Origin of the sequence: Janthinobacterium sp. TB1-E2, assembly GCF_036885605.1 — a bacterium.
Lineage (GTDB): Bacteria > Pseudomonadota > Gammaproteobacteria > Burkholderiales > Burkholderiaceae_D > Janthinobacterium > Janthinobacterium aestuarii.
This window is the reverse complement of sequence record NZ_CP142523.1, coordinates 860,312-916,170: the sequence shown is the minus strand read 5'-3', so window position 1 is coordinate 916,170 and position 55,859 is coordinate 860,312. Positions and strand designations below refer to the sequence as shown.

Annotated in this window: 56 protein-coding genes (2 of these 56 running past the window's edge); 10 read left to right on the top strand and 46 right to left on the bottom strand. The window is 61.6% G+C overall.

Features of this window, described 5'->3' with window-relative positions:
- Window positions 1–709, top strand: the 3' portion of a protein-coding gene (locus OPV09_RS04125) for a metallophosphoesterase family protein (RefSeq protein ID WP_338680626.1). It extends 95 nt beyond the left edge of the window; the window shows 709 of its 804 coding nt (coding positions 96–804); its start codon lies off the left edge, out of view; its stop codon occupies window positions 707–709.
- Here the strand turns inward: OPV09_RS04125 and OPV09_RS04120 are convergent.
- The 3 genes from OPV09_RS04120 to bla form a co-directional block, all read right to left on the bottom strand.
- The gene (locus OPV09_RS04120; protein WP_200873031.1) at window positions 706–879 is read right to left on the bottom strand and encodes a hypothetical protein; all 174 of its coding nucleotides are present in this window, start codon (window positions 877–879) and stop codon (window positions 706–708) included. The genes OPV09_RS04125 and OPV09_RS04120 overlap by 4 nt on opposite strands.
- 11 nt (window positions 880–890) lie before the next feature.
- Window positions 891–2,102, bottom strand: a complete 1,212-nt coding sequence (locus tag OPV09_RS04115) for an RtcB family protein (RefSeq protein WP_338680625.1) — start codon at window positions 2,100–2,102, stop codon at window positions 891–893.
- A gap of 279 nt (window positions 2,103–2,381) precedes the next feature.
- Complete coding sequence (gene bla / locus OPV09_RS04110) at window positions 2,382–3,326, bottom strand: subclass B3 metallo-beta-lactamase (RefSeq protein ID WP_338680624.1); 945 nt, start codon at window positions 3,324–3,326, stop codon at window positions 2,382–2,384.
- 124 nt (window positions 3,327–3,450) lie between these two features.
- On the opposite strand from bla, the gene OPV09_RS04105 reads away from it, so the two are divergent.
- Window positions 3,451–4,254, top strand: a complete 804-nt coding sequence (locus OPV09_RS04105) for a metallophosphoesterase family protein (protein WP_338680623.1) — start codon at window positions 3,451–3,453, stop codon at window positions 4,252–4,254.
- Here the strand turns inward: OPV09_RS04105 and OPV09_RS04100 are convergent.
- Entirely contained in the window at window positions 4,251–4,778 is a 528-nt protein-coding gene (locus OPV09_RS04100) for a dihydrofolate reductase family protein (RefSeq protein ID WP_034753411.1), read from the bottom strand. The genes OPV09_RS04105 and OPV09_RS04100 overlap by 4 nt on opposite strands.
- A gap of 41 nt (window positions 4,779–4,819) precedes the next feature.
- Between OPV09_RS04100 and OPV09_RS04095 the strand changes: the two genes are divergently transcribed.
- Window positions 4,820–5,416 carry a helix-turn-helix domain-containing protein gene (locus OPV09_RS04095; protein ID WP_338680622.1) on the top strand — a complete coding sequence of 199 codons (597 nt, stop codon included), beginning with the start codon at window positions 4,820–4,822 and terminating at the stop codon, window positions 5,414–5,416.
- A 30-nt stretch (window positions 5,417–5,446) separates the two neighbouring features.
- Here OPV09_RS04095 and OPV09_RS04090 read toward each other — a convergent pair whose 3' ends face one another.
- From OPV09_RS04090 to OPV09_RS04065, 6 genes are all read right to left on the bottom strand, one after another.
- The gene (locus tag OPV09_RS04090) at window positions 5,447–6,124 is read right to left on the bottom strand and encodes a type 1 glutamine amidotransferase domain-containing protein (protein ID WP_070305371.1); all 678 of its coding nucleotides are present in this window, start codon (window positions 6,122–6,124) and stop codon (window positions 5,447–5,449) included.
- Between the two features lie 22 nt (window positions 6,125–6,146).
- Window positions 6,147–7,310 carry an iron-containing alcohol dehydrogenase gene (locus OPV09_RS04085; RefSeq protein WP_338680621.1) on the bottom strand — a complete coding sequence of 388 codons (1,164 nt, stop codon included), beginning with the start codon at window positions 7,308–7,310 and terminating at the stop codon, window positions 6,147–6,149.
- Window positions 7,311–7,401: 91 nt separating this feature from the next.
- On the bottom strand, window positions 7,402–8,010 hold the full coding sequence (locus OPV09_RS04080) for a TetR/AcrR family transcriptional regulator (protein WP_338680620.1): 609 nt from the start codon (window positions 8,008–8,010) through the stop codon (window positions 7,402–7,404).
- A 66-nt stretch (window positions 8,011–8,076) separates the two neighbouring features.
- Window positions 8,077–9,486, bottom strand: coding sequence for a DUF308 domain-containing protein (locus OPV09_RS04075; protein WP_319992198.1), 1,410 nt, complete (start codon window positions 9,484–9,486; stop codon window positions 8,077–8,079).
- A 240-nt stretch (window positions 9,487–9,726) separates the two neighbouring features.
- Complete coding sequence (locus OPV09_RS04070) at window positions 9,727–10,983, bottom strand: low temperature requirement protein A (protein ID WP_338680619.1); 1,257 nt, start codon at window positions 10,981–10,983, stop codon at window positions 9,727–9,729.
- A gap of 113 nt (window positions 10,984–11,096) precedes the next feature.
- Complete coding sequence (locus tag OPV09_RS04065; protein WP_338682228.1) at window positions 11,097–11,954, bottom strand: oxidoreductase; 858 nt, start codon at window positions 11,952–11,954, stop codon at window positions 11,097–11,099.
- 113 nt (window positions 11,955–12,067) lie between these two features.
- Here OPV09_RS04065 and OPV09_RS04060 point away from each other — a divergent pair, with 113 nt between their 5' ends.
- A complete protein-coding gene (locus OPV09_RS04060) occupies window positions 12,068–13,009 on the top strand; it encodes a LysR family transcriptional regulator (RefSeq protein ID WP_338680618.1) in 942 nt (313 codons plus the stop codon).
- 140 nt (window positions 13,010–13,149) lie between these two features.
- Here OPV09_RS04060 and OPV09_RS04055 read toward each other — a convergent pair whose 3' ends face one another.
- The 26 genes from OPV09_RS04055 to OPV09_RS03930 all read right to left on the bottom strand — a co-directional run bounded on the left by OPV09_RS04055 (window position 13,150) and on the right by OPV09_RS03930 (window position 39,629).
- A complete protein-coding gene (locus OPV09_RS04055; RefSeq protein ID WP_072457016.1) occupies window positions 13,150–13,929 on the bottom strand; it encodes an enoyl-CoA hydratase in 780 nt (259 codons plus the stop codon).
- Window positions 13,930–14,002: 73 nt separating this feature from the next.
- Window positions 14,003–15,199 (bottom strand): acetyl-CoA C-acyltransferase, encoded by a 1,197-nt coding sequence (locus OPV09_RS04050; RefSeq protein WP_338680617.1) that lies wholly within the window; start codon window positions 15,197–15,199, stop codon window positions 14,003–14,005.
- Window positions 15,200–15,259: 60 nt separating this feature from the next.
- Window positions 15,260–15,706, bottom strand: a complete 447-nt coding sequence (locus tag OPV09_RS04045; protein ID WP_070305557.1) for a PaaI family thioesterase — start codon at window positions 15,704–15,706, stop codon at window positions 15,260–15,262.
- Between the two features lie 62 nt (window positions 15,707–15,768).
- On the bottom strand, window positions 15,769–18,168 hold the full coding sequence (locus OPV09_RS04040; RefSeq protein ID WP_034753388.1) for a 3-hydroxyacyl-CoA dehydrogenase/enoyl-CoA hydratase family protein: 2,400 nt from the start codon (window positions 18,166–18,168) through the stop codon (window positions 15,769–15,771).
- Between the two features lie 14 nt (window positions 18,169–18,182).
- Window positions 18,183–19,973, bottom strand: a complete 1,791-nt coding sequence (locus OPV09_RS04035) for an acyl-CoA dehydrogenase C-terminal domain-containing protein (RefSeq protein WP_034753387.1) — start codon at window positions 19,971–19,973, stop codon at window positions 18,183–18,185.
- A gap of 78 nt (window positions 19,974–20,051) precedes the next feature.
- On the bottom strand, window positions 20,052–20,654 hold the full coding sequence (locus tag OPV09_RS04030) for a TetR/AcrR family transcriptional regulator (protein WP_034753385.1): 603 nt from the start codon (window positions 20,652–20,654) through the stop codon (window positions 20,052–20,054).
- A gap of 257 nt (window positions 20,655–20,911) precedes the next feature.
- On the bottom strand, window positions 20,912–21,301 hold the full coding sequence (locus tag OPV09_RS04025) for an RNA-binding S4 domain-containing protein (RefSeq protein ID WP_070305356.1): 390 nt from the start codon (window positions 21,299–21,301) through the stop codon (window positions 20,912–20,914).
- Window positions 21,298–22,461 (bottom strand): cardiolipin synthase ClsB, encoded by a 1,164-nt coding sequence (clsB, locus tag OPV09_RS04020; RefSeq protein WP_034753382.1) that lies wholly within the window; start codon window positions 22,459–22,461, stop codon window positions 21,298–21,300. Before clsB ends, OPV09_RS04025 begins: the two co-directional genes overlap by 4 nt.
- A 9-nt stretch (window positions 22,462–22,470) precedes the next feature.
- Window positions 22,471–23,292, bottom strand: coding sequence for an endonuclease/exonuclease/phosphatase family protein (locus tag OPV09_RS04015; RefSeq protein ID WP_034753381.1), 822 nt, complete (start codon window positions 23,290–23,292; stop codon window positions 22,471–22,473).
- A gap of 70 nt (window positions 23,293–23,362) precedes the next feature.
- Window positions 23,363–23,629 carry a hypothetical protein gene (locus OPV09_RS04010; protein WP_070305354.1) on the bottom strand — a complete coding sequence of 89 codons (267 nt, stop codon included), beginning with the start codon at window positions 23,627–23,629 and terminating at the stop codon, window positions 23,363–23,365.
- A 109-nt stretch (window positions 23,630–23,738) separates the two neighbouring features.
- Window positions 23,739–24,032, bottom strand: a complete 294-nt coding sequence (locus OPV09_RS04005; RefSeq protein ID WP_072457749.1) for a hypothetical protein — start codon at window positions 24,030–24,032, stop codon at window positions 23,739–23,741.
- A gap of 19 nt (window positions 24,033–24,051) precedes the next feature.
- The gene (nudB, locus tag OPV09_RS04000) at window positions 24,052–24,516 is read right to left on the bottom strand and encodes a dihydroneopterin triphosphate diphosphatase (protein WP_070305350.1); all 465 of its coding nucleotides are present in this window, start codon (window positions 24,514–24,516) and stop codon (window positions 24,052–24,054) included.
- Window positions 24,517–24,600: 84 nt separating this feature from the next.
- Complete coding sequence (gene aspS, locus OPV09_RS03995; protein WP_035824170.1) at window positions 24,601–26,397, bottom strand: aspartate--tRNA ligase; 1,797 nt, start codon at window positions 26,395–26,397, stop codon at window positions 24,601–24,603.
- A 69-nt stretch (window positions 26,398–26,466) separates the two neighbouring features.
- Complete coding sequence (locus OPV09_RS03990; RefSeq protein WP_034753372.1) at window positions 26,467–27,108, bottom strand: DUF502 domain-containing protein; 642 nt, start codon at window positions 27,106–27,108, stop codon at window positions 26,467–26,469.
- Window positions 27,109–27,147: 39 nt separating this feature from the next.
- Complete coding sequence (locus OPV09_RS03985) at window positions 27,148–27,456, bottom strand: FmdB family zinc ribbon protein (protein ID WP_338680614.1); 309 nt, start codon at window positions 27,454–27,456, stop codon at window positions 27,148–27,150.
- Window positions 27,457–27,535: 79 nt separating this feature from the next.
- The gene (locus tag OPV09_RS03980; RefSeq protein ID WP_338680613.1) at window positions 27,536–28,138 is read right to left on the bottom strand and encodes a methyltransferase; all 603 of its coding nucleotides are present in this window, start codon (window positions 28,136–28,138) and stop codon (window positions 27,536–27,538) included.
- An 18-nt stretch (window positions 28,139–28,156) separates the two neighbouring features.
- Window positions 28,157–29,728, bottom strand: a complete 1,572-nt coding sequence (gene ubiB / locus OPV09_RS03975) for a ubiquinone biosynthesis regulatory protein kinase UbiB (RefSeq protein ID WP_034753364.1) — start codon at window positions 29,726–29,728, stop codon at window positions 28,157–28,159.
- Window positions 29,725–30,363, bottom strand: a complete 639-nt coding sequence (locus OPV09_RS03970) for a ubiquinone biosynthesis accessory factor UbiJ (protein WP_072457770.1) — start codon at window positions 30,361–30,363, stop codon at window positions 29,725–29,727. Before OPV09_RS03970 ends, ubiB begins: the two co-directional genes overlap by 4 nt.
- A gap of 147 nt (window positions 30,364–30,510) precedes the next feature.
- On the bottom strand, window positions 30,511–31,458 hold the full coding sequence (locus tag OPV09_RS03965) for a Tim44-like domain-containing protein (RefSeq protein WP_338680611.1): 948 nt from the start codon (window positions 31,456–31,458) through the stop codon (window positions 30,511–30,513).
- 31 nt (window positions 31,459–31,489) lie between these two features.
- On the bottom strand, window positions 31,490–32,224 hold the full coding sequence (gene ubiE / locus OPV09_RS03960) for a bifunctional demethylmenaquinone methyltransferase/2-methoxy-6-polyprenyl-1,4-benzoquinol methylase UbiE (RefSeq protein ID WP_034753359.1): 735 nt from the start codon (window positions 32,222–32,224) through the stop codon (window positions 31,490–31,492).
- A gap of 29 nt (window positions 32,225–32,253) precedes the next feature.
- Entirely contained in the window at window positions 32,254–33,495 is a 1,242-nt protein-coding gene (locus OPV09_RS03955) for an RNA polymerase sigma factor (protein WP_072457758.1), read from the bottom strand.
- Window positions 33,496–33,497: 2 nt separating this feature from the next.
- Window positions 33,498–33,842: a YciI family protein gene (locus OPV09_RS03950; protein WP_072457760.1), complete on the bottom strand. Its 345-nt coding sequence runs from the start codon at window positions 33,840–33,842 to the stop codon at window positions 33,498–33,500.
- A 97-nt stretch (window positions 33,843–33,939) separates the two neighbouring features.
- Complete coding sequence (locus OPV09_RS03945) at window positions 33,940–34,389, bottom strand: gamma-butyrobetaine hydroxylase-like domain-containing protein (protein ID WP_072457762.1); 450 nt, start codon at window positions 34,387–34,389, stop codon at window positions 33,940–33,942.
- A gap of 9 nt (window positions 34,390–34,398) precedes the next feature.
- Window positions 34,399–34,842: an HIT family protein gene (locus tag OPV09_RS03940; protein ID WP_072457764.1), complete on the bottom strand. Its 444-nt coding sequence runs from the start codon at window positions 34,840–34,842 to the stop codon at window positions 34,399–34,401.
- Window positions 34,839–38,879, bottom strand: coding sequence for a DUF3683 domain-containing protein (locus OPV09_RS03935; RefSeq protein WP_072457766.1), 4,041 nt, complete (start codon window positions 38,877–38,879; stop codon window positions 34,839–34,841). The genes OPV09_RS03940 and OPV09_RS03935 overlap by 4 nt, the downstream gene beginning before the upstream one ends.
- Before the next feature lie 258 nt (window positions 38,880–39,137).
- A complete protein-coding gene (locus tag OPV09_RS03930; protein ID WP_034753347.1) occupies window positions 39,138–39,629 on the bottom strand; it encodes a YqaA family protein in 492 nt (163 codons plus the stop codon).
- A 201-nt stretch (window positions 39,630–39,830) separates the two neighbouring features.
- Between OPV09_RS03930 and ilvA the strand changes: the two genes are divergently transcribed.
- The 5 genes from ilvA (at window position 39,831) to rapZ (ending at window position 45,360) form a co-directional block, all read left to right on the top strand.
- Window positions 39,831–41,366: a threonine ammonia-lyase, biosynthetic gene (ilvA, locus tag OPV09_RS03925; protein WP_034753344.1), complete on the top strand. Its 1,536-nt coding sequence runs from the start codon at window positions 39,831–39,833 to the stop codon at window positions 41,364–41,366.
- Between the two features lie 134 nt (window positions 41,367–41,500).
- Window positions 41,501–42,343, top strand: coding sequence for an NADPH-dependent 7-cyano-7-deazaguanine reductase QueF (gene queF, locus OPV09_RS03920; RefSeq protein ID WP_072457768.1), 843 nt, complete (start codon window positions 41,501–41,503; stop codon window positions 42,341–42,343).
- 333 nt (window positions 42,344–42,676) lie between these two features.
- Entirely contained in the window at window positions 42,677–43,159 is a 483-nt protein-coding gene (locus tag OPV09_RS03915) for a PTS sugar transporter subunit IIA (RefSeq protein ID WP_034753339.1), read from the top strand.
- A 36-nt stretch (window positions 43,160–43,195) separates the two neighbouring features.
- Window positions 43,196–44,131, top strand: a complete 936-nt coding sequence (hprK, locus tag OPV09_RS03910) for an HPr(Ser) kinase/phosphatase (protein WP_034753337.1) — start codon at window positions 43,196–43,198, stop codon at window positions 44,129–44,131.
- A gap of 365 nt (window positions 44,132–44,496) precedes the next feature.
- Window positions 44,497–45,360: an RNase adapter RapZ gene (rapZ, locus tag OPV09_RS03905; protein ID WP_034753336.1), complete on the top strand. Its 864-nt coding sequence runs from the start codon at window positions 44,497–44,499 to the stop codon at window positions 45,358–45,360.
- Here rapZ and OPV09_RS03900 read toward each other — a convergent pair whose 3' ends face one another.
- The 8 genes from OPV09_RS03900 to OPV09_RS03865 all read right to left on the bottom strand — a co-directional run bounded on the left by OPV09_RS03900 (window position 45,361) and on the right by OPV09_RS03865 (window position 52,078).
- Window positions 45,361–46,446 carry an enoyl-CoA hydratase/isomerase family protein gene (locus tag OPV09_RS03900; RefSeq protein ID WP_072457687.1) on the bottom strand — a complete coding sequence of 362 codons (1,086 nt, stop codon included), beginning with the start codon at window positions 46,444–46,446 and terminating at the stop codon, window positions 45,361–45,363.
- Between the two features lie 133 nt (window positions 46,447–46,579).
- Entirely contained in the window at window positions 46,580–46,942 is a 363-nt protein-coding gene (gene hpf, locus OPV09_RS03895) for a ribosome hibernation-promoting factor, HPF/YfiA family (RefSeq protein ID WP_034753331.1), read from the bottom strand.
- A gap of 69 nt (window positions 46,943–47,011) precedes the next feature.
- Entirely contained in the window at window positions 47,012–48,490 is a 1,479-nt protein-coding gene (locus OPV09_RS03890; protein ID WP_034753328.1) for an RNA polymerase factor sigma-54, read from the bottom strand.
- Between the two features lie 4 nt (window positions 48,491–48,494).
- Window positions 48,495–49,250, bottom strand: a complete 756-nt coding sequence (gene lptB / locus OPV09_RS03885; RefSeq protein WP_034753325.1) for an LPS export ABC transporter ATP-binding protein — start codon at window positions 49,248–49,250, stop codon at window positions 48,495–48,497.
- Window positions 49,250–49,831 carry a lipopolysaccharide transport periplasmic protein LptA gene (gene lptA, locus OPV09_RS03880; RefSeq protein ID WP_034753322.1) on the bottom strand — a complete coding sequence of 194 codons (582 nt, stop codon included), beginning with the start codon at window positions 49,829–49,831 and terminating at the stop codon, window positions 49,250–49,252. The genes lptB and lptA overlap by 1 nt, the downstream gene beginning before the upstream one ends.
- A gap of 25 nt (window positions 49,832–49,856) precedes the next feature.
- Window positions 49,857–50,468, bottom strand: coding sequence for an LPS export ABC transporter periplasmic protein LptC (gene lptC / locus OPV09_RS03875; protein WP_034753320.1), 612 nt, complete (start codon window positions 50,466–50,468; stop codon window positions 49,857–49,859).
- 42 nt (window positions 50,469–50,510) lie between these two features.
- The gene (locus tag OPV09_RS03870) at window positions 50,511–51,044 is read right to left on the bottom strand and encodes a KdsC family phosphatase (protein WP_046681707.1); all 534 of its coding nucleotides are present in this window, start codon (window positions 51,042–51,044) and stop codon (window positions 50,511–50,513) included.
- Window positions 51,044–52,078, bottom strand: a complete 1,035-nt coding sequence (locus OPV09_RS03865; RefSeq protein ID WP_374106893.1) for a KpsF/GutQ family sugar-phosphate isomerase — start codon at window positions 52,076–52,078, stop codon at window positions 51,044–51,046. The genes OPV09_RS03870 and OPV09_RS03865 overlap by 1 nt, the downstream gene beginning before the upstream one ends.
- A gap of 84 nt (window positions 52,079–52,162) precedes the next feature.
- Here OPV09_RS03865 and OPV09_RS03860 point away from each other — a divergent pair, with 84 nt between their 5' ends.
- Entirely contained in the window at window positions 52,163–54,142 is a 1,980-nt protein-coding gene (locus OPV09_RS03860; protein WP_338680606.1) for a cation:proton antiporter, read from the top strand.
- On the opposite strand, the gene OPV09_RS03855 is transcribed toward OPV09_RS03860, so the two are convergent.
- Window positions 54,143–55,300 carry a GGDEF domain-containing protein gene (locus OPV09_RS03855; RefSeq protein ID WP_338680605.1) on the bottom strand — a complete coding sequence of 386 codons (1,158 nt, stop codon included), beginning with the start codon at window positions 55,298–55,300 and terminating at the stop codon, window positions 54,143–54,145.
- Window positions 55,301–55,334: 34 nt separating this feature from the next.
- Window positions 55,335–55,859: the 3' portion of an MOSC domain-containing protein gene (locus OPV09_RS03850; protein ID WP_034753309.1), read on the bottom strand. It continues 327 nt past the right edge of the window; the window shows 525 of its 852 coding nt (coding positions 328–852); its start codon lies beyond the right edge, outside the window; its stop codon occupies window positions 55,335–55,337.

Below are 55,859 nucleotides of genomic sequence, written 5' to 3'. Positions count from 1 at the left end.
CCTGGCCGGCGACATCGACACGGGCTCGCGCGCCGTCGCCTGGGCCGCCAACGCGTTTGCGGGCCTGCCCGTGCTGTACGTGCATGGCAACCACGAAGGCTACGGCCACCATCTGGACAAGGTGCGCCAGGAGCTGCGCGCGGCCTGCGCCGCCACGCCCAACGTGCATTTTCTCGATGCGGAGTCCTATGTGATCACCGACCAGGCAGGCAACAAGGTGCGCTTCCTGGGCGCCACCCTGTGGACGGATTTCCGCCTGCTGGGCGACGACATGCGGCAAGCGGCCATGCGCGATGCGGAAGCCGTCATGAACGATTACAAGCGCATCCGCCTGGCCGGCATGGGCTTTCGCAAACTGCGCGCGGCCGATACGGCCATGTTCCATGCGCAGCAAAAAGCATGGCTGGCGCGCGAACTGGCGCAGTCCTTCGACGGACGCACGGTGGTCATCAGCCACATGGCGCCGTCGCTGCTGTCCGTCGACGATGCCTACGGCAGCGAAGGGTGTACGCCCGCCTACGCCTCGCGCCTGGACGACCTGGCCGCGCAGGCGGACCTGTGGGTGCATGGCCACCTCCACGTCTCGCGCGACTACCGCATCGGCCGCTGCCGCGTCGTCAGCAACCCGTGCGGCTACAAGACGCGCAGCGGCACGCCGCAAAATCCCGCTTTTGATCCGAACTTCATCGTCGACTTGCCTGTCCGCTAATCATCAACTTTGAGGCGGCCCGCCAGCATTTGCTGCAGGCGGTGCTTGCCGGCCCGGCGCGCCGCGCGCGGCGACGCCTCCGACTGGTGCGCGCCGGCGCCGCCGCGCAGTTTCGCTGCCGCCACCAGCGGGTTGCGCGGCTTGGACGTGGCTTTCACTTTGATTTTCATATGCTCTCCTTTCAACCCTTGATGCAGACGACCTGGCGCAAGGTATGCACCACCTCCACCAGGTCGCTCTGGTGCGCCATCACGGCGTCGATATTTTTATAGGCGGCCGGAATCTCGTCGACCACGCCGCCATCCTTGCGGCATTCGATACCGGCAGTCTGCTCGGCCAGATCGAAGCGGTCGTAACGGCGCTTCGCCTCGCTGCGGCTCATGCTGCGCCCCGCTCCGTGCGAGCAGGAACACAACGACTCCGGATTGCCCTTGCCGCGCACGATGAAGCTGCGCGCGCCCATGCTGCCGGGGATGATGCCCAGCTCCCCCTGCCGCGCCGAAATGGCGCCCTTGCGCGTCACGTACAAGTCGGCATTGCCATGCGTTTCGCGCGCGATGTAGTTGTGGTGGCAGTTGATGGCCTCTCCGTCGAGCTGGAACGGCGGCGCAAACTTCGCCAGCACGTCGAGCACGCGGCGCATCATCTCGCTGCGGTTGAGCAGCGCATAATCCTGCGCCCAGTCCACCGCTTCCACATAGTCGTCGAACACCGTGGAGCCTGCACTCAGGTATGCCAGATCCGCGTCCGGCAGTTGCCGCAGCTGGTGGCGCCGCATGTCCTTCTGCGCGGCGGCGATGAAGTATCGGCCGATGGCGTTGCCGATGCCGCGCGAGCCCGAATGCAGCATGATCCATACCCGCTGCTCCTCGTCGAGGCAGATCTCGATGAAATGGTTGCCGCCGCCGAGGGTGCCGGCCTGGCAGATCCACGTGCGTTCGAACTGGCGCAGCATCTTGGCGATGCCGCGGTGACGCTCGACGATGTGCTCCAGGCGGCCGGCGAGGGGACGCGCGGCGCGTGCATGGCGCGAACCCTGCACGCGGCTCCAGTCGTGCTGCTCGAAGCCGACGGGCACGTCCGCTTCGATGGCACTGCGCAGGCGCGCCAGGTTGTCGGGCAAGTCGCTGGCCGTCAGGGTGGTGCGCACGGCGTTCATGCCGCAGCCGATGTCCACGCCCACGGCGGCCGGAATGATGGCGCCGCGCGTCGGAATCACGCTGCCGACGGTGGCGCCGATGCCGGCATGCACATCGGGCATGGCCGCCACATATGGATGGACGATGGGCAGGCTGGCGATATTGTGCAGCTGGCGCAATGCCTGCGCGTCGATATCGTCGGTAAAAATATGCACGGGCACATGGGCGCCGCGCAAGGTCTGATGAATGGGCATAACGGTGTTCCTGATGTCTGCGTTATGCCGGGGTCCTGGTAAACCAAAAAACCCCGGCGAGTTTCCTCACCGGGGTTTTCAAGGACACCGGCTCGGGATCGGCAAGATGCCGATGGCCCCGAGCGTCATGCACGGGGCTAGTGGAAGTACGACTTGCTGCCAGCCTGCTCGAACATGGGTATCCTTTCTTTTGTTGGGTTAATCTGCACTGCGGACGATGATTCTGCACCGGATGCTGCAGTGCGTCAACCGCTTTTCATGGCGAACGCGCCAACGTTGTTATTTTGTCGCAGCCGCTTTTTCCTTGGCGATGCGCGCATCGAGCTTCGCTTCATTTTTGGCCGCGTAGCTGCTGCACGCCTGCGCATCGATGAAGGGATTCGGCGTGACGCCTTCCAGCAATTGCGTCAGCTTGCGGTCGCCGCCGGAATGGTCGGGATGGGCCGAGATCAGGATGTCGCATGGCAGTTTGGCGAAGTCCTGCATGACGCGGCGGAAGGCCGGCGTCAGGTCAGCATGGCGTTCATCGCCCAGGTAGTGAAAATCGTCGGCCGCCACCGGCGTGAGGCTGGCGCCAAACACGACGTTCAGGCAGTCCGTACGCTCCGCATCCTCGCACGACACCCAGGTCCAGCTGGTGCTGCCCGGCGTATGGCCGGGCGTGTAGCGCGCCGTGACGGTCACGTCGCCCAGCTGCAGGGTTTCGCCATCGGCGATTTCGCGCACGTTTTCCACGGCCGGCATGGGGTCGATTTCGCCCGCTTGCGGGTCCATGGCGAGCACCGAGCCCGCGCGCAGCGCCTGCGCGCCGAGCGGGCTGGCGACCACTTGCGCACCGCTGTCGCGGGCCAGGGCGGCAATGCCGCCTGAATGGTCGAAATGCGCTTCCGTATTCAGGATGAACTTGATGTCTTCCAGGCGAAAGCCCAGCTCGAGGATATGCTCCTTGATGGCGGCCACCGATTGCGGCAACGCGCCGTCAATCAGGATCAAGCCCTCGCGCGTATCAATCAGCACCACGCTCAAGCCGCCCACGCCGACGTAATACGTGTCGCCGTGGATGCGTGCCGGCTGCTGCGGGCGGTTCCATTGCGCCGCATACGGCGAGGCGATCGGCTGCGTCAAGGGATCGATGGCAGGCGTTTCCGCATGTGCGGCAAACGGCAGCGCCATGGCGGCCAGCGCGATGCTGAGCAAGGACTTGGGAAGGAAGAAAGGCGGCATGCGGCTCCAGGGTAAGTTGCGGTAATCGATGCCATAGGGTAACGTCGCTACCCTCGCGCGGTCAAGCAGACGGGCGCGGCAACTTGCGCTACGATAGAGGCCCAGTCACTGCTCCCCTATTGCCATGCGTTTGCTGATCCTGTCCGACCTGCACCTGGAAGTCTGGGGTGACGACACACCCGCCATCGACCTTGCCGCCTGCCGACCCGACGTGGTGATCCTGGCCGGCGACATCGACACGGGCAGCAACGCCATCGCCTGGGCCGCGTGCACCTTCGGCGCCCTGCCCGTGCTGTACGTGCACGGCAACCATGAAGGCTATGGCCACCAGCTCGAACACATGCAGGACGCCGTGCGCGACGCCTGCGCCAGCGCGAATGCGCAAGGCGCCAACATCCGCCTGCTCGACGGCGACGCCGTGACGCTCGGCGGCATGCGCTTCCTCGGCATCACGCTGTGGACGGATTTTCTGCTGTTTGGTGCGGAGCGCCAGGAAGAAGCGATGGTTGCGGCACAAAGTTACATGCCCGACTACAAGCGCATCAGCACGGGCGGCGACACGCCGCGCCTCTTGTGCGCCAGCGACACGGCGCAGCTGCACGTACAGCACCGCGCCTGGCTGGAACGGCAGCTGGCGCAACCCTTCGTGGGCAAGACGGTCGTCATCACGCACATGGCGCCCTCGATGCTGTCGGTGGAAGCGCAATACGCGACCAATCTCGGCTCGCCCGCGTTTGCCTCGCAGCTCGATGCACTGGTGGCGCAGGCGGACCTGTGGGTGCATGGCCACATGCACGCCTCGCTCGACTACCGCGTCCGGGATTGCCGCGTCGTGTGCAACCCTTGCGGCTACAAGCGGCCCGACGGCACGCCGGAAAATGAACGCTACGATCCCGGCTTCATCGTCGACATCGCCAGCGCGGGTTAATTTTTCCGATAGCGCAGCTGCACCACGCCGCTGGGCAGCTGGCGCGTGCCGTCCAGGCGCCAGTCGCTGCGCGGCAAGCCGTCCTCGAACAGGCGCACGCCCTTGCCCAGCACCACAGGCAGCACTGACAAAGTCAGGCTGTCGATGACGCCCTCACGCAAACCGGCGCGGATAACGGCGCCGCCATCGAGATACACGTGGCGGCAACCCTCTTCCGCCAGCGCCTCCAGCACGTCCCGCACGCTGCCTTCGCGGCGCTGTTCACCATGGCGCGGCGCGAAGCCGCGGTGGCTCAATACCTGCACGCGCTTGCCCGCATACGGCCACGGTTCGAACCCCAGCACGGCGTCATACGTGGTGCGGCCGATCAGCAAGGTATCGACCTGCTCCATCAATGCCGTGTAGCCGGTGGCATCGGGCGAGTCGGGCGCCAGTTCGGCCAGCCAGGACAGGTCGCCGTTCTCTCCCGCGATGCAGCCATCGAGGCTGATACCGAGAAAAACGCTGACGAAAGTTTTTTGCATGGGTGCTCCTTGATTTAATTCTACAGTGTAGAATTATGCCCATGAAAACCCAAAAACTTCAAGCCACCGAATCTCCCGTGCGCCGCGCCGGGCGTCCGCGCCGCACCAAGCCCGCGCTGGATAGCGCCGCCATCCTGCAAGCGGCCCTGGCCCTGCTGGAAGAAAAAGGCGATGCGTTTTCCATGCGCGCGCTGGCGCAGAGCCTGGGCGTCGATGCCATGGCCCTGTATCACTACTACGCGGGGAAAGAGGAACTGTTGCTGGCCTTGATGGCGCAGCGTTTTGCCGCACTCGATCCGCAGCAGCCACCGTTTACACAACGTCAGGGGCCGCAGCGTCGTCTGCTGGCGCTATGCGCGCTGTACCTGGAACTGGTCAGCGCCACGCCGTATTTCGTGCGCCTGATGGCGCGCGGGCTGGTGGAGCAAGCCGACGTGGCCCAGCGGTTTACGACGCTGTTTGAGCAAGCCCTCGACGGTCTCGATTTGGACAAGAAAACCCGGCTGCGCGGGCGCGATACGCTCGTCGATTTCCTGCACGGCTATGCGCTGGCGGGCAGGCCGGCCAGCGAGACGCAATGGCACGCCTCGGTCGGCCTGATCCTGGCGGGCATGGCCGCCGGACGCACTGCAGTGTGACGTCCAGCGGCCGGACGCACTACCCGGGCATCAGCCCAGCAGCTTGAGCAGCGCCTGCGCGGCCGCTTCCGACGATGCGGGATTCTGGCCCGTGACCAGCAAGCCATCGGTGACGGCGTACGGCTGCCAGTCGCCCAGTTTCGAGTAGACGCCGCCGTTTTGCTTGAGCATGTCCTCGACGAGGAAAGGCACGATGGCAGTCAAGCCGACGGCGTCTTCCTCGGTATTCGTAAAGCCCGTCACCTGCTTGCCGCGCACCAGCGGCGTGCCATCGGCTGCCTTCACGTGGCGCAGCACGCCGGGCGCGTGGCAGACGGCGGCGACGGGCTTGCCGGCGGCGATCATCTGCTCGATCAGCGCGATCGAGTGCGGGTCTTCGGCCAGGTCCCACAGCGGGCCATGGCCGCCCGGGTAAAACACGGCATCGAAGTCCCCCGCCTTCACGTCGGCCAGCTTGCCCGTGTTGGCCAGCACAGCTTGCGCATCGGCGTCCTGCTTGAAGCGGCGCGTGGCGTCCGTTTGCGAATCCGGCTCGTCGCTTTTCGGGTCCAGCGGCGGCTGGCCGCCGTGGGGCGACACTACCGTCAGCTTCGCGCCCGCTTCTTTCAGGGCATAGTAGGGTGCGGCGAATTCTTCCAGCCAGAAGCCGGTTTTCTTGCCGGTATTACCGAGTTGGTCGTGCGAGGTCAGTACCATCAGGATGTTCATGTTGTGTCCTTTTATGTCAGGGTTACAGTGCTGCTTCGAGGATACGGCGGCTGCGCGCGAGGTCGATATCGCGGTGTTCGCCGAGTGAGGTCATGCCATGTGCTTTCAATTGTTTCAGTACCGCTTCCACCGCTTCCTGGCCCAGCTGATAGGCCGACAAACGGGTCGGGATGCCCAGGCCTTCAAAGAAGGCGCGCGTGCGGGCGATGGCGGTATCGATGCGCTCGTCGTCGCTGCCCTCCGTGATGTTCCAGACACGTTCGCCATACTGTAGCAATTTGCCGCGTTTCTGCTCGCGCTGTACGTCCAGCAGGGCCGGCAGCACCAGCGCCAGGGTGCGCGCATGGTCGATGTCGTACAGAGCCGTCAGTTCGTGGCCGATCATGTGGGTGGCCCAGTCCTGCGGCACGCCCGCGCCGATCAAGCCATTCAGGGCCAGGGTGGCGGTCCACATCAGGTTGGCGCGAGTCGCATAATCGTCGGGCGAAGCGACCGCCTGCGGCGCGATCTCGACGAGCGTTTGCAGCAAGCCTTCGGCAAAGCGGTCCTGCACCATCGCCTGCACCGGATAGGTCAGATACTGCTCCGTCGTGTGGACAAAGGCGTCGACCAGGCCATTGGCCACCTGCGTGGCCGGCAAGGTGAAGGTCTTGCTGGGGTCGAGTACGGAAAACTGCGGGTACAGCAGCGGATTACGGAAACTCAGCTTGGCATGCGTGGCTTTTTTCGTCACCACGCCGCCGCTGTTCATTTCCGAGCCCGTGGCAGGCAAGGTCAGCACCGTGCCGAACGGCAAGGCGCGCTGCACATTGGCGCCGCCGCGCTCGGCGATTTCCCACGGCTCGCCGTCGTACAGGGCGGCTGCGGCGACGAACTTGGTGCCATCGATCACGGAGCCGCCGCCGACGGCCAGCAGGAAGTCCACTTTCTCGCTGCGCACCTGGGCGACGGCGCGCATCAGGGTTTCATAGCTGGGATTGGGTTCGATGCCGCCAAACTCCTGCACGCTGCGCTGGCCCAGCGCAAGCGCAGCTCGCACTTCGGCCAGGGTGCCGGTCTTTTCCGCGCTGGCGCCGCCGTACAAAATCAGCACGCGCGCATCATGCGGCACCAGGGTGGACAATTTGGCGACGGTGTCGGCGCCGAACACGATCTTCGTCGGGTTATGGAATTCAAAATTCTTCATGCTGCGGCTCCTTTATTATTAGACTGGTCGTCTAGAATGCAGTTCAAAAAATGCGGACGTGGTGTGTCCGCTTGTTTGCTTGGTTTGCTGCCTATCGGTCGCTGTCCGGCGGCAGCTGCAACATGGCCAGGGTCGCACGCCACGCTGTTTGCAAGGCGCTGGCGTCGCGCCGCAGCTTGGTCAGCATGGCCGCGCCCAGCCACAGCTGGTACAAGGTGGCAGCCATCTGCGCCGGATCGGCCACCGATGGCAAGGTATCGTCCACCCTGCCCCGCGCGATGGCCAGGGCGAGCCTGGCGATGATGCGGTGGGTGCCGTCCAGCAGCGCCACACGCATCGGCTCCGACATGTCCGCCACTTCACTGCTCAGTTTGACCACCAGGCAGCGGCAATCGCAGCCGCTGCCATCGAGGCTTGCACTGGTCCAGCTGGCCCAATACGCCATCAGCGCCTGCGCCGCGCTCTGGCCGGGCTGGCCCAGCACGAGCTCCATTTCGTCCAGGTAGCCGGTGACGTAATCTTCCAGCATCGCTTCTCCAAACAATTCCTTGGACTTGAAGTAATGGTAGAACGAGCCTTTGGGCACGTCGGCGGCCGACAGGATCTCGTTCAGCCCCACCCCGGCAAAACCCTTGCGCGTGATGATGGCCTTGCCCTGGTCGATAATGTGCTGGCGCACGTCGGTGTATTCAGCTTTCATGCGAGGCATTGTAGCACAATTAGACCAGTCGTCTAGAGGCCTCTATTTCAATGCAGCAGCGGCGACCTACGCGCGCTTGTCACGCATGGCGTCTTCATCAGGCTGCTCGCGAAGATCAACGGCGCCATGATCCTGGGCGCGCCATTCGCGGCGCAATTGCGCCATCCGGCTGAAGGCGGTCCTTGCCAATTTCCACCAGGCGAACGGACGCGGGTCGGCCAGCATGCTGAGCGCTCGGGAGTAATCGAGCGTCAGCCCGGGCGTCCACGCCATCGTCACGGCACGCTTGCGGATCTGGGCGGCGACCCACAGTTCCGGTGTCGCCAGGATGCGGAAAAACACTCTCCAGCCTGCTCGCTCCCCGTACAGACGTCCAACGGCGCCGTCGATAGCCGCTTCCAGAGCCCGGGCGACGGTACTGGAACAATTGCGATGCGTGAGATTGTAAGTCGCGTCCTCGCGATAATGGCGCCAGAAAGACTGCAGCTGGCGTGGGTCATAATTCCGGATACGGACCTGAACGGTGGACGGGCACCATGCCTTCGACTCTGTCGCGTAATCGGGCTGGAATACGCCCGGTACGTCATTTTCGCGGGTGGCGCGCAGCAGGCGCCCGAAATCGTCGGGCGAACGGTCAATCTCCACACTCGGATACAGGCTGATATAAATACCCTCCGGCGACTCCAATGCCGCATGCCCGGTGGAGATCACGCCGTTGACATCGACCGCGGCGATATAGCGGTCGACGATCGGGTAATTCTGGGTGGGCGACTTGGCTGAACCGGAAGGCGTCCAGACGTGCACCGTCAGCGCCTGCTCATGGTCCGCGGGAGGACCTTCCCACTCCACTTGCGTGAATGCGGAAGCAAGCTGCTCATCCGGCTGAACGTCAGGCCGCACCGATTCCGACAGCGCCGGGTTATCGCTCATGCGGCGAACACGGGCGGCCAGGGCGATCAAGTTGGCGCCGCCAAACATCAAAAACAAGCCCAGACAATACGGCAGTGTGCCGACATAATGCGTCGGGTAGGGCTGATAAAAGAAAATGGCCAGCGCAATCTCGGCCACACCCCACGAAAAGGCCACGCGCCAGCGGCGATAGCGGACCATGTAAGCGGAAATGCACTGTATCAGCCCATCGGCGAGAAACAGCGTCCCAAAAATCATCGATAACAGGAAATTGCCATGGTGGTGACCGGCGAAGATCAGCATCGCCGCCAGCACGACGGCGCAGCCTTTCACGTATCGCAGGATGCGTTGGCCGCCGACGCCTGTCCATGCCACAGCCAGCGTTGCCAGGCCTTCGGCCAGGAACAGGTAAGCAAAGAAATTGATCGGGAAGTACAGTGCGTTATCGAGTGCGTCGATAAATATGACCAGGCCTGCGAGCAGCCATATCAATCCGATCAACAGGATACCGCGCCAGCGCTTGCGTAGATATTCGACGCCCAATAACAGCAACACCAATCGAATCATGAATGCTCCTCCTGTTTTTAACTGCAGCAGCAATACTCGAACAATACGCATTAACTGGCCGTCATGGCTGTGAAAGCGTATGGCCACGGACTCTCACATCATTTGAGAATGACAATTGTCGCAATCAATGAATTAGCGTAAAAAAATGAAATTCTTCAGAAAAGTATCATAAAAGATAAAAATGTCAGGTTTGCTTGCCGGCAGCCCTATCAACAGCATGCAATCGGTTCGCGCACTGCGTCACACATTAACGGACGTGAGCATTTCGTCCTGGTGACGGTGTCCCAAGACTTCATAGCCGACGACCGTGATGACCGGTGCAAAGAGCAGAATACCGAGACATTCAACGATATTCGCGCCAAAGATCGCCGCCATGATCGCTGTCGCGATGACGATGGCTGTTGCAAGCAAAAGCCATATATGCAGTTGGTCGAAGCGGCGCACAAGAAAATAGTGGAGCGCATAAATCAAGGCGAGGAAAATGGTCACGGGAATCGCGGTGGCGAGCAGGGCCGGGAGTGTGCCGATATGGGCCTTGTTTTCAATCAGGTTCGCCGCGACGTCAAGGCCAGCCCCCGTCGCCACAATAGATGCAATGATCAGTATCTGCCCATAGCTCCAGATGAAAGCGCGTGAGCGATGCACGTGCAGCACATTTGCCGACGGCAGAATGGAATACACCCACCACATGCCAAAGGTCAGTCCGACACCTGCAAGGCAAGCGAGCGCCGTTTCCAGTGTCCAGCCCTGGTGCTCTATTTCGGCAGACAAAGTCGCGACCGTACCGACCAACCCTTCACCCAAGGCAAGGATGGCGAACAGGCTGTAGCGTTCGGCAATGTGCTCCGCGTGCCAGGGCGTACCGCCATCCTTGCGCTCCGCCAGCACGGGGCCGGCGAACTCGATGAGAAACCAGATGACAACGAGGGCAATGGTCACGCCCATCGAGAAAGGGAAAAGAATAATCGCTATCCAGCCTATCTGGGCAATCGCAATGGCGGCGGCATAGGTGAGGCACGCGCGGCGCCGTGCGACGTCTTGCCTCGCTGCCCGCAACCATTGAAATATCAGCGCCACGCGCATGATCACGTAGCCAAGTACCATCACCGAGTTATCGAGCTGCTGGCCGTGTTCGAGGGAAGAGAACAGGCGCGGCAAGCCAACCGCCAGCACCAGCACACCCGTCATCTGTACCATGGTGGTGATGCGGAAAATCCAGTCGTCAGTGTCGTAGGCGGATGCAAACCACGTGAAATTGAACCAGGCCCAGCAGATGCAGAGGCTCGAAAATCCAAATCCGATGAGCGCGCTGGCGTAATGGCCTGCCGCGAGTGCGTGTGCGAACTGTGCCGCGGCAAACGCAAAGCATGTGACGAAAGTCAGGTCGAATAACAATTCCAGAGACGATGCGACACGGTGCGGCTCGTGCGGATCGCGTCCTGACATCCGCCGTATGTGATGGTGGAGAACTTTGCCAACAGAATCAGATGTGCTCATGCGTTATTCCTTGCCAGCGAACGCGATATCAATAATGGTTTCAAGCATCGGGGGATGCAGCTGCAAACCGCTTATATGGGCAAATTCAGGCATGGCCCCCCGGTCAAACTCTGTCAGGCGGGAAAATCCGTCGATGCGGAGAGCTCGCGCCACGTCTCCATTTCCTGTGCCACAAAGGCGTTTTTTGCAGCAATCGCAGCCAGCGTATCGGTGCCCATGGGAAGGCGCAGTGGCGGATTGGGCGCGTCGGCAAGGCGGAGCATGGCGGCCGCCAATTTTTTGGGATCACCGGGCTGATTGTGGTTCAGCGCTAACGCTTGTCTGCGCACGGCGCCCGAAGTCGCCGCGTAATCCCCAATTTCATCGGGTGCTACGAGCAGCGATGAGGCATCGAGGAAATCGGTGCGGAAATAACCTGGTTCAACGATGGTGGCGTGAATTCCCAGTGGCTTGAGTTCGGTATGCATGGCTTCCGTGATGCCTTCGACGGCAAATTTTGTCGATGAATACACCCCGAACCCTGCCGCAGCCTGATAGCCGCCGATCGATGAAATATTGATCACGTGACCGGAACGCTGCGCCCGCATTGTGGGCAGCACGGCGCGCGTCACGTTCAGCAAGCCGAAGACATTCGTGTCAAACATCCGTCTCACATCCGCATCGCCAGACTCTTCCACGGCAGCCAGCAGACCGAAGCCCGCATTATTGACGAGCACGTCAATACGCCCAAAATGTTCCAGCGCAACACGCACGCCCAGCCTGATTTGCTCCTCATTCGTCACGTCGAGCGCAAGCGGCAGCAACGCGGAGGATGTGCCAAGCCGCTCGACGACCGCTGCCGCGTTACGCCCGGTTGCGACCACCGCATTGCCGTCCGCCAGTGCCGCCTCTGCAATCAGCGCGCCGATGCCCCTGGATGCACCGGTGATCAACCAGACGCGCTTGAATTCGTGCTGTTGAACGTTCTTCATCATTCTGCTCCCGAGGTGCTTAAAGGGCGAATGATAGAAGCAAAAATTGGCATGAACTAGTGGTCAAATGCTAGAATGATAATCAACTAAAACTTGCTAATCATTCTCGCTCCATGAACGATATCCGCGCCATTACCGTCTTCGTCCGCACGGCAACGCTGGGCAGTTTGCGGCGCGCGGCCATCGACCAGGGCATCTCGCCGCAGGCGGCCAGCCAATCGGTGATCCAGCTGGAAAAATCACTTGGCGTGCGCCTGTTCCACCGCACCACGCGCAAGCTGAGTTTGACGGAAGAAGGCCAGCGCCTGTTCGACAGCGTGAAACCGGCACTGGCCATACTGTCGTCGTCCCTCGACGAAGCGCGCCGGTCAAAGGACGAAGTGAACGGGATATTGCGCATCAACGCTCCCCAGTCGCTGGGGCTGTCCGTGCTTTGGCAATTTTTCGAATTATTCCACCAGTCCCATCCCAAAGTGCAGCTCGACATCCAGCTCGATGACCAGTTCACCGATCTGGTGAGCGGACGCGCCGATGTCGGCTTCCGGGGTGGGCCGCCGCCCTCGGGAGGGTCGATTGCGCGGCGGCTCGTGCCCATTCAGCTGATCGTTTGCGCATCGCCGGACTACATTCAGCGCCACGGCGCTCCTCGGACGATAGACGAACTGAGCCAGCACAGCTGCACCGGCTATCGGTGGGCAAATACAGGCAAGGTCGCCCAATGGCAGTTCCAGATCGGCGATGAAATTGTGCATCGGGACATACCGGCCGTCATTTGCGTGAATGACACCGCGATGGAGACACGGGCGGTGTTATCGGGTCTTGGCATTGGACAGCTAGGGAGTTTCGAGGCGATGCCGCATATCCGTAGCGGCCGGCTCGTGCCTTTGCTCATGCAGCATGTCAGCGAGTGCGGCGCCATCTATATCTACTATGGGCATCGGGCGGAACAGTCTCTGCGGGTGAGGACTTTTATTGATTTCATGATCGAGAAACTCGCTGACAACCGCGCATTCTTCCTCGATAGCTCGGAATTGGCCGCTTCCATCACTCGTTGAAGGCACATCCTCCTACGCAGGCCGGGGGCTGAGAAAAATCCATTCGATGAATTGCGGCAGCACCGGCCACCGCATTCTCATCACCGATCATCATGTCCAAATCAGATGGTGCCGGGTCCGACGAGATGTCAGGCCCTGCCTTATGCAAACTGTTTGAAATCCGGCTTGCGTTTTTCAAAGAAGGCCGTAAACGCTTCCTTCGCCTCGGCGCCACCCAGCATGGCGCTGAACAGTTTGTTTTCCTCGGCGATGGCCGCCTTCATCGGCTCCATGCGGCTTTGCTTCATCAATCGCTTGGTGGCGCGGATGGAGGCCGCTGGCAAGGCTACCAGCTTGGCCGCCTGGCCTTGCGCGTACGTCATCAAGTCGTACAGGGGCACGACTTTCGAGACCAGGCCCATTTCCAGCGCTTCGCTGGCAGGGAACGCTTCGCCCAGCATCAGCTTTTCCGCCGCGCGCGGGTAGCCGGCCAGTTGCGTGAGCAGCAGGCTGGAGCCGAATTCCGGGCACAGGCCCAGCTGCGTGAACGGCATCGAGAAGCTGGCGTTGTCGGCCGCATAGACGAGGTCGCAATGCATCAGCAAGGTGGTACCGATGCCGATGGCGGGACCGGAAACAGCCGCCACCACGGGCTTGCTGCTGCCGTACAGGGCACGCATGAACTGGAACACGGGACGGTCATGGTCGAGCGAGCCATCTTTCGGGCGCGCCGTCTTCATGAAGTCGTCGAGGTCGTTACCGGCCGTGAAAATCTCGCGCTTGCCGCAGATCAGGATGGCGCGCACTTCATCATCGGTCTCGGCCGCCACCAGCGCGTCGGCCAGGGTCTGGTACATGGCACCCGTGATCGCATTCTTGCGTTCCAGGCGGTTGAATTCCAGGGTCAGGATGCCCTCGCTCTTGCTGCACAAAATATCCATGTCGTCTCCAAAAAGATAAAGGGCGCCGGGGTAATCCCGCAGCGCCCTGTTTTATTGCTTTAGCCCGTCGAACTTAGACGCGTTCGAAAATACCTGCCGCGCCCATGCCCGCACCGACGCACATCGTGACCATGCCGTACTTCTGCTTGGTGCGCTGCAGTGCGTGGATCACGGTGGCGGCGCGGATGGCACCGGTCGCGCCCAGCGGGTGGCCCAGGGCGATCGCGCCGCCCATCGGGTTGACCTTCGATGGGTCCAGGCCCAGGTCGCCGATGACGGCCAAGGCTTGGGCGGCAAACGCTTCGTTCAGCTCGATCCAGTCCAGCTGGTCTTGCGTGATGCCGGCGGCGGCGCATGCCGCGGGAATGGCAAATTTAGGACCGATGCCCATGATTTCCGGCGGCACGCCGCGCACGGCGAACGAGGAGAATTTCGCCAGCGGGGTCAGGTTGTGCTCGCGCAGGATTTTTTCGCTGACGATCAACAGCGCACCGGCGCCGTCGGACATCTGCGAGCTGTTGGCGGCCGTGACGGAACCCTTGGCGGCGAACACCGGCTTCAGTTTTGCCAGCGATTCCATCGACGAATCGGCGCGCGCGCCTTCGTCCGTGTCGACGGTGCGGCGCGTTACAGCGACCTGGCCGGTAGCCAGGTTCGGCGTACGCGTGATGATTTCCACGGGCGTCGTTTCGGCCTTGAAGAAACCGGCTTGCTGCGCGGCGATGGCGCGGCGGTGCGATTCAACGGAGAACGCATCCTGCTGTTCGCGCGACACTTTCCATTGCTGCGCCACTTTCTCGGCCGTCAGGCCCATGCCGTAAGCCATGCCGATGTTCTCGTCGCTGAACATGTCCAGGTTCATCGATGGGTGGTGACCCATCATCGGTACCATCGACATCGATTCGATGCCGCCGGCGATCATCACGTCGGCTTCGCCCACGCGGATGCGGTCGGCCGCCATGGCGATGGCCGTGATGCCCGAAGCGCAGTAACGGTTGACGGTGACGCCGCCGACGGTTTTCGGCAAGCCGGCCAGCAGCACCGAGTTACGCGCGATATTGAAGCCCTGCTCCGCTTCCGGGAACGAGCAGCCGATGATGGCGTCGGTGATCAAAGCCGGGTCGAGGCCAGGCGCTTGCGCCAGGGCCGATTGCAGCACGCGCACCAGCAGGTCGTCCGGGCGGGTGTTCTTGAACATGCCGCGCGGCGCCTTGCCGATCGGGGTGCGGGTTGCAGAGACGATGTACGCGTCTTGAAGTTGTTTGCTCATTTTATGCTTTCAAAGATGTTGAACGAGGTTCGTGTTCTGTCGAATGTCCAGGATGCTGGCCTATCGCTTCTGCGACAAATACCAGTCCACCGTCACCTGTGCCGCCAGCGTGCCTTCGGCGTCGAAAATATCGACCTCCACGGGAAACGCCACCTTGCCATCCTGCGCCAGCTGCGCCTTCAAGGCAGCCAGGTCGCCCGGTACCCGGCCTTCGGCGCGCGTCGCGCCCCGGGCCACCTTCTGGTACTGGATGCGCGACTCCTTGGCCACCGGGCGCAAGCCCAGTATCAGCTCGGCGAAGCCGCCAGCCATGGCCGCGCCGGAAGCCGTTTCGGCCAGGGTAAACAAGGCGCCCGCATGCTGCGTGCCCAGGTGATTATTCAGTTTTGGATCTTCCGGCATCGACACCTTCGAGGTGCCGGCGCCGATGTCGTCGATGCTGATCCCCAGCAGCCGCACGAAGGGCAAGGTGTCCATCATCTGTTGTTTGATACGGTCATACACCATGCTTGGCCTCACGCGCAGCAATACTTTAAAAATAATGGACAGGATCGTCATCGACGTCAGGCTTAGTTGCGTACCGGCTTACCGGTTTGCATCATGCCCATGATCCGTTCCTGGGTTTTCGGATGGTTCAACAGCTCCAGGAATGCCTTGCGTTCCATATCCAGCAGCCACTGTTCGCTGACGAAGCTGCCCTGGTCCACGTCGCCGCCCGATACGATCTCGGCGATCATCTCGCCCAGCTTGAAATCGTGCGCCGAAATGAAGCCGCCGTCGCGCATGTTGACCAGCTGCGCCTTGATGGTGCCCCAGCCGTAACGGCCCGTGACCTGGATCAGCGATGGGAGCGCTGGACGGAAGCCGGCGTCGAACATGGCGCGCGCTTCGACCTTGGCCACGTGCAGCAGCTCGTAGGCGTTGAACACGATCACGTCGTCTTCCTTCAGGTAACCCATCTTCTTCGCTTCCAGCGCCGATTTCGACACGTTGGCGGTGGCTGCGTTGGTGAAACCCGTCTTCAGGAATTGCAGGATGTCGTTACCCTTGGCTTCCTTGTAGGCGCGCTGCGCCGCTTCCTTCAAGCCGCCGCCGGCAGGAATCAGGCCCACGCCCACTTCCACCAGGCCGATGTAGGACTCGATCGAGGCCACGCGCTTCGATGCGTGCAGGGCCAGTTCGCAACCGCCGCCCAGTGCCAGGCCAGCGACCGCGGCGATCACCGGCACGTTCGCGTATTTCAGCGACATGAAGGTGTTCTGCAGTTCGGCGATGATCGGATCGACGGCTTTCACACCGCCTTGCATGAACGCCGGCAGGGCCGATTGCAGGTCGGCGCCGGCCGAGAAGGCGCCGCCTTCGGCTGCGTCCGCGTGCCAGATCACCAGGCCCTTGAAATTCTTCTCGGCTTCTGCCAGCGCCAGTTTCAGGCCGTTGATCACGCCTTCGCCGATCACGTGCATCTTGGTCTTGAACGAGATGATCAACACATCGTCGCCCGTATGCCAGACACGCACGGATTCGTCTTCGAAGACGGTGGTGCCGGCGGTCTTGCCGTCGATGGCGCCACTGCCCAGGACGGGCGCGCGGAATGGCTGGCGGTCATACACGGACAGGGTCGAGCGTGGCACGAAGCTGTTCGACACGGCGGAGTACGAACCTTCCGGCGTGTGCACGCCGCCTTTTTCAGCGACCGGACCTTCGAAGACCCAGGCTGGCAGCGGTGCGTTGCACAGCGCGTGGCCGGCGTCGATGTCTTCCTTGACCCAGTTGGCCACTTGCAGCCAGTTCGATGCCTGCCACGTTTCAAACGGACCGACGTTCCAGCCGAAGCCCCAGCGCATGGCGAAGTCGATGTCGCGCGCATTGTCGGCCACAGTGTCGAGGTGAATGGCGATGTAGTGGAAAGCGTCGCGGAAGATCGCCCACAGGAACTGGCCTTGCGGGTTCGTCGATTCGCGCAGCGCCTTCATCTTCTTGACCGGATCCTTTTCTTTCAGGATGCGGGCAATGATGTCGGCGGCCTTGGCGCCGCCGGCCACGTATTCACCGGTGGCGAAGTCCAGGCGTTGAATTTCCTTGCCGACCTTCTTGTAGAAGCCTGCGCCGCTCTTCTGGCCCAGCGCGCCTTTTTCCACCAGCTTGGCCAGCACTTCCGGCGTCTTGTAGACGGCGGCGAACGGATCGTTCGGCAGGTAGTCCTGCATGGTCTTGATCACATGGCCCATGGTGTCCAGGCCAACTACGTCCGCCGTGCGGAAGGTGCCCGACTTGGCGCGGCCCAGCTTGGCGCCAGTCAAATCATCGACGACGTCCACGGACAGGCCGAATTTTTCAGCTTCGTGGACGATGGCCAGGATGCCGAACACGCCAACGCGGTTGGCGATGAAGTTCGGCGTATCCTTGGCGCGTACCACGCCCTTGCCCAGGGTGGTGGTCAAAAAGCCTTCCAGCTGGTCGCTGATTTCAGGCTTGGTGAACTCGGTCGGGATGATTTCGACCAGGTGCATATAGCGCGGCGGGTTGAAGAAGTGCACGCCGCAGTAGCGCGATTTCAGGTCGGCGTCGAAGCCTTCGGCCAGCTTGGTGATCGACAGGCCCGAGGTGTTCGAGGCGAAGATCGCGTTCGGGCCGATGTGCGGTGCGACCTTCTGGTACAGGTCGTGTTTCCAGTCCATGCGCTCGGCGATGGCTTCGATGATCAGGTCGCAACCGGCCAGCAGGTCCAGGTTGTCTTCGTAGTTGGCGACCTGGATCAGCGCGGCGTCATCCTTGTTGCCCAGCGGGGCAGGCGACAGCTTTTTCAGGTTCTCGATGGCGCGCAGCACGATGCCATTCTTTGGACCTTCCTTCGCTGGCAGGTCGAACAGCACGACCGGCACTTTCGCGTTGATGCAATGGGCGGCGATCTGCGCGCCCATCACGCCGGCGCCGAGGACGGCTACTTTTTTAACGATGAAATTGGTCATATTTTCCTCAAGTCTTAGAACAGGTCTGCGTCGAGTGCCATCAGGTTGGCCGAACCGGAACGCGCCTGACGGATCAGGGTTGCCGTTTCAGGCTGCAAGCGGGCGAAGTAGAAACGTGCGGTAGCCAGTTTGGCGGTGTAGAACTTGTCGCCGCTGGATTCTTTTTCGAGGGCGATCTTGGCCATCTGCGCGAACAGATAGCTGTAGATCATGTGGCCGACGACGCGCAGGTAAGGCACGCATGCCGCGCCCACTTCGTCCGGATTCTGGAAGGCCTTCATGCCGATTTCCATGGTCAGCTTGGTGACTTTGTCGCCCAGGTCGCCCAGTGGGGTGACGAATTCGCTCATCGCTTCATCGGTGCCGTTGTCTTCGACGAAAGCCTTGATCTTTTCGCCGAACTTGCGCAGCTTGGCGCCGTTGTCGCCGAGGATCTTGCGGCCCAACAGGTCCAGCGACTGGATCGTGTTCGTGCCTTCATAGATCATGTTGATGCGCGCGTCGCGCACATACTGTTCCATGCCCCATTCCGAGATGTAGCCGTGGCCGCCGAACACTTGCATCGCGTCCGAAGTGGCGATCCAGGCGTTGTCGGTGATGAAGGCCTTGATGACAGGGGTCAGCAGCGCCACTTCGTCGGCCGCTTCCTTGCGCACGTCGGCGTCGGGGTGGTGCAGTTCGCGGTCGATCTGCAGCGCCACGTACGAGGTGAAAGCGCGCGCGCCTTCGGCGTAGGCTTTGCCCGTCAACAGCATGCGGCGCACATCAGGGTGCACGATGATGCGGTCGGCCGGCAGTTCCGGGTTCTTGATGCCGGACAGCGAACGCATTTGCGTGCGGTCCTTGGCGTAGATCAGCGCGTTCTGGTACGCGATTTCCGTCAGGCCCAGCGACTGCATGCCCACGCCCAGGCGGGCCGCGTTCATGAAGACGAACATGGCGTTGAGACCCTTGTTCGGCTGGCCGATGATCCAGCCTTTCGCGCCGTCCAGGTTCATCTGGCAGGTCGAGTTACCGTGGATGCCCATTTTTTCTTCGATGGCGCCGCAGGTGATCGGGTTGCGTTCACCGACCGTGCCGTCCGCGTTCGGCAGGAATTTCGGCACCAGGAACAGCGAGATGCCTTTCGAGCCTTCCGGCGCGTCCGGCACGCGGGCCAGCACCAGGTGCAGGATGTTTTCCGCCATGTCGTGCTCGCCGGCCGAGATGAAGATCTTGTTGCCGGTGATGGTCCAGGAACCGTCCGCCTCAGGCAGCGCTTTCGAGCGCAGCAGGCCCAGGTCGGTGCCGCAGTGCGGTTCGGTCAGGCACATGGTGCCCGTCCATTCGCCCGACACCAGTTTCGGCAGATAGACTTCCTTCTGGTGGTCGGTGCCGTGTTCCTTCAGGCACTCGTAGGCGCCGTGCGACAGGCCCGGGTACATGGACCAGGCCTGGTTCGACGAGTTCAGCATTTCATAGAAGGAATTGTTCAGCACGACAGGCAAGCCCTGGCCGCCGTATTCCGGATCGCAAGCCAGTGCCGCCCAGCCGCCTTCGACGTACTGCTTGTAGGCTTCCTTGAAACCTTTAGGCGTGGTCACGCTTTTCGTGACGGGGTCATGGTGGCAGCCTTCGCGGTCGCCCGAGTGGTTCAGCGGGAACAGTACTTCGGAGGTGAATTTGCCGCCCTCTTCCAGCACCTGGTTGATGATGTCGGCGTCGACGTCGGCGTACGACGGCATTTGCTTCAGTTCTTCTTCCACTTGCAGGAACTCATGCAGGACGAATTGCATATCCCGGATTGGCGCGACGTATTGACCCATAATTTTCTCCTGAAGGCGATTAGCTAAAGTGTTGTACTTGTAAGTGCGTGTGCGTTGTTGCGGATACTGCCTGACGGCTTATTTGCTTGTGACGGAATTCTGGTACGACGCCAGCAGGCGGATAAAGCCCGCTTGCGCCCGTTCGATGCTGCCCGGCACGCGCAGGAAGCGCGCGTCGTGATGCAGGGCCAGGATCAGGCCATACATCTCGTACACCAGCTGCTGGGCGTCCGTGTCCGCTTTCAGGTCGCCCGTGGCGATCGATTGCTCGACACAGCGCAGCAGCGCGCCCTGCCAGGCCCGCACCATGGCCACGAGGGCTTCGCGGATGGGACCGGGACGGTCGTCATACTCGACGGCGCCGCTGATATAGATGCAGCCGGAAGCGATTTCCACGCTGACCCGCTTGACCCAGCGCGCAAACATCGATTGCAGGCGCTGGATGCCGCGTGGTTCTTTCATGCTGGGGAAAAAGACTTCTTGCTCGAAACGATAGTGGTAGAGCTTCAGCACTTCCATCTGCAAGTCTTCGCGCGAGCCAAAGTGGGCAAACACGCCCGACTTGCTCATGTTCATTTTGTCCGCAAGCAGCCCGATGGTCAGGCCTTCCAGGCCGTCGCGGCTGGACAGGTCCAGCGCCACATCGAGGATGGCTGCACGGGTCAGTTCGCCCTTGCGCATGAATTTGACTGAAGTATTCAAGAGGTCCGTTCTCAAAGTGATGTTGCCGATCTGGCGGACTGAAGCGAGGGTAAAAAAAGCACGCTTCGAAAAAATCCGAACGCTCGTACTATTATCCACTACCACGTAAAAGTCAAACGGGAACTTTAGAGCCGGCGTTCTATTGGTGCAGCGCAGCATTTTTTAGCTGCGTGTTTGTAGCGATTTCAGGCAGGCAAAAGCGGCGCGCACCCCTGCCACCTGAGTGCCAGCGTGCCTCAGTCGAGGCCGCCTGCCTTGTTCAGTTGACGGCGGTCGCGCTTGGTCGGCCGCCCTTTGATGGTGGTGCCCGGCTCGCGGAACAGCTTGCGCTCCTCGGCCAGCTGCTCGCGGCGGGCGATGCTGGCCGGCGTTTCGCCGTACAGCAAGCGCGCCACGGGCGCCGCGCCGCGCTTGTCGGACAGGCCCAGCACGGCCACTTCCCACGTCTCCGCGCCATTGTCGATGGCCAGCTCGTCGCCCACGCGTACGCTGCGCGCCGGTTTGACGCGCTCGCCGCCCACTTTGACCTTGCCCGTGTCGACAGCTTCGCTGGCCAGCGAGCGCGTCTTGAAGAAGCGCGCCGCCCACAGCCATTTGTCCAGCCTTACCGTTGTCATCTCGTTCATGCGTACTTGCCTACTGAAAAAATGCGCATCACCAGCCGGTACGCGAGGAACGCGGCTTCATAGCCGATGCGCCGGAAGCGGCCGATGTGCTTGAAATCGTCCTGGTGGATGACGATGCCGTCGGCCACGCCCTGCTCGATATGCTGGCGCAAGCTTTGCGCGAAGGCCACGTCCTTGATCACCACGTTCGCTTCCTGGTTCAGGAACAGGCTCAGCGCGTCAATATTGCTGGAGCCCACCGTCGCCCAGTCGTCGTCGACGACGGCCACCTTGGCGTGCAGCTGCGTCTTGCGGTATTCGACGATTTTCACACCGGCGGCCAGCAGTTTCGGATAAAACGAGTGCGCCACGGCATCTTGCATACGGAACTCGCCCACGCCGATCAGCAGCACCACGTCGACGCCCCGCTGGGCCGCCTGGGCCAGGGCATGGCGCAGCTTGTGTCCGGGTGCGAAATACGGGTTGGCCAGCATCACGCTTTTGCGCGCCTGGCCCAGCGCCTGCAGGTAGGCGCGCTGGATGGTGCGGCGGTTGCGCAGGTTGTCGCGCACGACAAAGCCGGCCACGACGGGATTTTTCGCCAGCTCCTTGCTGACGACGCGCATCTTGCGGTACAGCTTGATACGCCGCACCAGATTCATCTTGCCCAATCGCGCCCACTGCGCCTGCACCTCTTCGTGGATGGCGTCGACCAGCGGGCCCTTCACCTGCACGGCGAAATCCCAGCGCGGCGCTTCCAGGCTGATGTTGTGGTCGTAGTCGCAAAACATGTCGTCGTTGATATTGATGCCGCCCACCAGCGCGATTTCGCCATCGGCCACGCAGATCTTGCGGTGCGTGCGCGTGATGCCGCGCCGGAACCACGGGTTGAAGATGCGGTGGTGCACGCCGGCCGCTTCCAACTGCGCATGCATGGCGTTGACCCGGCGGTTGCCCGTGCCGAACCAGTCCGTGATCATGCACACGAGCACGCCGCGCGCGGCGGCACGCTTGAGGGCGTCGAGCACCAGGGTGCCCGTGGCGTCGTCGGCAAAGATATACGTTTCGAAATAGACTTCCGAGCGCGCGCCGTCGATGGCGGCTATCAGCGCGGGAAAGTAATCGGTGCCGCAATACAGCAGCTTGATGTCGTTGTGGGCGATGAAATTGACTGTACGCATGCCGGCAGTCTACGCGAGTTTCAAAGCGGCAACGATCGGCGCGTGGTCCGACAGTTTTGCCCACAAGGTGCCATGCATCACTTGCGCGCCTTCCACGTGGAAACCGCGCACATAGATGCGGTCCAGGCGGAACCACGGCAAGGCGGCGGGAAAAGTGCGCGCCGGCACGGGGATCGGCGTTTTCGTCTGGCGCCGCGCCAGGGTGCGCACCAGGTCGCCCAAGGCCGAGTTCGACGCGCGCTGGTCGAATACCTCGACCACGCCCAGCGCATTGCGCAGCTTGTCACTGAGCGTGTTGCGCCAGTCGTTGAAATCGCCGGCAATGATGACGGGTTCGCCATCGGGCGCCGATTCCATCACGGCGTCGATCAGCGCCTGCGTCTGGCGTCCCCGTCCCGACTCGAACAGGCCCAGGTGGACGACATAACAGTGCACGTCGGCCTGCGGCGTCTTCAGCACACAATGCAGGATGCCGCGCTGCTCGTAGGCATGGTCGGAGACGTCGTGGTTGGTTTGCGAGGCGATGGGAAACTTGCTGAGCAAGGCGTTGCCATGGTGGCCGTGATCGTACACGGCATTCATGCCATACGCGGAATGGTGCTCGGCGCCGGCAAAGAACTCATGCTGCGACGCTTCCGGCCAATGCTTGTGGCCGTTTTTCTCGGCGCCATAGCGGGCCGCATTGCGGTCGTGCTTGCCTTGCACTTCCTGCAAAAAGACGACATCGGCATGAAACAGGGCGATCGCCTGTTTTAAAGCATGTACGCGGGGCAAGCCTCGCACGGAGGAGACACCCTTGTGAATATTATAAGTTGCTACGCGGATTTTCATGCATTGATTCTACTCCCAGACGGGCCCCGCGCGGCGCCAGCGTAGGTGCGCGTGCGCACCTACGGCAGCTTTATTTGCCTGCAGCCGACAGCAGCAGACTACTAGCGGCACTGATGCTGCCGACGATGGCGCCTGTCACCCACAAGCCCTTTATCAAACTGGGCGCGCTGCTCCAGCTGAACGGTCCGCGTCCGCCAGCGAAGAAACGCGGATGCAGCAAAAATCCCAGCATCAACAAGGGCAAGCCCGCCTGCGGAAAACTGGCATGCGGCTGCTCCGGGAAACAGACGGCATACAGGCTGCCCAACACCCAGGACAGGAATAGCACACTGATCATGCGCTGCCGTAAAGAAAGTTGAGACCAATTCAGCATGCCATCCTCTCGTCATCGCTGACGTTGTTATTCATATCAAAATGTTGCCGGGTAATCGTTCGCTATCGCGTGTTCAGGCCAGCATGCGTCCCACGCCCGCCGTCACGCTGACGAGCAGCGCCGTGATGCCGGCCGCCCAGACGATCTTGACCAGCAACGGTGCACCGCGCCAGGCCACGGTGCGCTTGCCCTTGGCAAACGCGCCCGGGTGCAGCAGCCAGCCGATCGCCATCAGCGGCATGCCGATCGGTGGCGTACGGCCGGGCACGGTGGAACTGAACAGCAGAAAGATAAAGCACAGGCAAAAAACGATGCCCAGGGTGCCCAGCAGTTTTTGCTGCGCAGTCAAATGTAACCAGTTCAACATGGAATGCTTTCTAGGAAAATCAGGTGGGACGCGCCAGGCCCGTCATGGCCGGCAATTGCAGAATCGCTTCCGCGTTGGACGACGAGAAACAGCGGTCGGCCGCCGCCAAGTACGGCAGCCACGCATATTGCAAGTGTTCGCGCGGGCTCAGGGTGATGGCGATGTCGCGCGGCACTTGCACGCTGAACACGTGCTCCGTGTTGCGCGTCACGCCGGGCGCATAGCGGTGGCGCCAGATCGGATAGATCTCGTACACATTCGACAATTTCCAGTCGCGCAGCACGATATCGTGTCCATCGGCAACGATTCCGGTTTCCTCGAACAGTTCGCGCGCGGCCGTCTGCAGCAGCGGTTCGTCGACGGCATCGACGGAACCCGTCACCGATTGCCAGAAACCGGGCTGGCCCGCGCGTTCGATGAGCAAGACGTCAAGGTCAGCCGTATGAATGACGACCAGCACGGAAACAGGGATTTTATGAGTCATATCAACAATGAAAAAGGCGCCACGACAGCGCCTTTTTTTGCATAGTGGATCAAACAGCGGCCGCCGGGGCAGCCGCATGCTTCATTACACTACTTTTGGCTCGGCGCTGCGCAAACGGATGTGCAGTTCGCGCAGTTGCTTCTCGTCCACTTCCGACGGCGCATGGGTCAGCAAGTCTTGCGCACGCTGGGTTTTCGGGAAGGCGATCACGTCGCGGATCGATTCGGACCCAGTCATCATGGTCACGATACGGTCCAGGCCGAATGCCAGGCCGCCATGCGGTGGCGCGCCGTATTGCAGGGCGTCGAGCAGGAAGCCGAACTTCAGCTGCGCTTCTTCGGCATCGATCTTCAGTGCGCGGAATACTTTCGACTGCACTTCTTCGCGGTGGATACGGATCGAACCGCCGCCCAGTTCCCAGCCGTTCAAGACCATGTCGTAGGCCTTGGCGATGCAGGCGCCCGGATCGCTTTCCAGCATGTCTTCATGGCCATCTTTTGGCGCCGTGAATGGATGGTGGGTTGCCGTCCAGCGATCCGCTTCTTCGTCGTGCTCGAACATCGGGAAGTCGACCACCCACAATGGCTTCCACACGTCTTCGAACAGGCCGGCTTTCTTGCCGAACTCGCTGTGACCGATTTTCACGCGCAGCGCGCCGATGGCGTCGTTGACGACCTTGGCCTTGTCGGCGCCGAAGAAGATCAGGTCGCCGTCTTGCGCGCCCGTCTGCTCGAGGATCGTGGCCAGCACGTCGGCAGGCAGGAACTTGACGATCGGCGACTGCAAGCCTTCAGGACCCTTGGCTTTCTCGTTGACCTTGATGTAAGCGAGGCCCTTGGCGCCGTAGATGGCGACGAATTGGGTGTAGGCGTCGATTTCCGAACGGGGCATGCTGCCGCCTTGCGGTACGCGCAGGGCAACCACGCGGCCGCCTTTCATGTTGGCGGCGCCGTTGAAGACCTTGAATTCGACCGACTTCATGACTTCGGTCAAATCCGTGAAGGCCAGCTTGACGCGCATGTCCGGCTTGTCGGAACCGTACAGGCCCATCGCTTCGGCGAAATCCATCACCGGGAACGGGTTCGGCAGGTCGATGTCCAGGGTGTTCTTGAAGACGACGCGGATCATGTCTTCGAACAGGTCGCGGATTTCCTGTTCCGTCAGGAACGAGGTTTCGCAATCGATCTGCGTGAATTCAGGCTGGCGGTCAGCGCGCAAGTCTTCGTCGCGGAAGCACTTGGTGATCTGGTAGTAACGGTCGAAGTTAGCGACCATCAACAGTTGCTTGAACAACTGTGGCGATTGCGGCAAGGCGAAGAAGCTGCCCGCGTTGACGCGCGACGGCACCAGGTAATCGCGCGCGCCTTCTGGCGTCGACTTGGTCAGCATCGGCGTTTCGATGTCGATGAAGCCCAGCGCGTCGAGGTACTTGCGCACTTCCATCGTCACCTTGTAGCGCAGGCGCAGGTTGTTCTGCATTTGCGGGCGGCGTAGGTCCAGCACGCGGTGCGTCAGACGCGTCGTTTCCGACAGGTTGTCGTCGTCCAGCTGGAACGGCACGGGCACGGAAGGGTTCAGCACTTCCAGCTCCGAGCAGACCACTTCGATCTTGCCGGACTTCAGGTTGTTGTTGATCGTGCCTTCGATACGGTTGGTCACGACGCCCGTCACGCGCAGGCAGAATTCGTTGCGCACGGCTTCGGCGACCTTGAACATTTCCGCTTGTTCCGGGTTGCAGACGATTTGCACCAGGCCTTCACGGTCGCGCAAGTCGATGAAGATCAGGCTGCCGTGGTCGCGGCGGCGATGTACCCAGCCGCACAGGCTGACGGTTTGTCCCAGCATGGCTTCGGTAACGAGGCCGCAGTATTCAGTACGCATAGACATAAAATTCTCAGTTCAGGTTAGTGAGTGTTCAATCCGGCCACGTCCCACGTGGGACGCCTGCCTTTATTCTTTGGCTGCCGGGGCCGGTACAGCAACAACTTCCGCAGGCGCCACCACGCCCATCGAGACGATATATTTGAGCGCCGCATCGACGCTCATGTCGAGTTCGACGACATCGCTGCGCTTCATCATCAGGAAAAAGCCCGATGTCGGGTTCGGCGTCGTCGGCACATACACGCTGACAAAGTCGCCCACCAGGTGGTTCGCCGCATCGCCGCCCGGCACGCCCGTCAGGAAAGCGATGGTCCAGGAGTTCTGGTGCGGATACGGCACCAGCACGGCCTTGCGGAACGCATTGCCCGACGGGGAAAACAGGGTATCCGACACTTGCTTGACGCTCGAATACAGGGAATTGACGATGGGTATGCGTTGCAGCAATTTTTCCCACAGCTTCACCACGTAATTGCCGACCAGGTTATTCGTCAGCAAGCCCGTGAAGAACACGATCAGTACCGTCAATACCGTGCCCAGGCCGGGAATGGTGCTCAGCGCGGGAACCTTGTGGCCGAACCAGACGCTGGGCTGCGTACTGCCGGGCACCAGCAACAGCGACTGGTCCATCGTGCTGATCACCAGATTCAGGACCCAGGCCGTAATGGCCAGGGGCACCAAAATCAGTAATCCGGTAATAAAGTATTTACGCATCAGTTTCTCGGTAATGGATCGTATCGGCGCGGCGCGCTCTCAGTCCGCTTTCGGCGCGGTTGCAGCCGGGGCGGGCGCAGGCGCAGCAGCAGGCGCGCTGTCGGCGGCCAGGGCAGGCTTGGCGTTATCGGCCGGGCCCGTCGGAATGGCCGTGGTGGGCGCCGTGCCGCCGCGGAAATCGGTCGCGTACCAGCCGGTGCCCTTCAATTGGAAACCGGCGGCCGTCAATTGTTTCTTGAAACTGGGCTTGCCGCACGACAGGCACACCGTCAGTACTGGATCGGAGATCTTTTGCAAGACATCCTTGGCAAAACCACACTCGTCACAACGGTAAGCGTAAATCGGCATCTCTACTCCGAGAAAATCATCAAAAACCCTGAATTATAAAGCTTTTCCTTTACCCTCAACGGAAATTGACCGGTCCGCCTCAGTCCGCCCGGCGGCGCCAGCTCATCCAGCGCTCCTTGCCGGCGAAGACGGCAATGGAATCGTCGACGGCTTCGTCGGCCAGGCAGTCGAAATGCGGCGCCAGCAATTCCTGCAGTTTCTCCCGTGAAATACCGAACGGCGGTCCCTTGACATTGTCGTCAAAGAAAAAGTAACCGGCCAGCATGGCGCCCGGCGCCAGCAGCTGCGCCCAGCGGGCCGCCACCTGCGGCCACATGGCGCGCGGCATAGCGCACAAAAAAGCCCGCTCATAGATCAGGTCCAGCGGCGCTGCGGGCTGCCAGGCAAAGAAATCGGCCTCCACCACCTGCCCTGCCCGCTCGCCGACGACGGCGCGCGCGGCGGCCACGGCGGCTGGCGAAAAGTCGATGGCCGTGGCATCCCAGCCGTGATCGAGCATGAAGACCAGCTCATAGGCCGAGCCGCAGCCGGGGATCAGGCAGCGCAGCGGCGCCGGGCTGCCAGCGACGAAGCTGCGCAGGCGCGTGGGCACGCCGCCGTGGTCCCAGGGCGTAAATTGCTTTTCGAAACGCTCGTCCCAGAAGGCGGGCGAGAGCGGATCGCGGGTTTGGAAGTCAGCCATCACTTACGTCCTCAGCCTTTAAAACGGCAGTTGATGCCAGCGCATGAACACTTGCAAGCCCAGCGCGCCGAGGGCGAAGGCGCCCACGAAGTACACGATAAAGCTCAGCAAGCGGTTCGTCTGGCGTTGTTCTGCAAGCAAGGTTTTCATCAGTTCCACATCGTTTTCGCGCGGCTCGCCATGCACGGTCAAGGCCTGGTGAAGCAAGCGCGGCAGTTGCGGGAAGATGTGCGCATAACGGGGCGCCTCGGCACGCAGGCGCTCCATGAAGCCTTGCGGCCCCACCTGGTTGCTCATCCATTTTTCCAGGTAGGGCTTGGCCGTTTGCCACAGATCCAGTTCCGGGTCCAGCTGGCGGCCCAGGCCTTCGATATTGAGCAGGGTCTTTTGCAGCAGCACCAGTTGCGGCTGCACTTCCACGTTGAAGCGGCGCGAGGTCTGGAACAGGCGCAGCAAGACTTGTCCAAAAGAAATATCTTTCAGCGGACGGTCGAAGATCGGCTCGCAGCAGGCGCGCACGGCCGCTTCCAGCTCATCGACGCGCGTGTCTTTCGGCGCCCAGCCCGATTCGATGTGCGCCTCGGCCACGCGCTTGTAGTCGCGGCGGAAGAAGGCAAGGAAGTTTTGCGACAAATAATCCTTGTCGTAGTCGTTCAAGGTACCGACGATGCCGAAATCGAGCGCGATGTAGCGGCCGAACGATTCCGGCGCGATCGACACGAGAATATTGCCCGGGTGCATGTCCGCATGGAAAAAGCCGTCGCGGAATACTTGCGTGAAGAAAATCTCTACGCCATCGCTGGACAGTTTGCGCAAATCCACACCGGCCGCCACCAGGCGCTCCGTCTGCGACACGGGAATGCCGACCATGCGCTCCATGACGATGACGCTGCTGGAACAATAATCCCAGTGCATTTCCGGCACCAGCAGCAAGTCCGAGTTGGCGAAATTGCGGCGCAGCTGGCTGGCGTTGGCCGCCTCGCGCATCAGGTCCAGCTCGTCGTGCAGGTATTTGTCGAACTCGCCCACCACCTCTTTCGGTTTCAAGCGCTTGCTGTCGGCCCACAAACGGCTGGTCCAGTCGGCGGCGATGTGCATCAGGGCCACGTCTTCGTCGATCAGCTTTTTCATGCCTGGACGCAAGACCTTCACGGCCACTTCACGGCCATCTTTCAAGGTAGCGAAGTGCACCTGGGCAATCGAGGCGGACGCCACCGGCTCGCGCTCGAAGCGGGCAAACAGTTGATCCGGGTGGGCACCCAGCGACTTGGTGATTTGCGCGATGGCCAGGTCGGAATCAAAAGGTGGTACCCGGTCTTGCAGGCGCGCCAGTTCTTCGGCGATGTCGAGCGGCATCAGGTCGCGCCGGGTTGACAGCACCTGGCCGAATTTGACGAAAATCGGGCCCAGCTCTTCCAGCGCCAGGCGCAGGCGCAAGCCCCGTGGCGACGACAGGTCGCGCCAGAAAATCAGGGTGTCGATCAATTTCGCGGTGCGGGGAACTTGCAGACCAGAAATCGCTATCTCATCCAGACCGTACTTGATGGAAACACGGATGATTTTAAACAGGCGCAGGAATTTCAATATCATGTAGACAAATCCGGTGAGGAAGACTGCGGCTGGACGGCGGCGGCCGCCTTTTCCAGCCGGGCAAGGCGCTTGGCCAGGCGTTCGACGTCATCGCGCACGCGCGTCACGCCAGCGGAATACTCTTGCAGGGTAGAAGGACGGATCAGCATGGGCTGTTCGTCGAGAAAATATTCGGCCACGTTTTCCGCCAGCTTTTGCTGGCCCGTGCGCACAAACGCGGCCGCATCCTTCGCGCCGGCAACGAGGCGCGTGGCCAGCATGGGGCCGACGACCTTTTCCAGGTCGTGCTCGGCTTCCCAGCGCAAGCCCTTGCTCAATTGCGAAATCGCATTGGCAAACTCGGCATCGCCTTCGATCTTGACGTAGGAAAACGCCCGCTCGCGGTTTTGCAGGATCAGCGGCACGTCGGACAATTTCACGCGGATGGTGACGTTGGCCGGCATGTCGGCCGGCGCCGCTTCCAGCATGCCGGCGCTGTCGACGCGCAGACGCAGGGCCACGGCGCCCGTGTCGATGCAGGCCAGCTTGCCGGTGTGCACGGCCAGCTGCTGGCGCGCCCACGGCTCTTGCGCCAGCAAGTGGTTAATAGTCGCGATGACGGGCGTCATCAGGGAAAGGTCGGAAAGTGGTGCCATCATGTTGCGCGCTTCGCGCCCCCAAAAAGAAAAAACCGCCCGTAAAACAACGTGGGCGGTTTCGATCTTACCAGTTCAGCAGGCAATATCTGTTAAGCATCATGCATTCCGCATGGACTTAAGCCATTATTCAGCAAGTTTTTACAATTAATTCAATTGCTGGATGCCTGCCAGGACCCAGCCGCTATTGCCGCTGACGGGTTTCGACATATTCCACACTTCCGCGAACGGTTCCGCCGCGGCGCCCGGCGCCGAACGGATCAGGCCCACAAACTTCACGCTGGCCAGGTAATCGTTGACGCTCGTCTCGATGCCCAGCAGCTCGGCATCGATGGTGACGACATCGGTAAAGTCTGCCTGCGTGCCCCGCTCCTGGATTTGCATGCGCAGTTCCGCATACACTTCCGGCGACGTGAATTCGCGGATATCGTTGACGTCGGCCTTGTCCCAGGCCGCTTGCAGGCGAATGAAATTGCTTTTCGCGTGGCGCAGGAAGGCTTCCTTGTCGAAGTCGCTTGGCACGCCCCATGGCGCGGCAGCCGGCACCGGGACCGGGTCCGGCTTATCCAGGCCGACGCCGGACGAGACGGGCTGCAGCGGCGGCAGCGGTGGAATGCGCGAACCGATGTCAGGCACGTTGCCCGCTGGCGCAGGCTGGTTGCCGAAGCCGGCGAACGGCGCATTGCCGCTGCTGTTGCCAGCACGCTTGCCGCGCACCATGCGATAGATGAAGAAGACCACGCCGGCCAGCAAAGCCACCATCAGCAAGGTGCTGATCATGCTGGCCAGGGCGCCGCCCAGGCCGAAGTGCGACAGCAGCGCGCCCAGACCCAGACCGAGCAAGGCGCCGCCCAGCAAGCCCTTCCAGCGGCTCGGTGCCTTGGCGGCAGGTGCTGGCGCAGGAGCCGGCGCCGGTTGCGCCTGGCGTGGCGTGGCAGCCGGTGCCGGCGCCGGGGCCGGCGCCTGGCGGCTCACGCTTTGCGACTGACGACCTATCGAACGGCCACCGCCCATGGGACGGGCCAGCGCCTCGCCCAGCATGGATACCGTGGTCGCGGCCAGCATCATGCCGACCATAAATTTCTTCAATTTCATTCCATCTCCTAAAATCACCAACGTTGATGCATTACATCTTGATACCGGTGTGCAAAGCGGCAATGCCTGCCGTCAAATTGTAGTACTGCACGCGCTCCAGGCCCGCCGTTTCCATCATGGTCTTCAGGGTTTCCTGGTCCGGGTGCATGCGGATCGATTCTGCCAGGTAGCGGTAGCTCTCCGCGTCGCCGGCGATTTTCTGTCCGAACCACGGCAAGACCGAGAAAGAATACAGGTCGTACGGCTTTTGCAGGGGAGCGGCCACCTTGGAAAACTCCAGCACCAGCAGCTTGCCGCCCGGTTTCAGTACGCGGCGCATTTCCGCCAGCGCCACATCCTTGTGCGTCATGTTGCGCAGGCCAAAGGCCACGCTGACACGGTCGAAATAATTATCGGGGAATGGCAGTTTTTCCGCGTCACACAACAAGGTGGGGGTGAGCAAGCCGCGATTCAAGAGGCGGTCGCGGCCCACGCGCAACATCGATTCATTGATATCGGTCAGCCAGACTTCGCCGGTAGGGCCCGCCTGCTTGGCAAACGCCTTCGACAAGTCGCCCGTGCCGCCGGCGATGTCGAGCACCTTGAAACCGGGGCGCACGCCCGCATTGGCAATGGTGAACGTCTTCCACAGACGGTGCAGCCCGCCCGACATCAAGTCGTTCATCACGTCGTATTTGGCAGCGACGGAATGGAACACCTTGGCGACTTCGCGCACTTTGTCGTCTTCTGCAACTGTTTTGTATCCGAAATGGGTCGTATTGGTCATGGTAGGCAGTCTGTTTGAACTTGGGAGCATTATACAAGCGGCAGGCGCATTTCCCCGTGACGCCGGAGAAGGTATTGCCTTTCCACTGCATTCGACGCCAGCATGGCCGCCCGGGCATACGCCGCCAGCGCCCCCTGCCGGTCGCCCTGGCGGCGCAGCAAGTCGGCCCGGGCCGCATGCAGATAATGCGATAGCGTCAGGCTGGGCAAGGCTTCCAGGCGATCGAGCCACGCCAGCCCGTGTGCAGTGCCATGCGCCATGGCGCAGGCGATCACGGCATTAAGCAAGATCAAGGGTTCCGGCTTGTGGCGCAGCAAGGCGCCGTACAGGGCGCTGATCTGGCGCCAGTCCGTCTGGCTGGCCGTGGGCGCTTTGGCGTGCAAGGCGGCAATCGCCGCCTGCAGCTGATATGGCCCTGGCGCGCGCGCCGGCAAGGCCAGTTCCAGCACGGCCAGTCCCTCGGCAATCAAGTCCCCCTGCCACACGCGCCGGTCCTGCTCTTCCAGGGTCAGCAGATAGCCTTCAGGCGATAGCCGGGCCGGGCCGCGCGACGCCTGCAGCAGCATCAGGGCCAATAGCCCCTGCACTTCGGGCTGGCCCGGCTGCAGACTGTCGAGCAAGCGTCCCAGGCGCAGCGCCTCGGCGCACAGGTCCGCGCGCAGCAGGGTGTCGCCGCCGCTGGCGCAATAGCCTTCGCTGAACACCAGGTAAATCACGTGCAGCACCTGCGCCAGCCGTGGCTGCAATTCTTGTTCCGGCGGCAACTCGAACGGGATACGCGCTTCGGAGATCTTGCGCTTGGCGCGCAACAGCCGCTGCGACAGGGCAGCTTCCGCCACGCCGAAGGCGTGCGCGATCTCGCCCGTGGACAGGCCACACAAGATGCGCAGGGCCAGCGCCACCTGCGCCTCGGGCGCCAACGCGGGATGGCAGCAGATGAACAGCAGGCGCAGGCGGTCGTCTTCGATGGGCGGCGCTTCCACCGCCACGGCCGCAGTCAGGCTGCCTAGCTGGGCCTCGGCATCGCTGACGCTCTTGCCCGCCCGGCGCACGTGATCGAGGCCCGCATTGCGCGCCACGGAACTGAGCCAGGCGGCGGGATTATCGGGGATGCCCGTGCGCGGCCACAGTTCCAGCGCCTTGCGGCACGCTTCCTGTAACACATCTTCCGCCAGGCCCAGGTCGCCGAAACGCCGCATCAGGCCGGCCAGCACCCTGCCCCTTTCCTGGCGAAAGACGTGCTCGACGGCCGCAATGGCGTCGCCGGCCATCGTCAAGCCGTCACGGGCCGCACTTCGATGGTGCCCAGGGAAGCGGCAGGGCAACGCCCGGCCCAGGCCAGCGCCTCGTCCAGGTTGGCGCAGGCTAGCAGATAGTAGCCGCCCAGCTGCTCCTTGGTTTCCGCGAACGGCCCATCCGTGATGACGGGCTTGCCATTGCGCACCCGCACGCTGGTGGCGCTGCCCACGGGCGCCAGTTCGGCGCCCCCGCGCAGCACGCCTGCCGCCTCCAGCGCCTGCGTATAGCTGGCAAAGTCGGCCATCAGGCTGGCCATCTGCCCGTCTTCCATGGATTCATAGCGCGCCTCGTCGGCGTAGATCAGGATCATGTATTCCATAGTCTCTTCTCCAAAAGAAAAATGCCCGCAAGCGCGGGCATTCATACGACGAATGGATATGCGGCAATCCGACAAGCTTACCGCATTATTTTTCAGTTTAATGCTTATGCCCGCAGCTAGGGCCGTGGACGTGGCCGGAAGATTGCTTGACCGTCATGTCGGCCTTGGCGTCGCGGCCGCTGTCGCCGGGATAGCCGGCTGCCGCCAACTGGTCCAGGTAGGCTTGCCACAGCCTGTCTTTTTCCGCGCCCAGCTTGTACAAGTATGCCCAGGTGTACAGGCCGGAATTGTGGCCATCGCTGAAGGTGGGCTGCACGGCGTAGTTGCCGACCGGCTCGATGCCCGTGATGCCCACCAGGCGCTTGCCTAATTGCAAAGTTTCCTGGCCCTTGCCATGGCCCTGCACTTCGGCCGACGGCGAGTACACGCGCAGGTATTCGAACGGCAGCGCAAATTCGCTGCCATCGTCGAAAGCCACGTCGAGCACGCGCGACTGGTTGTGCACGGTCAAGCCGGTCGGTTGCGGTGTTGCTGCTTTTTCAGTCATGACGATACTTTATGCGGATAAACGTTGAATGATGGCGTCGCGCAAGGCCGGCAACAGGGCGCGGCGCGCGGCCAGCACCTCGGGTGCCGTCTCGCGCTGTACGACAGCCCAGCTCGGGTTCGGGAAATGCGCGTCGTCGCGGTAGCGGGGAATCACGTGCCAGTGCACGTGCGGCGTCATGTTGCCGAAACTGGCCACGTTGACCTTTTCCGGTTGCATCACATCGCGCACGGCCAGCTCGACTTGCCACACGACTTCCATGACGTAATTGCGCTCGCCAGGCGTCAAGTCCGTCATTTCCTTGACGTGCTTGTTCCAGATCACGCGGCAAAAGCCGGGATAGGCGGCGTCATCGACGGCCACGACGGACAGGCGCTCGCTGCGCCACAGCAAGGCTTCACAGCCCTGCTTGTTGGCAAAGCCGTCCAGCAATGTGCACAGATCGCAGGTCACACCAACACCCGTTCAATGCCGCCGTCATTGGCGCGTTTCACGTAATCCGGCATCCAGTTCTCTCCCAGCAAGTGTTTGGCGATCTCGACGACGATGTAGTCGGCCGTCGTGCCCGAATCGTCATTGTAGCGCGACAGGCCTTGCAGGCACGATGGGCAGCTGGTGAGGATTTTCACGTCACCGGTGAAACCGTCGCCGCGCAGCTTGTCGGCGCCCTTGACCATTTCTTCTTCCTTGCGGAAACGCACTTGCGTGGAAATGTCGGGACGCGTGACGGCCAAGGAACCCGATTCACCGCAGCAACGGTCATTCTTCTCGATCTTCACGTTGTCTACCGTGCTGATCAGGGAATTGATGGTTTTGCCCGATTCCTGCAGCTTCATCGGGTTATGGCATGGCTCGTGGTACATATAGCGGGTGCCGTTCACGCCTTCCAGCTTGACGTTTTTCTCCAGCAGATACTCATGAATATCCATGATGCGGCAGCCAGGGAAAATCTTCTCGAACTGGTACGTCGCCAGCTGGTCATAACAGGTGCCGCACGAGACGAGCACCGTCTTGATGTCCAGGTAATTGAGCGTGTTGGCCATGCGGTGGAACAGGACGCGGTTGTCCGTCATCATCTTCTCGGCCTTGTCGAACTCGCCCGCGCCCCGCTGCGGATAACCGCAACACAGGTAGCCCGGCGGCAAGACCGTCTGCACGCCCACTTCCCACAGCATCGCTTGCGTGGCCAGGCCCACTTGCGAGAACAGGCGCTCCGAACCGCAACCGGGGAAGTAGAACACGGCTTCCGTATCGGCCGTCGTCGTCTTCGGATTACGGATGATCGGGATGACCTTGTCGTCTTCGATGTCGAGCAGCGCGCGCGCCGATTTCTTCGGCAGGTTGCCCGGCATTTTCTTGTTGATGAAGTGGATCACCTGCGCCTTGACGGGCGGCTTGCCCGTCGATGGCGGCGGCGCCTTGGTTTGCTTCTTGGCAAACTTCTTCAGCAAATCGTGGCCCAGGCGCTGCGCCTTGTAACCCCAGCCGATCATGACCTTGCGCGTGGCGTTGATGGTCACGGGATCGGTGGCGTTGAGGAACATCATCGTGGCCTTGGTGCCCGGATTGAAGCTCTTCTTGTCCATCTTGCGCAGCAAGTTGCGCATGTTCATCGAGACGTCACCGAAATCGATGTTGACGGGGCAAGGCGTCACGCATTTATGGCAGACCGTGCAATGGTCGGCCACGTCCTCGAACTCTTCCCAATGCTTGATGGAAATACCGCGGCGCGTCTGCTCTTCGTACAGGAAGGCTTCGATCAGGGACGAAGTCGCCAGGATCTTGTCGCGTGGCGAGTACAGCAAATTGGCGCGCGGCACGTGGGTCGAGCACACGGGTTTGCACTTACCGCAACGCAAGCAATCCTTGACGCTGTCGGCGATGGCGCCGATATCGCTTTGCTGCATGATCAAGGATTCATGGCCCATCAGGCCGAACGATGGCGTGTAGGCATTGCGCAAGTCGGCGCCCATGCCTGGCAGGTTCAGCAGTTTGCCCTTGTTGAAACGGCCTTCCGGATCGATGCGCTGCTTGTAGCTGCGGAAGTCGCCGATTTCTTCTTCCGTCAAAAATTCCAGCTTGGTAATGCCGATACCGTGCTCGCCGGAAATGACGCCATTGAGCGAGCGGGCCAGGATCATGATGCGGCCCACGGCTTCGTGGGCGTCTTGCAGCATTTCGTAATTGTCCGAGTTGACGGGCAAGTTCGTGTGCACGTTGCCGTCGCCCGCATGCATGTGCAGCGCGACAAACACGCGGCTACGCAGGATGCGCGCGTGAATCGCGGTCGCCTCGTCGAGGATCAGCTTGAAGGCGGCGCCATTGAAAATCTGGCGCAGCTGGGCGCGGATTTCCTGCTTCCACGTGATGCGCACGGTGCGGTCCTGCACCACGTCGAACAGGGTGGCGTTCGGCTGCGTTTCCAGGCGTGCCTCGAAGACAGGCAGCAAGCGCTCCATGCCCAGTTCGGCCAATTCATCCTTCGCGTCGACCAGCGGACGGTCGAGCTGGGCCAGCAGATAAGTCCAGCGTGCCGTGACTTGCGCCAGCAACTGCTGCGCCTGCTCGGCGCGGTCGCCCAGCATTTCAGCATCATCGACGCGGTCGTCGGACGCATCGTCGCTCTTGCCGATTGGCAAGTTACCCTTGGCAAAGAACGCGCTCAGGGCGTCGGCCAGTTGCAGCTTGTTCTTGATCGACAGCTCGATATTGATGCGCTCGATGCCATCCGTATATTCGCCCATGCGGTTCAGGGGAATCACGACGTCTTCATTGATCTTGAACGCATTGGTGTGCTTGGCGATCGCCGCCGTGCGGGCACGATCTAACCAGAATTTCTTGCGCGCTTCCGGGCTGACGGCGACAAAACCTTCGCCCACGCGGGTGTTGGCGATGCGCACCACTTCCGACGCCGCTTGCGCGACGGCGTTTTCATCGTCGCCGACGATATCGCCAAACAGGGCCATCTTCGGCAGCACACCCCGTTTCGACTTGGTGGCGTAGCCGACGGCGCGCAGGTAGCGCTCGTCCAGATGCTCCAGGCCCGCCAGGCGGATGCTCGTGTATTGCTCGCCCTTGGCAGGCAAGCCGTCCAGGTAATCCTTGATTTCCACGATCGACGGAATCGCGTCGCGCGCCTGGCCGAAGAATTCCAGGCAGACGGTACGGGCGAATTTCGGCATCTTGTGCAAGATCCAGCGCGCCGACGTGATCAAGCCGTCGCAGCCCTCTTTCTGGATGCCCGGCAAGCCGGCGAGGAATTTATCGGTGACGTCCTTGCCCAGGCCCTCCTTGCGGAACTTGCGGCCAGGAATTTCCAAAATTTCCGTCTTGAACGGCGCGTTCGGTTTTGTCGCGTCGCGCGTGCTCGGGTGGCGCCACTCCAGCTGGAAGCGTGCCAGCGCGATATCGTGGATCTTGCCCAGGTTATGGTCGAGGCGGGTGACGTCGAGCCAGTCGCCGTTCGGGTCGACCATGCGCCACGAGGCCAGGTTGTCCAGCGCCGTGCCCCACAGCACGGCTTTCTTGCCGCCCGCATTCATGGCGACGTTGCCGCCGATGCACGAAGCGTGGGCCGAGGTCGGATCGACGGCGAACACGAAACCGGCCTTTTCCGCCGCTTCCGACACTTTGTTCGTGATCACGCCCGCGCCCGAATTGATCGTCGCGTATTCGTGGCTCAATCCCGGCAAGACCGTCATTTCCACGGCGCCCAGGGTGATGAGTTTTTCCGTGTTGATGACGGCCGACATCGGCGTCAGCGGAATCGCGCCGCCCGTGTAGCCGGTGCCGCCGCCACGCGGGATGATGGTCAGCCCCAGCTCGATACAGCCTTTGACGAGGCCGGCCATTTCCTCTTCCGTGTCGGGTGTGAGCACGACGAACGGATATTCCACGCGCCAGTCGGTGGCGTCCGTCACGTGCGACACGCGCGTCATGCCATCGAAGCGCACATTGTGTTTTTCCGTGTAGCGGCCCAGCACCTTGACCGTGCGCTTGCGCAAGTCGTAGGTCTTGCGGAATTCGTCGCCAAAGTCGGCCACTGCCTTGCTGGCCGCCTTCAGCAGCAACTCCACATTGGCGCTGCGCGCCTTGGCCACTTCCGGCGCTTCGCCGGCCGCCAGTGCGTCGCCGCCGGCCGCATCGATGGACAGGCGGCGCTTGTCGACTTCGGCCAGGCGGTGATGCAAGGCATCGATCAAGCCCTGGCGGCGCTTCGGATTGTCCAGCAAGTCATCTTGCAGGTACGGATTACGGCGCACGACCCAGATATCGCCCAGCACCTCGTACAGCATGCGGGCGGAACGGCCCGTCTGGCGGGCGCCGCGCAGCTCGTCGAGCAGGCGCCAGGAGTCCTCCCCCAACAGGCGTATGACGATCTCGCGATCGGAAAACGACGTGTAGTTATACGGGATTTCGCGCAGGCGGCTTGCTGCGGGACCATTCGGCGTTTCTGCCAGTAAAGCTTGGATTTGTGCGGGAGCGTTCATGGAGTGTGGTGACGATATAGACTGGACCCTAAAGGGCCATTTTATCTTATTGCGCCGCACCATGCGGGAACAGCCTTATGCCGCCCAAGGTTTAAGCACCTCATCCGCCCCCATAGCAAATATGGAAAAGCCTTCTTTTACGCGAATAAAAAACCAGTTTCCATGATTTTTTGACGCAAAAATGCCAAGAATCGGACTCTATTGCAAACTATCGACCTGCCCAAAAATGGGGCAAACTGGCGTTGCAGGCAGTCCCATTCAGGCCAGCATCTGGCCGATCCGGTGCCATACGCCATCGGGCACGTACAGCAGCAAGCCCGTCATGGTCAGGTAGCGCGCGCACTTGCCGACGGCCATGTAGGCAACGCTGGGCCAGAACGGCAGCTTGAGCCAGCCAGCCAAAGTGCACAGGGGGTCGCCCACGAGGGGCAGCCAGGCCAGCAGCATGGTCTTGGCGCCATAGCGGGCCAGCCAGCGGAACCAGCGCGTGTCGCGCTCCTTGGCGAACGCCTGCTTGGCCCGGTAGCCGAGCCAGTAGTCGACGATGCCGCCCAGGGTATTGCCCAGGGTGGCCACGCCGATGGCGGCCCAGAACAGCGCGGGATTGGCCTTGATGACGGCAAACACGGCCGGCTCCGAGCCGAGCGGCAGCAAGGTGGCGGAAATAAAGCTGATCAGAAAGACCGATGTCAGCCCGACTTCCGGTGCTGCGATCAGCTGCAGCAGCCAGGCGATTGCGGATTCGATCATGGAACACTTCGCGATGCAGTAAGGCTCTCCATTATAATGAAGAGCAGCCTGGGCGCCGCACACATCGCGCCGGCCGGCAAAGGCATACCCGCCCGCAGTTCCACAGAGCATTATTGTCGCCAGGCTATCCGCCGCGGCGCCGCCGCTATCGACAGACACGCTCCAGACCCTTTCTGGCCCAGAATCACTTGCTTGCAGACTATGAACATCGACTACCTCAAGAAAATCCTGACCGCCCGCGTCTATGACGTCGCCACCGAAACGCCGCTGGAACTGGCCCCTGCCCTGTCGCAGCGCCTGAACAACCAGATTTACTTCAAGCGCGAAGACATGCAAAGCGTGTTCAGCTTCAAGATTCGTGGCGCCTACAACAAGATGTCCAAGCTCAGCGAAGCGGAACGCAAGCGCGGCGTGATTTGCGCCTCGGCCGGCAACCATGCCCAGGGCGTGGCCCTGTCCGCCGCACGCATGGGTTGCCGCGCCGTCATCGTCATGCCGACCACCACGCCGCTGGTGAAGGTCGAGGCGGTCAAAGGACGCGGCGGCGTGAACGTGGAAGTGGTGCTGCACGGCGAGTCCTACACGGATGCCTACAACCATGCGCTGACCCTGGAAAAGGAACAGAAGCTGACCTTCGTGCACCCGTTCGACGACCCGGACGTGATCGCCGGCCAGGGCACGATCGGCATGGAAATCCTGCGCCAGCACGCCGGCCCCATCCACGCCATCTTCGCCCCCATCGGCGGCGGCGGCTTGATCGCCGGCATTGCCGCCTACGTGAAACAGATTCGCCCCGACATCAAGATCATCGGCGTGCAAAGCGTCGATTCGAACGCCATGGCCCGCTCGCTCAAGGCCGGCGAACGCGTCACCCTGAACGACGTGGGCCTGTTTGCCGACGGCACGGCCGTGCGCCTGGCTGGCGAGGAAACCTTTCGTCTCGTGCAGGCGTATGTCGATGAAATCATCACGGTCGACACGGACGCCATCTGCGCCGCCATCAAGGATGTGTTTACGGATACGCGCAGCATTCTGGAGCCGTCCGGCGCGCTGGCCATCGCCGGCGCCAAAGCCTATGTGGAACGGGCCAGCCTGACCAAGCACCCCGTCAACAACGAAACCCTGGTCACCATCGCCAGCGGCGCGAACATGAATTTCGACCGGCTGCGTTTTGTGGCGGAACGGGCTGAACTGGGCGAATTCCGCGAAGCCGTGTTTGCCGTCACCATGCGCGAACAGCGGGGCAGCTTCAAGCGTTTCTGCTCGCTCATCGGCGCGCGCAACGTGACGGAATTCAATTACCGCATCAGCGATGAAAAAGCCGCGCACGTATTCGTCGGCATCCAAATTGCCGACCGGCATGAGTCGAGCGTGCTGGCGAAGACCTTCGAGGAACACGAATTCAAGACCCTGGACCTGACCCACGACGAACTGGCCAAGTCGCACATCCGCCACTTGGTGGGCGGCAAGAGCCGGCTGGCCCAGGACGAGCTGCTGTACCGCTTCGAATTCCCCGAGCGCCCCGGCGCACTGATGCGTTTCCTCGACAGCATGGCGCCGAACTGGAATATTTCCCTGTGCCATTATCGCAGCCAGGGCGGCGACGTGGGCCGCATCCTGATCGGCCTGCAAGTGCCGCCCGATGAGATGGGCGAATTTGCCCGCTTCCTCGATACCCTCGGGTACCGTTACTGGGATGAGAGCAGCAATCCTGTGTACAAACTGTTCCTCGGGTAATAGCAGGGTCAGTCGCTTCGCGATCGGAATGCGTCCCACCGGGGCGCATTCCCCCGTCGGGTCTGACCCCGGTCCTTGCCGTTGGGGTGAAATAGGCTACCATGCGTCCTTGACTGAATTCACGCCACACGACCATGACCACCACCAACGATCTCGCCGAACAATCTCCCCTGGGCAAAAGCTCCGCCTACCGCACCGATTACGCGCCGGAATTGCTGTTTCCGATTCCACGCCAGGGCAAGCGCGACGAGCTGGAACTGCGCGGCACTTTGCCCTTCTTCGGCCTCGATATCTGGAATGCGTACGAACTGTCGTGGCTGAACCAGCGCGGCAAGCCGCAGGTAGCCATCGCCAAGGTCAGCGCGCCGGCCGATTCGCCGAACATCATCGAGTCGAAATCGTTCAAGCTGTACCTCAACTCGTTCAACCAGACCAAGCTGGACAACCCCGAAGCGCTGCTGGCCCTGCTCAAGCAGGATTTGTCGAACGGCTTCGGCGCGCCCGTGCAAGTGGAACTGACCTTGCAGGAAGATTTCGGCAAACTGAAAATGGGAGAATTCGACGGCGTACTGCTCGACCGCCTCGACCTGGAAATCACGCAATACACGCCTTCGCCGCTGCTGCTGAAAGCCGCCCTGAATGAAGCGCCCGTGGAAGAAAAACTCGTCTCACATTTGCTCAAATCAAATTGCCTGGTGACGGGTCAGCCCGACTGGGGCAGTGTTCAAATCGAATATGCGGGGCCGCAGATCGACCAGGAAAGCCTGTTGCGCTACCTGATCGGCTTCCGCGAGCACAATGAATTCCACGAGCAATGCGTGGAGCGCATCTTTGTCGATATCTTGCGTCAGTGCAAGCCGCAAAAACTGTCCGTGTATGCGCGCTATACGCGCCGCGGCGGCCTCGATATCAATCCATGGCGCAGCAATTTCAGCACGGGTACGATGCCGGGCAATCTGCGCAATGCGCGCCAGTAACACCAAACACCACCACGCAACCATGCCAACAGGAATGTTGGCTGTGTTTTAAAACAACGTTGCAGTAGTGCCGCAGAGCATGTCACAGACGCTGAAAAATCGGAAAATCGGCATTCGGCGGCGGAAAAACCGGTGCGCCCCGTGTTTTTAATCAAGAAATAGCCGATACACGCCGATGTTATTTTTTTGCTAAAATGATGGCCACGTGGGCTGTAGCGCCCACTGCGCCCGCAGCGGGCGTATACTGTTGAGAATTGGCGTTACAGGCCGCCGAAACAGGCCTATAATTCGGCTCGCAAGCCCTCTGCGCATTGCACCATTTCATTGAGTGTCATGACTAATCTTAGCAAAATATTATCCCTCGAAAACGTCCTGCTGGACCTGGAAGTCTCCAGTAAAAAGCGCGCCTTCGAGCAAGCCGGCCTGATCTTCGAAAACAATTACGGCATCGCCCGCTCTACCGTTTCGGACAATCTGTTTGCCCGTGAACGCCTGGGCTCGACTGGTTTGGGCCATGGCGTGGCCGTGCCGCATGGCAGAGTCAAGGGCAGTAAAACCTTGAAATCGCCGCTGGGCGCCTTCGTGCGCCTGGCCGAGCCGATTCCGTTCGAATCGCCCGATGGCAAGCCCGTCAATCTGCTGTTTTTCCTGCTGATTCCTGATCATGTCACTCAGCAACATCTGGAAATCCTGTCGGAAATCGCCGAAATGTTTTCCGACGATGCCTTCCGTACGGCGCTGGCCACGGATCCGGAACCGAAATCCGTGCATTCGCGCATCGTCAATTGGCAACCCAGTCTGCAAGCGGCGGGTTAAACTTCAGGTATTCCTCCACTCCTGAAGAAGACTGCCATGTTGCAAACGCCGCTGACGATACAACGCCTGTACGACGATAATCGTGAAAGTCTGCAACTGGGCTGGTTCGCCGGCTTCCCCGGCGGCGAGCGCCTGATCTCGGGCGACGTCTCGTCGGCCGCCGACCAGGTGGGCCACTTGAACCTGATCCATCCGGGCCGCATCCAGGTCTTCGGCCACCAGGAAATCAATTACTACCAGCGCCTGAAGGTCAACACGCGTACCCACGTGATCGGCGAGCTGATCGCCGGCGGCCCGCCCGCGCTGATCATCGCGCAAGGGCTGGAAACGCCGCCCGACATCCTCGCCATCTGCGACGAGCAAAACATTCCCCTGTTCTCCACCCCGCTGCCGGCCGCGCAAGTGATCGACTTCCTGCGCGTCTACCTGTCCAAAAAATTGGCGCAGCGCATCATCATGCATGGCGTGTTCATGGACGTGCTGGGCGTGGGCGTGCTGATCACCGGCGATTCGGGCCTGGGCAAGAGCGAGCTGGGGCTGGAACTGATTTCGCGCAGCCACGGCCTGGTGGCCGACGACGCCGTCGAATTCTCGCGCATCGCGCCGAACATGATCGAAGGCCGCTGCCCGCCCCTGCTGCAAAACCTGCTGGAAGTGCGGGGCCTGGGCTTACTCGACATCAAGGCCATCTTTGGCGAAACGGCCGTGCGCCGCAAGATGCGCTTGAAACTGATCGTGCATCTCGTGCGCCGCAACGCGCTGGAAGAAGAAGTCGAGCGCCTGCCTTTCCTGTTCCCCACGGAAGACGTGCTGGGCCTGCCCGTGCGCAAGGTCGTCATCCCCGTCGCCGCCGGCCGCAACATCGCCGTGCTGCTGGAAGCGGCCGTGCGCAATACCATTTTGCAACTGCGCGGCATCGATACCTTGCAGGAGTTCATGGAGCGGCAACGACTCGCCATGAGTGGCGATTAATGTTGCCAAGGAGTTCGCCCTTGCAAGGGCGAACCGTTACGCAGGCACGCAGCAGTGCTGCGTGAATTCCCTGCTGCACCAACGACTCGCCATGAGTGGCGATTAATGTTGCCAAGGAGTTCGCCCTTGCAAGGGCGAACCGTTACGCAGGCACGCAGCAGTGCTGCGTGAATTCCCTGCTGCACCAACGACTCGCCATGAGTGGCGATTAGCAACGTAGGTCGGATTAGCGGTGGCGAAGCCGCCGCGTAATCCGACGAGATTGTTGACGTGTGCAGCAAAGAAATACCACAGTCCAAATTGCAATAATTTGTAAAGATAATTGCCTTGGAGCAGAGTGCCGATCTTTATTGTATGATCGGGCTATGCATATCGTCCTTATCACCGGAATATCCGGCTCCGGTAAATCCGTCGCGCTCAATGTGCTGGAAGATACCGGCTACTATTGTGTCGACAACCTGCCACCGGCCTTGCTGCCCAGCCTGGTGCAAACCCTGCTCGACGAAGGTACACCGCAACTGGCCGTCGCCGTCGATGCGCGCAGCGCCGAGTCGCTCGTCAGCCTGCCGCACAATGTGGCGCTGCTGCGCGACCAGGGGCACGACGTCAAGGTCATGTTCCTGACGGCCACCACGCATTCGCTGGTGGCGCGCTTCTCGGAAACGCGGCGCAGCCATCCGCTGTCGCACGAATTGCGTCCGAATCAGAATCCGGCCAGCCGCCGCACCCTGATCGAGTGCATCTCGGAAGAGCGCGAACGCCTGTCGGCCATCGAACAGCTGGGCCACGTGATCGACACGTCCGAACTGAGCGCCAACAAATTGCGTGCCTGGATCAAGGATATGATCGCTTCCGAACGCGCACCGCTGACCCTGTTCTTCGAATCGTTCGCCTTCAAGCTGGGCGTGCCGCTGGACGCCGATTTCGTCTTCGACGTGCGGGCCTTGCCTAACCCGTATTACGACCTGGCGCTGCGCCCGCTCGATGGCCGCGACGCGCCCGTGATCGCCTTCCTCGACGCGCAGCCGAGCGCGCTGGAACTGCTGGCCGACATCCGCGCCTTCATCGAGAAATGGCTGCCGTCATTCAAGTCCGACAACCGCAGCTACCTGACGGTGGCCCTCGGTTGCACGGGCGGCCAGCACCGCTCCGTGTACATGGCGGAACGACTGGCGCAATACTTCGGCCCGAATGAACGAGTGGTTCTGCGCCACCGCGAACGTAGCTAGTTAATTCAGGTGGCGCAGCGGATGCGCTGACGCCGGCCAGACGGGGACAAAGAAGCGCGCCACCATGGCCGCGTCGACCTCGTCCAGGCTTGATGGATTCCAGCGCGGCGCATTGTCCTTGTCGACCACCAGCGCGCGCACGCCCTCGATCACTTCGCCATGCTCGAAATTGTGGCGCACCACCGTGCGCTCCAGACGCAGACAATCGGCCACGCCCAAGTGAGCCCCCCGCTGCAGCAATTCCAGAGTTACCGACATCATCAAGGGCGAGCGCAGGCGCATGGCCGCCAGCGCCTTGCTGGCGAACGCGCTGTCGTCCTGCGCCAGCGAGGCCATGATGGCCGCCACGGAACCCGCACCGAAATGGCGGTCCAGCGCCACGCGCGCCGCCGCCAGCGAGGCGATACCCGCCTCGGCCTGGAACGGCGCCGCCAGCGCCTTGATGGCGACCGGCAAGGCCTCGCCCGGCGTCGATTCGAACAGGGCCAGCAGCGCCCCCATCTGCGCCTCGGGCAGGTAAACATCGGCCAGGTCCGTGTACAGGGCATCGGCCGCGCTGATCGTCAAGCCCGTCAAGCCCAGGTACAGGCCTAGCTGCCCGGCCAGGCGGGACAGGAAATAGCTGCCGCCCACATCGGGAAACAAACCAATATTGACTTCAGGCATGGCCATGCGCGTGCGGCCCGTGACGATGCGCAAGCGGTTGCCGGGCCCGGCTTGCGCCACGCCCATGCCGCCGCCCATCACCACGCCATCCATCACGGCGATATACGGTTTCGGATAGAAATGAATCACATGATTTAACGCGTATTCTTCCGTAAAGAAATCTTCCAGCAAGGCGCTGCCGCCTTGCGGCGTGGCCAGGCCCGCATCGTAGAAGAAACGGATGTCGCCGCCGGCACACAGGGCTTTTTCGCTGCTCGAGCGGATCACGACGGCGTCCACCTGCGGATCGTCGCGCCAGGCCAGCAGGGCAGCGCTCAGGGCGCGCACCATCTCCAGCGACAGGGAATTCAAGGCTTTCGGACGGTCGAGCACGATATGGCCCGTGCGGTTGCGGATGGAGGTCTGGACGAAGTCGCTCATGGCAGGCGTGAAAAAAGTAAAAGTACAAACATTCTAGCGCCTGCGCGGGGAACATTGCGTTCAAAAGGTCCAGGCGCAAAAAAGGGCGCAATGTGCGCCCTTAGTTGATCACAACTGCTGGAAGCGGGTGGCCTTAAACGGCGACGACGGCGTCTTCCTCGGAGTTGTCTGGCAGATGCTTGATCGCCTCTTTACCGTGCCCTTGCACTTTGGTTTTGTATTTCATCACTTGCCTATCGAGCTTGTCGATCAGGGCATCGATCGCGGCATACAGGTCTTGTGCCAGGCTTTCCACGTAGACGGTTTTGCCACTTAAACGCAGGTTGACTTCGGCCTTTTGACGTTTTTCTTTCTCTTTGAGGTTATCCACGGTCAGAATCACGGCGATATCGATAACTTGATCGAAATGACGTTTCACGCGTTCCAGCTTCGTTTGTACGTATTCACGGATGGCTGGTGTCACTTCGAGATGATGTCCGCTGATGGTGAGATTCATACACACTCCTAAAGATGATCGGGTTCGTGCGGTCCATCCTATCCGGCCCGCAGAGGAACCGAAAAAAACTTACAAACACTTACGCAGGCTCACTGGCGGAATTTTCAACGCTTCCCGGTATTTGGCAACAGTACGTCGCGCAATCACCATGCCTTGTTCCCCCAGCATGTCCGCAATCTTACTGTCGGATAAAGGATTTTTAGGGTCTTCTGCTCCTGTCAGTTGCACGATCAATGCCCGTATCGCCGTCGATGACGCTTCGCCCCCCGCTTCGGTGGCGACGTGGCTACCAAAGAAATATTTCAACTCGAACATGCCGTGCGGGGTCAGCATGTACTTTTGAGTTGTTACCCGCGAGATAGTACTCTCGTGTAAACCCAGTGTATCAGCTATTTCACGGAGCACAAGGGGGCGCATGGCAACGGCCCCGTGCGAGAAAAAGTTCTTTTGTCTTTCTACTATTGCCTGTGCCACGCGCAGGATCGTGTCGAAACGCTGGCGCATATTCTTGATCAGCCACTTGGCTTCCTGCAACTGTGCGCCCATGGCGCCCTCGCCCTTGCCCTGCTTGAGCAGGTTGGCGTACATGGCGTTGACGCGCAGGCGCGGCATGACGTCGTTGTTCAGGGTCACTTGCCAGCCATTGCGCGCGCGCTTGACGACGACGTCGGGCACCACGTAATCGGACACGTCCGAGGCGAATACGGCGCCCGGATGCGGATTGCACTGGCGAATCACCGTCTGTGCTTCGCGCAAGTCTTCATCGTCGCAATCGAGGGCTTTTTTCAGCTTGTTGAAATCGCGCTGGGCAAACCAGGCCAGGTGCTTTTCCACGATGACGAGCGCCATGCGCCGCGTCACCATGGCGATGTGCGGCAAGCGCTTGATCTGCAGCGCCAGGCATTCGGATGCATTGCGCGCGCCCACGCCGGGTGGATCGAAACTTTGCAGCAGCGACAAGGCCGTGCGCATCTCGTCGGCGTCGATTTCCAGCTCTTCCGGCAGGCGCGCCAGGATGTCGTCGAGCGACTCTTCCAGGTAGCCATTGTCGTCGAGCGCGTCGATGATCAGCTCGACCAGCGCACGGTCGCGCAACTCAAGCACCGTCACGCGCATCTGCTCCATCAGGTGTTCGCGCAGGGTGCAGTGATGGGCCTCGAGTTGCGGGCGGGAATCTTCGTCGTCGGGCGCCTTGCCCCGGCTCGCCTCGCTCCAGTCGCTGTCGCCGCCATCCGCCGCGGCCGGGCCTTCGCCCGCCTCGCCGTCAAAGGTTTCCGCTTCGGCCGGCGCCGCGGGTGCCTCCTGGCCTGGCGGCTGGGGCGGCGCTTCGGCCGGCGCGGCCGTGGAGCTCAAGGCCCCGTCGGACAGCAGGCGCAGCGAACGGTCGAGCGGATCGTCGAGGCGCTCGAGCAGGGGATTGTCCGTCAGCAGTTGCTCGAGTTCCTGGTGCAATTCCAGCGTAGACAATTGCAACAGGCGTATCGATTGCTGCAACTGCGGCGTCAGTGCCAGGTGCTGCGAAGTGCGCAGCTGCAATGATTGTTTCATTGGCTTACATGCGGAAGTGTTCGCCCAGATAGACCCGGCGTACCGACTCGTTCGCGATGATGTCGTCGGGGCGTCCCGACGCCAGTACCGAGCCCTGGTTGATGATGTAGGCACGGTCGCAAATACCCAGCGTCTCGCGCACATTATGATCGGTGATCAGCACGCCGATATTGCGCTCCTTCAAGAAGCGCACGATGCGCTGGATCTCGATCACGGCGATCGGATCGACGCCGGCGAACGGCTCGTCGAGCAGCACGAAACGGGGATCGGTGGCCAGCGCGCGGGCGATTTCCACGCGGCGGCGCTCGCCGCCCGACAGGGACAAGGCCTGGTTCTCGCGCAGCTTTTCAATCTGCAAATCGGCCAGCAGCTTATCCAGGCGCTCCTCGATCTCGGCCTTCTTCAAAGGACGGCCTTCGACGGTCTGGATTTCCAGCACGGCGCGGATATTGTCTTCCACCGTCAGCTTGCGGAAGACGGACGCTTCCTGCGGCAGATAGGACAAGCCCATCTGCGCGCGGCGGTGGATCGGCAGGCTGGAAATGTCCACGCCGCTGATATCGATGCTGCCGCCGTCCGACGGCACCAGGCCGACGATCATGTAGAACGAGGTGGTCTTGCCGGCGCCGTTCGGGCCCAGCAAACCCACCACTTCGCCGCATTCGACTTGCAGCGAGACATCATGCACGACTTGCCGCTTGCCATAGGTTTTTTGCAGACCGCGAACGATCAGGGTGCTGCCGCAACGAGTATTGTCCATTATTTCTTTCCTGGCGCAGGCGTTGCCGGCGCTTTCTCCGCTTCAGGCGCCTTAGTCTTCGGCTGGATCACCATGCGCACGCTGCCGCCATCGGAAGTGCTGGTGCCGCTGTCGGAATTTTCCATCTTGAATACTTCCTTGCGGCTGTCATACGAGATGAAGGCGCCATTGGCCACGTCCGTCACTTTCGTGCCTTCCAGGCGCGTCAGCTTGGCCTTGGAAAACAGTTTCACCACTTCCGTCTTGTTGTCGTATTCCACGCGCTCCGCTTCGCCTTCGACCCACAGGTCGCCCGCGCCATCGCGTTTCTGGCGGAACGTGGCCAGCTTGCCGGGATCGGCCCAGAAGGTGATGAACTGGTAGCCTTGCGGGTCTTCCGTGATCAATGCCCGGCCCGCCTTCATGGTCAGGGTGCCCTTGACCAGCACGACGTCGCCCGTCAGGGTACGCACCTGCTTGACGTCATCGACGTGGCCGCTACGTGCCGTGATGACGGCTTCCTTCTCGGAATCGGCTTTCTCGGCATGCGCCACGCCCATGATGGCCAGCGAAAATACGGTCAACAGCAAGATGTTCTTCATAGTATGGTTTCCTTGTTTCATTCTGTCATTTTGCCGCCGCGGCCGGGCGCGGTTTCGGCGGGAGGACCATGCGCAGCGCATTCTGCACTTCCACCACGCCGGTGGCGTTATTGGCTTTCATGCCGATGCCATTGAGGCGCGAAGTCCCCGTCAGGATATCGACAGGCACGTCCGTTTCCATTCTTTCCTCGTCCGGAAACACCGTCAGCGCTTCCGTCCTGACCGTCAGGTTCTGCGCCTTCGGACTGGCCGCGCGGTCGATCACGACCTTGCGGTGCAGTTGCAGCCGGGTATTGTCCTGGTCGATATGCGCCAGTTCCGCATTCATGTTCAACGGCGGCATGCCGGGCGTGAGCTTGCGCACGAAGGGCTGGTCGATATCGGACGAATCGTCAGCCGGATAATGCGTGAGCTTGGTGCCCGACACGATATAGCTGGGCTTACCCGTCAAATCCATGCGCACCAGGCTGAAATTGGTGATGAAATAATCGGGCTCATCCAGATGCTTGCTGGCCTTGATGTCCTGGCTATTCTTGTTCATCACTTCGAGCAGCCAAAAGCTGGCCAGCGCGACAACAACCGCACCCAGCAGGGTAAAAATCGTGCGCCAGCGATGGGCGCCTCCTGGCTTACGCATAGGGTTTCACTCTTTCCAATATCACTGGCGGCAAGGTGCGCCTCACTCCAGGAACGGCGCCATGACGCGCGCATAGTTGTCCTGGGCGCGCAGCAGGAATTCGCAGATCTCGCGCACCGCGCCGCGGCCGCCACCGGCCTGCGTCACATGGTGCGCCAGGTCCTGCGCTTCCGGACGCCCGCCCGGCACGCTGACGGCAAAACCGACGCGTTTCAGGATGGGCGCATCGATGACATCGTCGCCGATGTAGCCGCATTGCTCTTCCGTCAAGCCCGTCAGCGCCAGCAGTTCGCGAAACGGCGTCAGCTTGTCGTGACCGCCCTGGTGCACATGGGTAATGCCCAGGTCTTGCGCGCGGCGTGCCGTAATGGCCGAGCGGCGCGCGCTGATGATGGCCGTCTGCACGCCCGATTCCTGCAGCAGCTTGATGCCCAGGCCATCATACACATTAAACGTTTTCATCATCTCGCCATCGGGGCCGAAATGCAGGCTGCCGTCGGTGAGCACGCCATCGACGTCAAAGATCATCAGTTTGACCTTGGCCGCGCGCGCCAGGTTGTCCGCCACGCTGTCCATCAGATCACCTTCGCTTGCGTCAGGTCATGGATATGCAGCGCGCCCACCAGCTTGCCGTCGGCATCGACGACCAGCATCTGGTTGATGCGGAACTGCTCCATCACGGCCACGGCATCGACGGCCAGGCGTTCGGGCGCGATGCTGCGCGGCTGCGCATGCATGACGTCGCGGATCGCCACTTGCGTGAAATCCTGCACGCGCTCGAACATGCGGCGCAAGTCGCCATCCGTAAACACGCCCACGGGGCGGTTGTCCGCGTCGACGATGGCCGTCATGCCCATGCCCTTCTTGGTCATTTCTTCCAGCGCCTGCAGCAGGGATGCCTCTACCGGCACTTTCGGCACCCTTTCGCCGCTGCGCATGACGTCATGCACATGCGTGAGCAGACGGCGGCCCAGGGCGCCGCCCGGGTGCGAGCGGGCGAAATCTTCTTCCTTGAAGCCGCGCAAGTCGAGCAAGGCCACGGCGATCGCGTCGCCCAAGGCCAGGGTGACGGTGGTGCTGGCCGTCGGCGCCAGGTTCAGTGGGCAGGCTTCTTTCTCAACAGAAATATCCAGGTGCACATCGGCCAGCTGGGCCAGGCTGGAATTCGGTTTGCCCGTCATGGAAATCAGTACGCCGCCCATGCGCTTGACGACAGGCATGATGGCCATCAGTTCGGACGACTCGCCCGAGTACGATATGGCAATAAAAGCATCGTCCGAGGTGACCATGCCCAGGTCGCCATGGGCCGCTTCGGCCGGATGCACGAACAGGGCCGGCGTGCCGGTGGAAGCGAGGGTGGCGGCAATCTTGCGCGCGATATGGCCGGACTTGCCGATGCCGGAGACGACGACTCTTCCTTTGCATTGCAGCAACAGCGCCACGGCGCGGCCCACGCTGTCGTCCGTGGCCAGGCGCGCGTGCAGCGCAACGATGGCGTCGGACTCGATCTGCAAGGTGGTGCGGGCCAGCGCGACAGCGCGCTCGGTCGTCGCTTGCATGTCAATTCGATCAAAAGCTTTCAGCATTGTTTTTTCATGGGTTACACTCATGCCCAAAGTATAAACGAATTAGGAAAGCAAAAAACTTGCCAGTCACAACAAACAACGATTTCCATTGACCGTACCGGGCAACCCATGTTTTCCTCGCTTGAACTGACCCTGATGTTACTCGGCAGCGCCGTGCTGGGCGTGGTCGCTTTCAGAATGTTGCATTTGCCGCCCATGCTGGGCTACCTGGCCGTTGGCATCGTCATCGGCCCCCATGCGCTGGGCCTGGCGGCCGAAAACGAGGCCAGCCATACGCTGGCCGAGTTCGGCGTCGTCTTCCTGATGTTTTCCATCGGGCTCGAGTTTTCTCTGCCCAAGTTCCTCGCCATGCGGCGCATCGTCTTCGGCCTCGGCATGGCGCAGGTGGTCACCACCATCATCGCCACCGTCGTCTTCGGCTGGTTCGTCGGGCGCTACCTGTCCGCCTACATCCACCTGAGCTGGCAAGCCGCGTTCGCCCTGGGCGGTGCGCTGGCCATGTCGTCGACAGCCATCGTCTCGAAAATGCTCACGGAGCGGCTCGAGCTCGAAAGCGAACACGGCCGCAAGATCATCGGCATTTTACTGTTCCAGGATCTGGCCGTCGTGCCGCTGCTGATCCTGATCCCCGCCCTCACGCGCGATTCGGACAACCTGGCCGAAACCCTGGCCTGGGCCGGCGGCAAGGCCCTGGTCGTACTAATCTTGCTGCTGTTCATCGGCCAGAAGATGGTGCGCGGCTGGCTGACCATCGTTGCCAAGCGCCGCTCGCAAGAATTGTTCATGCTCAACCTGCTCTTGATTACCCTGGGCGCGGCGTGGATCACGGAACGGGCCGGGCTGTCGCTGGCCCTGGGCGCATTTGTTGCCGGCATGCTCATTTCCGAGACGGAATTCAAGCACCAGGTGGAAGAGGATATCAAGCCCTTCCGCGACGTGCTGCTGGGCCTGTTCTTCATCACGGTCGGCATGCTGCTCAATATCCGCGTGGTGCTCGACAACTGGTGGCTGGTCCTGCTCTTGCTATGCGCCCCCGTGCTGCTGAAATTCGCGCTGATCGCGGGCCTGGCCCGGCTGTTCGGGTCCAGCAACGGCGTGGCCTTGCGCACGGGATTGGGACTGGCGCAGGCGGGCGAGTTCGGCTTCGTGCTGCTGAACCTCGCTGGCGGCATCAAGCTGATGGACCCGTTCGTCGTGCAGGTGGTGCTGGCCTCGATGGTGCTGTCGATGCTGGTGGCGCCTTTCCTCATCGCCAAGTCGGACGCCATCGTCATGAAACTGGCGGCCAACGACTGGATGATGCAGTCGCTGGCGCTGACCAGGATCGCCACCCGCACCATGGCGTCACAAAAACACGTGCTGATCGCCGGCTTCGGGCGCAGCGGGCAAAGCCTGGCCATCCTGCTGGCGGAAGAAAAAATCGAATACCACGCGCTGGACCTGGACCCGGAACGGGTGCAGGAAGCGCAGCTGGCCGGCGCCAACGTCTCGTATGGCGACGCGGGCCGGCGCGAAAGCCTGGTGGCGGCCGGCATCTACCGGGCCAGCGCCGTCGTGATCACGTATGCCAACACGCCCTCGGCACTGAAGTTATTGCATCTACTCAACGAAATGGCGCCGACCTTGCCCGTCATCGTGCGCAGCCACGACGATACCGACCTCGACCAGTTGAAGAAGGCGGGCGCGGCCGAAGTGGTGCCGGAATTGATGGAAGGCAGCCTGATGCTCGCTTCGCATGCCTTGATCATGATGGGCGTGCCCTTGCGCCGCGTGGTGCACCGGGTGCAGGCGGCGCGCGAGGAGCGCTATGCCTCGCTGCGCGGCTATTTCCACGGTTCCAGCGACGCGGGCGACGATGCCGAGCTCGAACGCCTGCATACGGTCACCGTCAGCGAGGACGCGCATTGCGTGGGACTGCCCTTGAGTGCGGTCGACGTGGCCGGCTGCGGCGCGTTTGTGACGGCCATCCGCCGCGGCCGCGGCCGCCTGGAAGTTACCCCCGAGACGCAGCTGGCCAGCGGCGACGTGGTGGTGCTGCGCGGCACGGCCGACGCCGTGGCCAAAGCCGAGACCTTGCTGTTGAAATAATCAGTCGCGCTGCGCTTTCCAGCTGACGACCTTGTTGCGGCCATCGGCCTTGGCCTGGTACAGGGCCTGGTCCGCGTGCGCCACCAGTTGCTGCGCCACCGTTTCAATCGGCAGCAGCGCCGCGTCCGCTTCCAGGCTGGCCACGCCGATCGACACGCTGACCCACGCCTGCGCGCTGCCCGGCAAGTCGAACATGGTGCCGGCGATGCTGGCGCGGATGCGTTCGGCCACGAAGGTTGCACTGTCGAGATCGGCGTCGATCAGCAGCACGACGAATTCCTCGCCGCCGAAGCGGCCCAGCGCATCGGAGCGGCGCAATTCCGTGCGGATGCGCGTAGCCACTTCGCGCAGCACTTCATCGCCGCCCTGGTGGCCATGCGTGTCATTGACCAGTTTAAAATGGTCAATATCGATATACATGCATGAGATGCAATAATTCTGGCGCCGCGCGCGCGCGATTTCTTCCAGCAGGCGGCGATCGATATAGCGCCGGTTGTAGACGCCCGTCAGGGAATCGGTCAAGCCGATGTATTTGAGCATTTCATTGCTGATCACGTTTTCCAGGCAAATGGCGATGATGGATGCCATGTGCTTGACGAAATCCGTGCCCAGCACGGGCGTAAAGCGCGTCACATCGCTGCTGGCCAGGTTCAGGCTGCCAATCAGGCGCTTGTTGCGCAGCAAGGGCACCAGCGCCACACTGCGCAGCGCGTCGATCTGCGGAAAACGCGGGCCATGCACGGCAGCATCGAAGACACCAAGCAGCGGCATCGGCGGCAAGGCCGCTTCGCCCTCGGCCACGGGCTTTGGTGCGGCAAAACCCAGCTCGGCCACGGCATGCACGAACAGCAACTGCGGGAAGGCGCTGAAATCGACGCCGAGCTTTTCCATCACCAGCACGATATCGTCATCCTCGTCGAGCAGGCTCAAGGTGACGCCGTCGAGGTCGGAAATCACGGGCAAGGTGCGGAAGATGGTGCCGATCAATTCAGGAAACGTGGACGCGCTGACGATTTCCAGGTCGAACGCCTGGTGGCGGCACATGATGTCGTGGTTGCGCTCGGCCTGTTCCAGCAGGAAAGCCATGCGCGCGCGCAAGGCCTGGTTTTCGGCTTCGAGGCTGGCAATGCGCGGGTCCGGCGGTATTGCTTGATTCATAGAAACCTTAAACCCTTGTATGCGGGCGCCATGCTTAAAATGCCAGTTCGAAACCGATGTCCTGCCCCACCACGATACGCTCATCGCCGCCTTCGGTGACGATGGCGTTCATGCCGAAGCAGATGGCGCCGTCGAGCTCGGGCTTGGCGCGATAGCCATGCATGACGTCGAGCGGGTCCGGTCCGGGCACGCCCGTGGCCTGGTCCACCGACGGAATCGGGCAGCGCGAACACGGCTTGACGGGTTTTAGCACCGTCGCGCCGAATTGCAGGAAGTCGGCGTAGTCTTCCTCGAAGGCGCCGATATCGCCGATGACGAGGTTGGGGCGGAAGCGGTTCATCGGCAGCGCGTCACGGCCGGCAGCGCGCAGCTTGTCATTCACGTCGGCTAGCGAGGCATTGCCCGCGATCAGCACCGGATAACCATCGGCAAACATGGTCTCGGCGGCAATGCCGTCCGTCCATGTGGTACTGGTGGCGCGCACCACGTCCGGGTGAAAGCGCGCCAGGCGGCACGGCACGCCGATGGCGTTGGAAAACCAGGTGGCCGTGACGTCGTC

Excerpts from the sequence above, each read along its gene's own strand:
- OPV09_RS04120 (WP_200873031.1), bottom strand. The coding sequence starts at position 879 with ATGAAAATCAAAGTGAAAGCCACGTCCAAGCCGCGCAACCCGCTGGTG.
- OPV09_RS04115 (WP_338680625.1), bottom strand. The coding sequence starts at position 2,102 with ATGCCCATTCATCAGACCTTGCGCGGCGCCCATGTGCCCGTGCATATT.
- bla (WP_338680624.1), bottom strand. The coding sequence starts at position 3,326 with ATGCCGCCTTTCTTCCTTCCCAAGTCCTTGCTCAGCATCGCGCTGGCC.
- OPV09_RS04105 (WP_338680623.1), top strand. The coding sequence starts at position 3,451 with ATGCGTTTGCTGATCCTGTCCGACCTGCACCTGGAAGTCTGGGGTGAC.
- OPV09_RS04100 (WP_034753411.1), bottom strand. The coding sequence starts at position 4,778 with ATGCAAAAAACTTTCGTCAGCGTTTTTCTCGGTATCAGCCTCGATGGC.
- OPV09_RS04095 (WP_338680622.1), top strand. The coding sequence starts at position 4,820 with ATGAAAACCCAAAAACTTCAAGCCACCGAATCTCCCGTGCGCCGCGCC.
- OPV09_RS04090 (WP_070305371.1), bottom strand. The coding sequence starts at position 6,124 with ATGAACATCCTGATGGTACTGACCTCGCACGACCAACTCGGTAATACC.
- OPV09_RS04085 (WP_338680621.1), bottom strand. The coding sequence starts at position 7,310 with ATGAAGAATTTTGAATTCCATAACCCGACGAAGATCGTGTTCGGCGCC.
- OPV09_RS04080 (WP_338680620.1), bottom strand. The coding sequence starts at position 8,010 with ATGAAAGCTGAATACACCGACGTGCGCCAGCACATTATCGACCAGGGC.
- OPV09_RS04075 (WP_319992198.1), bottom strand. The coding sequence starts at position 9,486 with ATGATTCGATTGGTGTTGCTGTTATTGGGCGTCGAATATCTACGCAAG.
- OPV09_RS04070 (WP_338680619.1), bottom strand. The coding sequence starts at position 10,983 with ATGAGCACATCTGATTCTGTTGGCAAAGTTCTCCACCATCACATACGG.
- OPV09_RS04065 (WP_338682228.1), bottom strand. The coding sequence starts at position 11,954 with ATGAAGAACGTTCAACAGCACGAATTCAAGCGCGTCTGGTTGATCACC.
- OPV09_RS04060 (WP_338680618.1), top strand. The coding sequence starts at position 12,068 with ATGAACGATATCCGCGCCATTACCGTCTTCGTCCGCACGGCAACGCTG.
- OPV09_RS04055 (WP_072457016.1), bottom strand. The coding sequence starts at position 13,929 with ATGGATATTTTGTGCAGCAAGAGCGAGGGCATCCTGACCCTGGAATTC.
- OPV09_RS04050 (WP_338680617.1), bottom strand. The coding sequence starts at position 15,199 with ATGAGCAAACAACTTCAAGACGCGTACATCGTCTCTGCAACCCGCACC.
- OPV09_RS04045 (WP_070305557.1), bottom strand. The coding sequence starts at position 15,706 with ATGGTGTATGACCGTATCAAACAACAGATGATGGACACCTTGCCCTTC.
- OPV09_RS04040 (WP_034753388.1), bottom strand. The coding sequence starts at position 18,168 with ATGACCAATTTCATCGTTAAAAAAGTAGCCGTCCTCGGCGCCGGCGTG.
- OPV09_RS04035 (WP_034753387.1), bottom strand. The coding sequence starts at position 19,973 with ATGGGTCAATACGTCGCGCCAATCCGGGATATGCAATTCGTCCTGCAT.
- OPV09_RS04030 (WP_034753385.1), bottom strand. The coding sequence starts at position 20,654 with ATGCGCAAGGGCGAACTGACCCGTGCAGCCATCCTCGATGTGGCGCTG.
- OPV09_RS04025 (WP_070305356.1), bottom strand. The coding sequence starts at position 21,301 with ATGAACGAGATGACAACGGTAAGGCTGGACAAATGGCTGTGGGCGGCG.
- clsB (WP_034753382.1), bottom strand. The coding sequence starts at position 22,461 with ATGCGTACAGTCAATTTCATCGCCCACAACGACATCAAGCTGCTGTAT.
- OPV09_RS04015 (WP_034753381.1), bottom strand. The coding sequence starts at position 23,292 with ATGAAAATCCGCGTAGCAACTTATAATATTCACAAGGGTGTCTCCTCC.
- OPV09_RS04010 (WP_070305354.1), bottom strand. The coding sequence starts at position 23,629 with ATGATCAGTGTGCTATTCCTGTCCTGGGTGTTGGGCAGCCTGTATGCC.
- OPV09_RS04005 (WP_072457749.1), bottom strand. The coding sequence starts at position 24,032 with ATGTTGAACTGGTTACATTTGACTGCGCAGCAAAAACTGCTGGGCACC.
- nudB (WP_070305350.1), bottom strand. The coding sequence starts at position 24,516 with ATGACTCATAAAATCCCTGTTTCCGTGCTGGTCGTCATTCATACGGCT.
- aspS (WP_035824170.1), bottom strand. The coding sequence starts at position 26,397 with ATGCGTACTGAATACTGCGGCCTCGTTACCGAAGCCATGCTGGGACAA.
- OPV09_RS03990 (WP_034753372.1), bottom strand. The coding sequence starts at position 27,108 with ATGCGTAAATACTTTATTACCGGATTACTGATTTTGGTGCCCCTGGCC.
- OPV09_RS03985 (WP_338680614.1), bottom strand. The coding sequence starts at position 27,456 with ATGCCGATTTACGCTTACCGTTGTGACGAGTGTGGTTTTGCCAAGGAT.
- OPV09_RS03980 (WP_338680613.1), bottom strand. The coding sequence starts at position 28,138 with ATGGCTGACTTCCAAACCCGCGATCCGCTCTCGCCCGCCTTCTGGGAC.
- ubiB (WP_034753364.1), bottom strand. The coding sequence starts at position 29,728 with ATGATATTGAAATTCCTGCGCCTGTTTAAAATCATCCGTGTTTCCATC.
- OPV09_RS03970 (WP_072457770.1), bottom strand. The coding sequence starts at position 30,363 with ATGGCACCACTTTCCGACCTTTCCCTGATGACGCCCGTCATCGCGACT.
- OPV09_RS03965 (WP_338680611.1), bottom strand. The coding sequence starts at position 31,458 with ATGAAATTGAAGAAATTTATGGTCGGCATGATGCTGGCCGCGACCACG.
- ubiE (WP_034753359.1), bottom strand. The coding sequence starts at position 32,224 with ATGACCAATACGACCCATTTCGGATACAAAACAGTTGCAGAAGACGAC.
- OPV09_RS03955 (WP_072457758.1), bottom strand. The coding sequence starts at position 33,495 with ATGGCCGGCGACGCCATTGCGGCCGTCGAGCACGTCTTTCGCCAGGAA.
- OPV09_RS03950 (WP_072457760.1), bottom strand. The coding sequence starts at position 33,842 with ATGGAATACATGATCCTGATCTACGCCGACGAGGCGCGCTATGAATCC.
- OPV09_RS03945 (WP_072457762.1), bottom strand. The coding sequence starts at position 34,389 with ATGACTGAAAAAGCAGCAACACCGCAACCGACCGGCTTGACCGTGCAC.
- OPV09_RS03935 (WP_072457766.1), bottom strand. The coding sequence starts at position 38,879 with ATGAACGCTCCCGCACAAATCCAAGCTTTACTGGCAGAAACGCCGAAT.
- OPV09_RS03930 (WP_034753347.1), bottom strand. The coding sequence starts at position 39,629 with ATGATCGAATCCGCAATCGCCTGGCTGCTGCAGCTGATCGCAGCACCG.
- ilvA (WP_034753344.1), top strand. The coding sequence starts at position 39,831 with ATGAACATCGACTACCTCAAGAAAATCCTGACCGCCCGCGTCTATGAC.
- queF (WP_072457768.1), top strand. The coding sequence starts at position 41,501 with ATGACCACCACCAACGATCTCGCCGAACAATCTCCCCTGGGCAAAAGC.
- OPV09_RS03915 (WP_034753339.1), top strand. The coding sequence starts at position 42,677 with ATGACTAATCTTAGCAAAATATTATCCCTCGAAAACGTCCTGCTGGAC.
- hprK (WP_034753337.1), top strand. The coding sequence starts at position 43,196 with ATGTTGCAAACGCCGCTGACGATACAACGCCTGTACGACGATAATCGT.
- rapZ (WP_034753336.1), top strand. The coding sequence starts at position 44,497 with ATGCATATCGTCCTTATCACCGGAATATCCGGCTCCGGTAAATCCGTC.
- OPV09_RS03900 (WP_072457687.1), bottom strand. The coding sequence starts at position 46,446 with ATGAGCGACTTCGTCCAGACCTCCATCCGCAACCGCACGGGCCATATC.
- hpf (WP_034753331.1), bottom strand. The coding sequence starts at position 46,942 with ATGAATCTCACCATCAGCGGACATCATCTCGAAGTGACACCAGCCATC.
- OPV09_RS03890 (WP_034753328.1), bottom strand. The coding sequence starts at position 48,490 with ATGAAACAATCATTGCAGCTGCGCACTTCGCAGCACCTGGCACTGACG.
- lptB (WP_034753325.1), bottom strand. The coding sequence starts at position 49,250 with ATGGACAATACTCGTTGCGGCAGCACCCTGATCGTTCGCGGTCTGCAA.
- lptA (WP_034753322.1), bottom strand. The coding sequence starts at position 49,831 with ATGAAGAACATCTTGCTGTTGACCGTATTTTCGCTGGCCATCATGGGC.
- lptC (WP_034753320.1), bottom strand. The coding sequence starts at position 50,468 with ATGCGTAAGCCAGGAGGCGCCCATCGCTGGCGCACGATTTTTACCCTG.
- OPV09_RS03870 (WP_046681707.1), bottom strand. The coding sequence starts at position 51,044 with ATGGACAGCGTGGCGGACAACCTGGCGCGCGCGGCCAAGGTCAAACTG.
- OPV09_RS03865 (WP_374106893.1), bottom strand. The coding sequence starts at position 52,078 with ATGAGTGTAACCCATGAAAAAACAATGCTGAAAGCTTTTGATCGAATT.
- OPV09_RS03860 (WP_338680606.1), top strand. The coding sequence starts at position 52,163 with ATGTTTTCCTCGCTTGAACTGACCCTGATGTTACTCGGCAGCGCCGTG.
- OPV09_RS03855 (WP_338680605.1), bottom strand. The coding sequence starts at position 55,300 with ATGAATCAAGCAATACCGCCGGACCCGCGCATTGCCAGCCTCGAAGCC.